The sequence below is a fragment of the Rhodopirellula sp. MGV genome, from assembly GCF_002251265.1.
Classification (GTDB): domain Bacteria; phylum Planctomycetota; class Planctomycetia; order Pirellulales; family Pirellulaceae; genus Stieleria; species Stieleria baltica_A.
The window spans coordinates 115,343-173,013 of sequence record NZ_NPDI01000052.1 but is presented as its reverse complement, the minus strand read 5'-3'; the positions used below and the strand labels follow the sequence as shown (position 1 = coordinate 173,013).

Here is a 57,671-nt window from a genome sequence, read left to right as displayed (position 1 = left end):
TCGGAATTGACTTCACCGTACCACCAACCGATTGGAATCTCGATCCGGGTTCCGGGCATTCGTTCGAGCAGGCATTTCGTGGTGCGGTCAAGACTCATCAACACGGAAAAAATCGGATCGATGTCAAACACCCTTGGGAACTCGGTCGATTTCAGTACTTGGTCCCGGTCGCACAGTCATATCTATTTGATCGCGACAACCGATCACCTCAGGTAGTTACAGCGACGATTGAAAGTTGGATTGATAGCCAGCCTTATGCGACGGGGATTCACTGGACGAGTGCACTCGAAGTTGCGATTCGCGGCATCTCATGGATTTGGTGCTTGGCCTGCATCGGAAAAAGCAATGCAGTCGAGGAAACATTCCTCACCAAAGTCACCGAATCGCTTTGGCAACATGGCCATGCGCTGCACCGCAACCTTTCTTACTACAGCAGCCCGTACAACCACTTGATCGGTGAGTGCTGTGCGCTCTACATGCTTGCGATTGCGTTGCAGGATGTCTTCGATACCAGCCCTTGGATGCGACGTGCCCGCCAGACATTGACGGGGGCTATTGACCATCAGTTTTATGAAGACGGATTTACGCTGGAACAATCGTCAAGCTACCAGTACTTCACGTTGGGCTTCTTGTCGCTCACAGCTGCTGCAGCAACCCAGGACTCTGCCGAGTTTCCTTTGCAATCCGCAATAGGAAAGGCCGTTGTGGCAGGGAACGCTTTTGAATCGGAAACCGGCGAGTGGGCGGCGATCGGAGACAGCGATTCGGCGCGCGCCATACCTGTGTTCCCAGAATCGGAGTGGGACTTCTCAGGCGTCGCAACACTTGCAAGCGTCTTGGCAAACGAGACCTCGTTTCCCAAACAAGTAAACTTCAGCGAGTTGCTTTGGACGCTTGGAGAATCCGGTCTTCGCAACTTCGAGAAACTCGAACATCTCCATCGCCAGAGCTCAACATACTTTCCTGATGCGGGTTATGCGATCTATTCGAACGATCGGACCTGGGTTTGTCTTGATGGTGGCGAAATTGCCGATGGACTTCATAGCGATGACACCCCATCAACGGCGCACGGGCATCTTGACCAATTACAGGTTCTAGCTTCACTCGATGGGCTTCCGTTTTTGATCGACTCCGGAATGCCTCATTACTTCCAGTCCGAATCAGCAGCCGACTATTTTCGAGGCATAGCGGCCCACAATACCATTGAGTTCCAAGGACACCCGCCGGCGACGGTTTGCGGCCCGCTGATGTGGAATCGCGTCCAAAGCGAATGCTCGATCTACGAACCACAGGTTATGAACGGAGTCTGGTGCAGCCAAGCGACTTTAAAATTCAAAACCCATACAGACGCAGTCCAACGAAGTGTCTTAGTGAAAGATGAGTTCGGGCTAATCGTGGTCGACACCATTCCAGAATTCCTGCTCAGCCAAGCGATCTGGCACTGGCACATCTCGCCCGAACGGAAGACAAAACCATCGTCAGAGACCGCCTACTGTCACACAATTGACGACTACCGACTTTATACGTTTACCCAGAGTGGCTCAGTCGAAGTCGCACAATTGAATACACCGGATGACCCAATCCGTTCGTCGATTTCCAAGGGCTATGGCCACACTGCCGCCCATTGTCACTTGACAAGCAAAGTGCACGGCCAAAACTCGAACAAGCGTCCATCTCGCACAATCGTCCACGGTTGGGTAAAGTCAGGCCGGGATGTTGAAATCCAAATCGAAGGCGATTCCTGCCAGTTCGGTGATGACCTTACTGAATCACACGAGGGCACTTGGCGAATCAACCTCGTCCGTGACAACGCGGGACTGCGACTGTCATGAATTGTCCGGAAGAATTGTTCGATACAGTCGACAACTTGATTAACAGCCAGCGGAACGATGGGGAAAAGCTTCCTTCAATGCCTGGGGTGAAACAACGGCGCACGTCAATCGATTGCAACCAAAGCTGGGGTTCCCAACTTCGCAAGCGTCTATCCATGCGAGTACTCGCAGGACGCAAATACCTTTACCAACGGGTCTGCAAACGCAAATCGACTCCGCTGGCAAAGCTGTTTATCTTTGGGTGCCAACGCTCTGGAACCAGCATGCTTTGCGATGTGTTTCACCGCGACTTGTCGACAGAAGTGCTGTACGAAACGAGTCGAATCACTTGCGATGGACATGATCGACTTCGGTTACGCGAGGTAGAACAAGTACGCGAGTTGCTAGAACGTTCGCCGGCGCGATTGGTTGTGGCTAAGCCGATTGTTGAAAGCCAAAATGCGAGCTACTGGTTGGACCAGATCCCCGGGCTGCAGGCTGTTTGGATGTATCGGCGATACCCGGATCAAATCCGATCGCACGTGACTCGTTTCGATTCACAACGAAGCAACCTCGAATCGATTGTTCGGCAGGAGCAGGACAATTGGCGTAGCGAGAACATTGATGACGAAATGCTGGATCTTGTCCGCCAGTTCTACCGTCCCGAAATGCGCCGCCAAGACGCCGCCGGATTGTACTGGTACCTGAGAAACTACCACCTCTTCCGCACCGGGCTTCACAAAGACCCTCGCGTCCATGTTCTCTGCTACGAAGAACTCGTACGCAGCCCAGAAGACTACGTCTCACGACTCTACGATGTCTTGGACGTCCCAGTTGTTGGAACGGCACGTCTTTGCAACTTCGTTGACACACGGTCGATCGGCCATGGCGAATCGATGGAGTTGTCACCCGCGATCGCAGATCTTTGCGACGACATGATGGCGAAACTCCAAGACGCATTCATGCAGGGTTCGCTCGGGACCTTGCGGTAACAGCAAACTGTAATTGAGTGCCAACTGCGATGGCAAGTAAAGTTCGATGACGCGACTGATTGTAACGATCGATACTGAGGAAGAAGGCCGCTGGAACAATGAGTACCAGCGCGTTACCGATGCCGTCACGAATATCGATCAAGTTCCCAGATTCCAAACACTCTGTGATCGATTTGGGATCCGTCCGACCTATCTGGTCGATAGCCCGGTAGCGATCAATGACAGGGCGTCCAAGGTCCTTCGTGAAATTGCAGATAGCGATCGATGTGAAATTGGCGGTCACCTACATCCCTGGTGCACACAACCGTTCGAAGAAGAACTGACCGCTAGAAATTCATTTCTTTGCAATCTCCCGACGGACTTGCTGTCACGGAAACTAAAGACACTCGGCGACGAATTGGAACATGCCTTCGGGGAACGTCCCAAATCGTTCCGTGCGGGTCGCTATGGCATTGGCGCTGAATCACTCGATGCGTTGGCTAACGAGGGCTATGTCATCGACTCAAGTGTGATCAGCTATTCCGACTTTACCACTCGGTCTGGTCCAAATTTCATTGGTTGCCCAACGACGCCTTACCGTGCCAGCTCTCAGACGCTCTTAACGCCCGCAACAGATTCAGGCGTGATTTGGGAAGTCCCAGTCAGTGTCGGATACTCTTGCAAGAATCAAGCATTCGGCGATCGTCTTCACCGGGGACTCTCCGAATCGTTGCTGGCGAAGTTTCGCGTTGTCGGCATTCTCGACCGCCTTGGGCTGCTTAGTCGAATTAAGTTTTCTCCCGAACAAAGCGATGCGGCTGCTTTGCGAACACTCGCCAAAATCTACGCCGATCTGAATCATCCTTGTTTGATGCTCATGTTCCACAGTTCATCGCTCAAACATGGTTGCACGCCCTACACCCCCGATGCAGCATCGCTTGAAGAATTCTACGGACGTCTGGAAAGCATCTTCGAGTATTGCTTGGGCGACCTTAAAATGGACTCGGTGACAATGATTGAATACTCCGAGATTCTTGACGCGCAGAGTTCTTAAAACGCAACGCGTTATTGATGCACCGCCCAATCCAGCAAACACATCGCATGCATCAAGACCGTCCTCGCCAACTTAACGCTCCGTTTGTGACTCGCTGATTGTCATGACTGAATACTCGATGATGGTTGTTTTCTGGATTGCTACCTGCGCATTGCTCTATGCGTTGTTTGGCTATCCGATCGTCTTGGTCGTGTTCGCTCGACTTTCGAAACGTCGTGCCGAAAACGACTTTGATGAACTGCCGCGTGTGACATTGATCGTGCCAGCGCACAACGAAATCAAAGTGATCCGTCAGAAACTCGAAAACATCCGCGGGATCGACTACCCGGCGGATCGACTCGAGATCTTAATCGGCAGCGACGGAAGCACTGATGGCACCAATGAATTCGTCCAAGCCAACTTGCCGGCCGGCGCGAAACTGATCCCTTTTCAACAGCGGCGTGGGAAAGCGTCTGTTGTCAATGACTGTGTCGCCGCGAGCACTGCGGACATCGTGTGTCTTTGTGATGCCAATGTCATGTTTCGTCCAGATGCACTCAAGCGACTTGTGCATCGACTTGCTGACGAGACTGTCGGTGCCGCTACTGGTCAGGTAATCCTCCGCAGTGAGGAAAGCGATTTTGGCTCAGGCGAAGCGACCTACTACGATCTTGAGCGGCAAGTCCAACTGGCGGAATCATCTGTCGGATCTCTGATCGGAGTCGATGGTGGGATGTATGTCATTTGGCGATCGCTTTACCAACCATTGCCAGCCGACACGATTTTGGACGATTTCGTCATCAGCATGCGGGTGATGCGGGCGAAAAAACGCGTCGTTTATGAACCCGATGCGATCGCCGATGAAAATGGCACGCCGTTGGCAACTCAAGAATGGCGGCGGCGGGTGCGGGTTTCTGCCGGAGCGGCGCAATCGCTCCTTCGCGGGGACTTTCCGTTATTATCGACCCCTGTGTTTTTCTGGCAGTACCTCTCACACAAACTGTTGCGATGGATGATACCAGTTTTCCTGATTGCGCTTTACGTGAGCAACCTGTTCCTCGTTAGCGAACATTGGTTCTACACGTTTTCGCTGGCTGCCCAGACTAGTATCTACGTCATCGCGTTGCTGGCCACCTGGTCACTGCGGTTCCGGTCAACCCGATTGGGTGGTGTTCCGTTCTATTTCACGATGAGCAATTTGGCAATGTTGGTCGGAATCAGCAAAGGCATCTTCAACCTGCAGCCGGTCACCTGGGTGCAAGCGGACCGCAGTGTTCAAAATGCTTGACGAAGCAATCGTGTGTTGGATCAATAACGATCGAAGCGTCCGCATCGGATGCTTGAATCCAACGAACAGTGATTAACGATCAGTGATTTACGAACAGTGACTATTGCACTGAGACAGTAGACAGCGTCCCCAGTCTGACCGTTCGCTCCTCAAAACCTCTCCCCGCTCAAAGCCGATCACTCGCATGACCTCTTCCAACCCTTCCAAACCTCGCGTAGCCGTTTATGGTGTCGGTTATGTCGGCTGTGTCACCGCCGCGTGTTTGGCAAAAGATGGATTCGATGTGGTGGGCGTCGACATCGACGCCAATAAAGTCCGCGAGATCAACGCCGGACTATCTCCAGTCGCCGAACCGGGCCTCGCAGAATTGCTGAGCGAACAGGTCAAAGCTGGGCGTTTAACAGCGACAACGAGCGCCGCAGAGGCGGTTGCACAAACCGAAGTGTCCTTGATCGCAGTCGGTACGCCGTCAGCAGCTGACGGATCTGTATCGCTTGACGCACTTCGTAGTGTCATCGAGACCATTGGGCAAAACCTGCGTCTGCACGACCGTCCTCACTGCGTTGTCATCCGCTCGACATTGTTGCCCGGCATCCTAGAAGAAACGCTCGTCCCATTATTGTGCGAAGCATCGGGACGTGAACTGGGACCAGAGCTACGTGTCTGCAATAACCCAGAATTCCTTCGCGAAAGCACCGCAATCGCAGACTACTACAACCCGCCCTATGTCGTGTTCGGTGTGACTGACGACTGGGATGCGAATTTGGTTTTGTCTCTTTACCACAACGTCGAGACGCGGTCATTCGTTGTGGACTCACGCAGCGCGGCAATGATCAAGTATGCCTGCAACGCATTTCACGCCGTGAAAGTTGCATTTGCAAACGAAATCGGTAGCCTAGCCCGGTGCCTTGGTGCTGACGGTCACGACGTTATGTCGCTTGTCTGCGAAGACGACAAGCTGAACATTTCCAAGGCTTACATGAAGCCAGGTTTCGCCTTTGGAGGATCGTGCCTTCCAAAAGACGTTCGCGCCTTAACGCGATTTGCTGAACTGGAAGCACTTCGGATTCCAGTCCTCGGATCTTTGCTTCCTTCGAACGAAGCTCACCTCCGTCGTGCGATCAGCCGTATCGAAGCGTCTGGATGTCGACGAATCGGCATGGTTGGGCTGAGTTTTAAAGCGGGCACTGACGACCTTCGCGAAAGCCCCTTTGTCACCTTGGCTGAGTACCTGCTTGGAAAAGGCTTCCAACTTTCGATCTATGATCCGGGCATTACGCTCGCACGTCTGCACGGTCAAAACCTCGCTTACGTTGATCGCCATCTGCCGCACTTGGCAAATTTGCTATGTGATAGCCCGGACGCGCTCGTTGATGCCAGCGACTATCTCGTGATCAGTACAAAAATTGGTGACGACCAGCCGGCAATTACAGACTCTGAGTTGCCGCGTCTTGATTTGCGTCGTGCACTGGCTCTTCCCGATTTGGCAACTGACGATTCGGCCCAAGAAACGGTGCCCGCTGGAAAGAGCGGATCATAGGCATGACGCTGAAGGTATTGACGATCGCGAGCACCTTCCCGTCGAGCACGCTGCCACTTCACGGCGTGTTCGTTAAAGAGCGTCTGCGCGCGGTGAACGAACTGGGGCAAACGGATATCCGTGTGATCTCACCCGTGCCCTATTTCCCGCCAATCAAAGCGGCGAAACAGTGGTACGTGTATTCTCAGATTCCCCATCGTGAATCGATCGCGGACCTACCTGTCCACCGGCCAAGATTTATTCAGCCGCCAAAAATCGGCGGCTACTTCCAGTCCAACTTGATGTTTCCAGTTGTTCAACGCGCGTTCAAACAACTGCATGACTTTCAACCGGATTTTATTGATTCGCACTTTGTCTACCCCGACGGTGTTGTCGCAACTCGCTTGGCGAAGCAACTCGGTATCCCCGTAATGATCACCTGTCGTGGCGAAGACATCCTCCGGTTCCCCTCGCTTCCGCTAGTCGGGAATCGGATCCGCTGGGCACTAGAACATGCCGATCGAGTTGTCGCACTTAGCGACGAGATTGCGAACGCGGCAATCGCCAATGGCGCCGCACCATCACGTGTCGTGCGAATTCCCAACGGTGTTGATACCCAGTCATTCAAAAAAGTCGATCAGGCCGGTGCACGCCGCGAGCTGAATTTGCCACTCGATCGAAAGATCATTGTCTCGGTTGGCAACCGCCAGGAACGCAAAGGATTTCACTTACTGGTTGACGCGATGCCAGAGATCCTTCGACAGCATCCAGATTGCATATTGGCAATTGTCGGCGGCCCGGCACGCAGCGGCCCAGACTATGGTCGGATCATCGAAGAACGAATTATCGCACACGGACTGCAAGACAAAGTCGTTCTCGTCGGTGCAACACCGCACGAGGAACTCTTTCGGTGGTACAGCGCAGCCGACGTGTTTGCTTTGATGACTTCCCGTGAAGGATCTCCCAACGTGTTGCTCGAAGCGTTGTCGTGCGGCGTTCCCGCTGTGGCAACCGCAATCGGTGGTATCCCAGAAGTGCTCGCCGACAAGCGTCTTGGAATCGTTTTGGATAACCGCACATCCGATGATGCCGCTCAGGGAATCTGCGATGCTCTTGAGAAACAATGGGATCGAGATCAAATCCGTGAAATCATGACGGAACAAGATTGGCGGGCGACCGCGAAAAAAGTCTTCTCGGTGTTCGAAGCTCTCGGACGCACAACAGGCTGATCCCCGGGCCCGGCGTCCAAATTTCACACTGTTTTTTTAAAATCGAACGAAAACCATGACAGAAACCGCGACGGGTCAACAGCAACCTGAGATCCTCCACCAAGATCATGCGCCGGTGATGATGATTGGGCATGGCAGTTCTGGGACAAGCATTCTTGGCGAAATCCTTCGCGACGATTTTAAGATCGCGTTTGGGACCGAGAGCCAATTCTTCGTGTATTACTACCGCCGACTTGATCGCTATGGCGACTTGAAGCAACCCGAGAATCTTCGCCAACTTGCAGAACATGTCCTGGCTGAACGGTGGTTCGAAAAAGCGAAACGCAAGTGGGACTTTAGTCTCAGTCTTGAAGATCTGTTGGACCGAACCTGCAGTCCGACTTTCCGCGGGTTGCTCGACGCGATCTTCGTCAGTTTTCAACACCATCTAGGCATGGAGCGTTACGGCGACAAAAGCCCCGAGTACACATTGGACCTTGCTGTCCTTGGGGAACTTTATCCTGACGCGAAATACATCCACATGGTTCGTGACGGCCGCGATGTCGCCGTGTCGCTCTTCAAGCGTTACTGGGGTGGAAAAAACATCTACACCGTCTCGCGACGCTGGAAGAAAGAAGTCGATTTGGTTGACCAGTTTGTCGCGACGTTGCCCGCTGACCGTGTGCTCGAGGTCACCTACGAAGGCTTGCTGGGATCTCCCGAAGAACAAATGGATCGTTTGGTAGACTTTCTGGCAATTGAAGACCCCGACGGATCCGTCCGAGAAGCACTTCGCACGCAAATACCGTTGAAACTGAATCGCGGTAACTTCGACAAATGGCGTAAACAGCTTTCCCAAAAACAAAGGGTCGCGTTCGAAACCGTCGCCTGTGAAACCCTTCGCCGACATGGTTATGAAACCATTGTCGACAACGAACAAATCGACAACTCGCTCGCCAAACAATTGTTCTTCGGCCTGGACAATCGAGTCCGCAAGTGGGCCTACATCGACTATTGGAAAGACAACGCCTATAAAGCCAAGCTTCGACTACGGAACATGTCACGTCGCCTGAAAAGCTCCTGATCCTGTTGGTTGGCGGCACGTACCGAATAAAAGCAATGGTAATCTGCGAAGACTACAACCTCATTTTTGTCGAAGTCCCGAATACGGGATGCACGGCAATCAATCGAGTCTTGACCCAGCACTACGGTGGGCGCTCGATCTTGCACAAACACGCGGTCTACTACGAACTGAAACGAGAGTTTGGACGAAAACTGAAAGGCATGACCGTCTTTGCGACCGTTCGATCGCCGTTAGAAGTCATGATGACGCAGTTCCAGAAAATGACCTACGACCACCGTAATCGTTTTTCGGAACCCGAGCGTAGGCAAGCCTGGAGCTTGACCCCAAAGCATCGCAAGATGTTCAATGACATCCAATCCGGGCTGACGTTTTCAGACTACCTGCAAAAATACTTCCAACGGGAGTATCACAATTTTTACCTACTCGGATGCCAGCATGTTGATTTCCTGTTGCGTCACGAGTCGTTGCAGGAGGGATTTGAACAGGTCATGCGCCACGTCGGCGTCGCGTCTCCGGTGACCATCCCGCACACCAATAAAACAGAAGGCAAGAAAACGATTTCCGAGGCATACGCACCGGACGTGCGGCGGCATGTGGCGGACGTTTTTGGTCCTTTTATGGAAAAATGGGGATATACATTTCCTCCCGAATGGAGTGTCGCTCGACCGAGCCTTTCGCGTCGCCTTCGATTCAAGGCGATCGAGTCGGCCGCCGAATTTGCATCGAGCACTTTGGGAGTTTCCCCGAACGGATCACCACGCTGGATCCAAGCCGTGCGTGACGGGATTCGTCCAATCACAGGCTAAAATCAGGATTCTTTGTGCGTATTCTCTTTTTGCAAAAGCGGTTTTTATTCCCTGCCGACACCGGCGGTAAGATCCGCACGCTCAATGTCCTTCGACATCTGTCGAAGTGGCACGAAGTCACCTACCTGTGCAACGAACGGCCAGAGGATCGCAACTTTCGGTCCAAGATGACGGACCTCGGATTAAAGCTTGAGACAATTCCCTGGGCCGAAACGCCGCGGTATACACCGGCGTTCTACAAAGACCTAGCAGTCAACATGCTTTCCAGGTACCCCTACAACGTCAACAAGGACTACGACGTCAAACTCCGGAATGCGGCCGCTTCGATTCTTGCGAAATCTCAAATCGATCTGCTCATCTGTGACTTTGTCCAAATGGCAAGGAACTCGATCGGTCTTGATTCGCCCGCATCGATTCTCTTCGAACACAATGTCGAAGCAAAGATCTTTGAACGACATTTCAAGACAGATCCGGGGATGGTTCGCCGCGGCTACATGTGGCTGCAATGGAAAAAGATGGCGGCGTTTGAAGGAAGAGCGGGCCATCAATTTGACCGGGTTATTGCGGTCAGCCAATCTGATAAAGCAATCTATCAAGAACAATATGGATGGAACCATGTCGACGTGATCGACACCTCAGTCGACACCGAGTATTTCCGCCCACAAGATGTCGCTCCGACACCAGAACGCCTAGTCTTTATCGGCTCGATGGACTGGCTGCCAAATATCGATGGCATGACATGGTTTGTCTCCGAAGTGTTTCCGAAGCTTCGCAAACGCGCTCCCAATGTGACTCTGCAAATCGTTGGACGCAATCCGACGGATGCGGTCCAAAAGCTGGCAGCGACGGATGGCGTCGAAGTGACTGGTAGTGTCGACGACACCCGACCTTACCTGGCCAGCTCCACTGCCGTGATCGTCCCACTTCGCATTGGCGGTGGTACTCGGCTGAAGATTCCCGAAGCGATGTCGATGAAAAAACCGATTATCAGCACCACCATCGGAGCAGAAGGCTTGCCCGTCGCTCACGATGAACACCTGCTGATTGCTGATCGGGCGGAATCATTTGTGGATCAAACCGTGCGTCTATTTGACGATCCATCCCTCGCGCATCGTTTAGCCGAATCCGCCTACGATTTAGTCCAGGAACGGTTTAGCTCGGAAGCTGTCGCACGTCAGTTTGAAGCCATCTGCCAACGAACCATCGAAAGCAAATGAAGTCAATGAACGCATCGAGTTCAGACGACATCGCTGTCAACAAGACCACCGATCACTCCGTGACCAAAGAAAACGCATCCACGACCTTTCTGGTTTCGGCGGCGGAGCTACACGAGTACGCACGTTGGTCCCGTGACGTCAACCCATTGCACGTGGATGTCGAAGCGGGACGCAGATCTGCGTTTGGCGGAAATATCTGCCATGGCATTTTGGTGTTGTCCAAGATGCTCTCATACTTGCCTTGCACGGTCTGCGTGCGAGGCTTGGATGTCGAATTTCGCGGGGCAGTCTACCCGGATCAAACGTATCAACTGGAAATCGTCAAAACCAAGGACAGCCATCGCCTTCGCTTGCTAGACGACGAGCAACTGGTCCTGCTTGCTGATACGCGAGAAGCGAACGTCGATTTCACATTTGTTGAACAGGAACTTTCGAATTCAGTCGAAGTTCCGATTCGCCAGCGTCCTCTGGACCGTACAGCGCGTGAGTGCATCGACGGTATAGCCATCCATGGACGGTACCAAGTTGATTCGCCCTCCACGGTCGATTGGACCTTGGATGACACCGTTGGTCGGAACCAGATTCTTGCGTTGACGAGTTATTTGGTTGGGATGGAAATCCCAGGTCTGCATTCGCTGTTCACACAACTGTCAATCGAGTTTGGTTTAGTCGACCAAGCAGACGTAAGCGGAAAGCTTGTCGATCAGGCTTCGTCGATTTCGTATTCGTTCGAAACGACACGCTTTGACCCCGCATTGCGGATGCTCGACAGCGAACTCCGTGTTGTAGCGACAGAGACGACACCGGCAGCTAAGGCGTCTATCAGAACCTACTTCCGGTTGCCTTCGGGGCCGACATCACCGGAGAACGTTAAACGCCTACTGCTAAAAAGCGGAACACTGGACTCCTTGCGAGATCAGGTGTTCTTAGTTTCTGGTGGCAGTCGGGGCTTGGGTGCTGATTTCGTTTCCACGCTGGCTCTCGCCGGAGCAACGGTCTACGCCACAGGCCGAAGCTTTCCTGACGAAACCCGTCAGACAATCTCAGAACTTCAGGAACTCGGTGCGACGGTTCACCTGTTGATCGGTGATGTGGGCAATCAAGCTTGGTGCGACGAGATAGCGACACGGATCAAAGCAGACGAAGGTCGGCTGAACGGGTTGGTGTTAAACGCGTGTGCTCCTCCGCAGGTCGTTACCCTGGGTGACGACCTCGATGGAACACATTTTAGTTCCTACATCAATGACAACCTCAATCTCGTGCGTCGACCGTTGCTCGCTTGTCGCCAACTTCTTTGCGACAGTAACGGTCGAGCGATCGCTATCTCATCGTCTTTCGTTGAAGAGAATCCCCCCGCCTTCGCGTCGTATGTCGCGTTAAAAACGGCAACCGAAAGTCTGCTGACAGTATTCACCAAAGAAAACGATAAAGTCGCAGGGATCGTCGTCCGACCGCCACGGTTACAAACGGCATGGAATGATACACCGATGGCTATCGCTGGTGCACGGCCCACCATCGACATCGTGATTGAGTTGGCCCAACGCCTCGCTACGCCGCAGGATCCAGGCACAACGGAACTGATCAGTCAGTTCAAGAAACAACGCTCGCTGGAGTTCGAAAAGAAGCGTTCAGAGGATGAAGGCTTAAATGCACAAATCGATTTATCGATCGTCGCAACCTTTACCGCGGAGCCCATTCGACAGGCATTAGACTTTTGGTTCGATATGCTTGGGATACGAGGTGAAATCAAATTCGAGCCCTACGCACAGGTGCTACAGTCGCTGCTCAATCCTGGCAGTCTGACGAACACCACTTCCGGTACCGCGGTCGTCATGATTCGCATCTCCGATTGGTTGCGTGAACAAGGCGACTCCCTTGCAGATGAAACTGAGCAATTTCAGTTTTTGAGCTCGATGGCCGAAGAAACGATTGCTGCTCTCGAACAACATCGATCAATCTCTTCTGGCAAGACGCTGCTGCTGCTCTGTCCTTCGGCAGGAAACGGTCCATGGAAAACGATTGAGGAACAACTCAAGGCTGCCGCAACCGGTCTGACTGGTGTTGCCGTCGTCGAAGCATCCGATTTCCATGATGTCTACGCCGTTCGCGAAATCGATGACCCACTGCGAAACAAGATTGGACACATACCCTACCTGCCGTCTTACTTCAGCTTTCTTGCGACAGTCATTTCACGCCGACTGTACCGGCTTTATTCTCCCGGACGAAAACTGGTCGCCAGCGATTGCGATAATACGCTATGGGAAGGAGTGGTTGGCGAGGAGGGGACTGATGGCATTCGCATTCACGCACAACATCAGAGACTGCAAAAGTACCTGTCCAACCTTAGCGAACATGGAATCCTGGTCGCTTTGTGCAGCAAAAACGAAGAAGCTGATGTATGGCCGGTCTTCGAAGAACGTTCAGACATGCTACTCCAACGCGAGAGCATTGTCGGAGCACAAATCAATTGGCTACCCAAATCTGGCAACCTCTATGAGCTTGCCGAACGTTTAAACCTCGGCGTCGATAGTTTTGTCTTTTTAGATGACAACCCCGTCGAATGCGGCGAAGTACGGAGTCATTGTCCTTCGGTCCTGACCTTGCGGTACCCTGTCGAGCCAAATGCCGCAACGCGTATCGTTGACCACCTTTGGGATCTAGACGTCCTCTCGATCACATCGGCGGACCGTTCACGTACCGAACAGTATCGCCAAGAAGCCGACCGCCAAGCCTTGCGGCAGTCGTCCGGCAGCTTTGCGTCATTCTTAGACAGTTTAGAACTCGATATCGATTTCAGAGAACTAAACGCTGAAGACGTCGCTCGTGCAAGCCAACTGACTTTGCGCACCAATCAGTTCAACCTGACGACGGTTAGGCGTGACGAAACAGAAATGCGGCGTCTGCTGGAGGACTCCCGCTACACCGTCAATAGCGTCCGCGTCCGCGATCGGTTTGGCGACTACGGCTTTGTTGGTCTACTGATCGTCGACTTTGCCGCTGATCAACCGCTTCTTGATTCGTTCATGCTAAGTTGTCGCGTCATGGGGCGAGGTGTCGAGCATCGCATGATGGCGAAAGTCGCCGAAATCGCGAACACGCATTCGGCAAACGAGATTCGCGTTCAAGCGTTCGTCACCGAACGCAATTCGCCAGCACGAACCTTCGTCAGTTCTTTGTCGCCAGACATTGTCGCAAGTACCAATGGCGACATTGACGTGGTCTTTAAGACTGACGATCTGCAAGATTGCAAGTTCGAACCTCAGCAAGCAACAGATCAACAACTTAGCAAACAGCAAGCGACCGATTCCAAAGTCGACACATCAATTCCGACGACGGACAGTTATGCGCAGCTTCGTTGGCGAGAGACGTTTCTAGAACGAATCGTGACTGAACTGCACCAGATTGATGCAATTCATGCAGCAGTTCTCGGTGAAGAAAATGTTGCGGCAACAAACGCTATCGAAGTTACCGACACCGAAACGATTGAGCCTCAAGTCGTTCAAGCATTTGCCGATGCGTTGCGAATTTCGCCTGACGAAGTTCGGCGCCACGATCGCCTTGAGAACTTGGGTTGTGATTCATTCAAAGTCGTGGAAATTACGGTCAGCCTGTCGGCGCTTTACCCGTGGCTTCCCAGCACGCTTTTGTTTGAACATTCCAGCGTCTCAGAGATCGTTGCCGCGATTACCGATTTTGCAACGACAGCGAATGATCACGATTCAGATCGAACCCGCACGAGCGTGCGAATCACCGGAACCCGCAACCGTGATCTTGCGAATACGGACTTGGCGATCGTCGGATACTCGGTCAAAACCGCTGGGGCGAACAGTCCTGAGGAACTGTGGGAACTAATCAGCCAAGGACGTAGTTCGGTTACGCCGGTTCCACGTCAACGCCCCGGATTCCTGGGTCCCCTGAAAGACAACCGTAGACACTGGGCCGGGCTGCTGGATTCGGTTGACGGTTTCGATGCAGAATTCTTCGGGATCGCGCCCCACGAGGCCGCATTGATCGATCCGCAAATGCGTCTGTTTATGCAAACCGCATGGCATGCCCTCGAAGATGCCGGAGACGCAGGCGATCGACGCGATCCGACCACCGGCGTATTTGTCGGAGTCATGTACAGTGATTACCGAAATTTTGCCAACCAGACACTGGCGGCATCTGAATTACCCTATCGATGTTGGGAAAGCTTTGCGTTTGCCAACCGACTTTCACAATTTCTGGGAGTCAACGGACCGAGTGTTGCGGTCGACACCGCCTGCTCTTCCTCTGGTGCGGCGATCCATTATGCAAGTCAATCGCTTTTGGGCGGAGATTGTGATACCGCGATTGTGGGCGGACTGAACCTGATTCTCGATCCGGCCCGGTTTGTCCAGCTTGGAAGATTGGGGATCCTCTCGCCAAACGGTCAATGCAGGACGTTTGGTTCCGAAGCGAATGGCACCGTCCTCGGTGAAGGCGTTGGCGTCGTTGTGATTCGTCGGCTGAACGATGCGCTCGAACGGGGAGATCGAATCCACGCGGTGATCCGTGGCGTCGGCATCAGCAATGGTGCCGGAACCGTCGGTTTTACGGCGCCCAACCCGCAAGCACAGGCTGACGCGATTCGCAATTGCTTGGCCAAGTCTGGCGTTGATCCCAGTGAGATTTCCTATGTCGAAACTCACGGCACAGGCACTCAGCTCGGTGACCCTATCGAAGTCCGTGGGCTAGCCCTTGCCTATACCGATCGACAGTTCGCCAGCCAACCATCCGATAAGCGTACGATTTGCCGAATCGGTTCGATCAAGCCGAATATTGGCCATCTCGAAGCTGGTGCCTGTATTGTCGGACTTATCAAAGTCTTGCTGCAACTCAAGCATCGACAACTTGCCCCTTCATTGACTTCGGCGGCACCGAATCCCAAGATCGACTTCGCCCGTGAACCCTTTGCAGTTCAAACAGAACTGACACCTTGGCTCGCGCCCGATTCCAGCAGCGACGGACTCTTGCGTGCAGGCGTGAATTCGTTCGGTGTTGGCGGCACCAACGTCCACTTGATCATCGAGGAACCGCCTCGCCAACTGATCGATGCGCCACATGACGTTGAACTACCACGTGACCCCGTCATTCTGAACGGCGAACCCGTTCAGCCGCTTCAACAATGGATTGTCCCGGTTTCTGCACCAACCCAATCCGGTTTGCATTCGGCGGCAAGATCTTTAGCCGAACAGCTTCGCAAGCATCCGACGTTGCCTCTTTCTGCTGTGGCAGAATCACTGCGTCTCGGCCGTCAGCACTTTGCCTATCGCGCAGCCATCTTGCCTTGCAATGTTGGCGAAGCAATTGAATGCCTTACCGCTCTTGCCAATTCGGACGAACATCCTCACGTCATCGTTGGAGATCAGCCGGCTTCGAAAGTTGACCGTTTCGGATTCTTGTATACCGGTCAAGGTTCACAGTTTGCTGGAATGGGGCGTGAGCTCTACACCTCGTTCGATGTCTTCCGAAATTCGATCGACGAATGCAACCGAATTTTCGTCAGTGAGTTTGAACTCGACATACACGAGTTGCTATTCGAGCGGACCACTGGGAATGACCGAATCCATCAAACGCAATTCACGCAGCCTGCTTTGTTTTGTATTCAGTACGCCCTTGCCAATCTTTGGCAGTCGTGGGGTGTGCGTCCTACATTTGTATTAGGGCACAGCATCGGCGAGTTTGCCGCCATGGTGACAGCAGGCGTACTCAACCTCGAAGATGCGGCAAAGCTGGTTGAAGCTCGTGGGCGATTAATGCAGCAACTGCCAAGCGGTGGCGTGATGTGTTCGGTGAAAGCAGAACGGTCACGCGTCGAACCTTTGGTCAAACAAACCGAAGGCATCTCCATCGCCGCGTTCAACGGTCCAGAATCAATTGTCATATCGGGTGACGAGTCACGGGTTCTAGAGCTCGTCAAGACGCTCGAGAATGACGGATGTAAAGCGACGATGTTGCAGGTGTCACATGCATTTCACTCACACCGCATGGACCCAATTCTCGAAGACTTCGAACAAGTCGCGTCCCATGCGAATTTGCAATCGCCAGTGATCCCTTGGATCAGCACCGTCACAGGTAGCGACATCGAAGTGGTTTCACCGGCCTACTTCCGTGAACAAATTCGAAAGCCGGTTGCGTTCCATGGTGCGATGCAATGCGCAGACACATCGCACCCTGACGCCTACATCGAAATCGGCCCGCGCCCCTACTCACTTTCGATGGGCAGACGCTGCGTGCCCGAAAGCTCTGCCGCTTGGCTGCCTTCGATCAATCAGAACGTGAGCGAAGTCACATCAATCCTAAAGTCACTCGCCGAATGCTTCGTGCGAGGTGGGAAGCTGCCAAATGTGTGGCATCACCAAGGAAATGCCCCAAGCACAAACAGAGTGCCTACGATCAGTTTGCCGGGCTATCCGTTCGACGAACAGAAACACTGGTTTGAAACGCCTCCCAGATCCGACGAAGCACTTCCTTCTGTAGCGGCAGCTGAAGAGTTCCAAAATCTTCTCTACCAGGAAACGCTGCAAGAACTCACGGCAAATCCTGACTCGGACAAGAAGGCGTTACTTGTCCTGAACGCCGCTGACCTCAAATTTTCCGCCGATGTGTCGTTTCCGTTTCATCACATCGTCAACGAAAACGAGTGGTCCGATCCGGCCGGGATGTTGAATCGACTTGTTGCTGATCAAGACCAAGAGTTCGCATCTTTGGTCGTCGTGATTCCCCGATGTGAATCGGAAACGAAAGAAAATTGGATCGCAGAGTGTTTGTTGTCGCTCTCAAAGATATTCGAAGCAGCTCATAAAAACCAAAACACTTCCCACCTGCCGATTTGGGTGGTCACTCGCGGTGCCCATTCTGTTGCTGCAGATGACTGCGTTTGTCCTGAGATGCGAGCGGTATGGGGATTCTGTCGTTCGATCGCTCTGGAACGCCCATCGCAATGGGGCGGAATTCTCGACCTGTCCAGTTCGTGCACCAGCATCCCAGTTGAGTCAGTTGGCGAGCTTTTAAGCCAACACGGTAACGAAGACCAATTGATCCGTCGCGGAACGCAAACGTTTGTGCCCCGACTAGTACCAGGTCTACCTGACACAAACTCCGAACGTGCTGCAGATATCAGATGCGACCGCAGTTACCTCGTGACTGGCGGACTGGGCGCCTTGGGACTTCACGCGACCGAATGGTTGATCGCGTCTGGTGCAAAGGCAATCGTGTTGGTCAGTCGAAGCAGTCCCAACGAAACCAACCGTGAACGACTTGACCTTTGGCGTCAGCAAGGCATCGCACTCGTCCACGTCCCCTGCGATGTGACGGATACGTCTCAGTTGCGAACTGCGATCGAAAAGGCAGGAACGTTGGCTCCGCTAGGCGGTGTCATCCATACTGCGGGGATTGACCAGGTTTGCCCAATTGAGTCGCTTGATCGCGACAACGTCGCTCGATCGCTTGCTGCCAAGGTCAGCGGTGCATGGAGTCTCCATCGAATCACGGAATCGATGCCGATCGATTTCATGATTTTTTATTCGTCCATTTCCGCGAACTGGGGCTCGGCGGAACGGACGGTGTATGCAGCCGCGAATGCATGTCTCGATGCACTTGCCGACGCTCGCGTCCGCAGTGGACTACCTGCATTGTCGATCAATTGGGGCCCCTGGGCTGGAGGCGGAATGGCATCGGATGAATCGCTCGACGCGCTCGCAGCGATCGGGAACGATCCCGTTTCACCAGGACCCGCGATGGCAGCTCTCGAATGGGTTCTCACACGTGGTGCCAAACAGGTAACAATTGCAAACGTCCGATGGGACATCTTCAAACCGGTCCTCGAAGCCCGTCGACAACGTCCCTACTTAGCAGAACTGGGGAGAAGTGGCCCCAGCGGCAACTCCAGCAGTAGCGGGAACGGTGACGGTGAAGACTGGCTGCATTCAATTGTCGGATTGGATCGTGAACAGCGTCTCGCTGCAATCGTGGAACGCATTGCAACGAATGTCGCTACCGTACTGGGGCAGAGCTCACCAGATCGTATTCCAAAAGAAAAAAGTCTCTTCCAGATCGGACTCGATTCGCTTTCCGCATTGATGCTGTTAAAGCGACTCAATGGTGCATTTCCAACGGAGTTCACATTTGCTGATCTGAATCTGCCTGGAATTCACTCCATCGCTGCATCAGTTATCGAGCGTTTGCCTTCGGAAGCCAACGACTCCGATCCGGCACCTGTCGTTCGCGTTTCAACCGCAGCAACTGGCAACGTCATTCAGGTCGGGGATGCGAACCGAGAAGAAATCGCAGCCTTTCACAAAGCGGGTTGGCCGCATCGACCAGAATCACTTAACGAAGTTCGCTTCCGCTGGATGGTCGAACAATCCGCAGAACGCCTTGGTGCCACACCGTCTGCATGGTTTTATCGTATCAATGACCAAATCGTTGGACAAAACCTAGCGATCTCGGTTCGCTGCAAAATCGGCGAACGTGATTTTACAACCGGATGGCATGTCGACACACGAGTCTTGGAAGCGTTCCAAACACTCGGCATCGGGCCGGAACTGATGCAGCAAGCGGAGCGGCAATTGCCGTTCAGTTTGTCACTAGGCCAAACACAGCAGATGCGGGACATTCTCGTTGCGCTCGGTTGGGATATTGTTTGTCCTTTGAACCAATTCGTTTACATCGTTGACCCGAAGCAGGTTTTCAACGAGAAGCTTCCGATCGGGATGTTGGCCGGTCCGGCATCAACGATTTGGCGTGGGATCGATAAAACGAAACGCGTCGTGCGTTCCAGTCCGGTACCCGCGTCCTATCAAACCATTCCGATCGATCGCTTTGGTGAGCAGCATGATCTGCTTTGGGAACAAATGTCGCAGAATGTAGGCTGTGGCACCGTTCGTGACGCTTCGTTTATGAATTGGAAGTATGTCGATCAACCAGGACAAAACTTTCACTGCATTGAAGTTCGCCAGAATGGACGTTCGGTTGCTACAGCAACGGCGACGATTCGTGAACCAGATCACGCCTACCCCTACCGACGTGCAATGCTTGGCGATTTGATTGCGAACTTGGATGACCGAGTTGCAATCGCCGCGGCAATCGAAGGCATCGTGACATCTGTACGGCGCCAGGGTGCTGCTATCTTGATTGCGAACATCACTCACCCGATCATCGAACGCGCGTTGCTTGCGTATGGATTTATTCGGCGGCAACCCGAGCGATTCCTTGTGATTCGACGCGAAGGGCTGGACCCCGCCTCCGCCGAAACGGCAATCAAGAAAGACAACTGGCTTCTCAGCCTTGCTGACTCTGACATCGACCGGCCCAACTGATGGTAACTTCTGCCAAACCTAACCTGTTTGTGATCGGTGCGATGAAGTCAGCGACATCTTCGTTGCATGACTACCTGAATGCGCACCCGGACATCTATATGTCGTCGGTGAAAGAACCCTGTCACTTCGTTCCCGAACTGGGACGAACCAAAGGGCTCGAGTGGTACATGAGTTTGTTCGAAGACGGTGCCGATGCTGTGATTCGCGGAGAATCAAGCGTTGTCTACACGCACATGCCGGATCACCCCGGCGTCGCCGATCGAATTGCGGCATTCGCACCGGATGCCCGTTTTATCTATGTGATGCGTGATCCGGTGCAGCGAGCGGTCAGCCACTACTGGCATCGTGTCCGCAGTCATCGTGTGGAAGAAAACCGATCGCCGCTCGACGCATTTCGCGAAGAAAACTGTTACTTGGACTACAGCGATTACGCATTGCAACTCGAGCCATATCTTGATCGATTTGGACGAGACCGAGTGCACGTATTGACCATGGAGTCGATGCGTGACAATCCACTCGCAGCGGTATCGGAATCGATTCGTTTTCTCGGCTTGGCTCCCGAAAAGCTGCCTACCGCTGCCGTCCAAAGTCGGCGGCATGAAACGCCCGGTGTCGTCACCAAAAAAATCGGTTGGCTCCACCGATTCCGGCATGGACCGCTTTGGAACCGCATTGGTCCAATGTTTCCCAAGTCAATTCGCAAGATGGGCCGCAAAGTATCTGAACCAGTGGCAATCGATCGCTCTTCAGTCGATATGACCGAAGCGATCGCGTACGCCCAAAGCCAATTGCTTCCTCGTTTGGAACGTCTGGATACTTTGGTCCAAATCGACCAATCCGTTTGGACGACGCTGCATTCTTGCGCCCCAGCACCAACGTCCGCTAGCTCTCACCCATCGGTGTAGTGCAGGAGAGTCTTGTTTGTCCGCCCCATTGACTAAACCCGCCGTACCATCCGACATCCCCAAACCCGTTGGACAGACCGCCAAAGGTGCGTTGCGAACAGCATCGCTGGAGGCCGTCGACCGCATCGCGGGAATCGTTCCCGGGATCGATTCGATGCGGGCTCACGTCTGCATTGCTGGCTATCCGCGTTCGGGATCGACCATGCTGTATTTGATGGTCCATCAGTGTGTCCAAAGCGTTCGCGTCTTTCGTAAAGAAATGTCGGCGATCAATGTTGCCCGGTCTGCAAAGCGTCAACGCGCATTTACAGTGACCAAACGCCCGTTGGACACATTTTGGATCGATGAGATTCGAGCGTACTATGCCAACCGGCGGCCTGATTGCCGTTTTGTGCTGCTGACGCGCGATCCCCGTTCGGTGCTCACTTCGTTGCACGTCAAGAAATCCGATTACTTCGTCACCATCGACCGCTGGAAAGCACTTCGCGATCACATCGAGTACGCCAGTCAAGCGGACGATGCGATTACGGTTGACTACCGTGAACTGGTTACCGAATGCGATGAAGTCGAAAAACGATTAACCAACTTCATTGGCTGGAAAATCAGTTCTCCTTTTTCGTCGTTTCACCAATCCGATAAAACGACCTTGGAAACACGTGCGATGAATGGTGTCCGGCCACTGGACCCGTCGACACAACAAAAATGGAAAGCGGAGAAACACCGTGAACGTATCCGCCAATTGCTACGAGAGATCAACGACCTGCCCGAATTTCTGATTGCCAAGGGATACGAGCAAGACGACACATGGGTCCGAGAATACAACTGAAATGTCAGAAACGATTCCACATACCGACGTAAAAATCTCATTCCAAAAACGCAACGTTGAGCGCTTCCGTGTTGCGATGATTGGCTCTGGAAAAATCGCCGCGCACACCCATGTTCCGACGATTCGTGCCTGTCCCGACGCTGAACTGACGGCGATTGTCGATCCGGTTCGTCGTCATGCAGAAGACCTTGCCGAACGATTTGCGATCAAGCCGATCATCGCAGAGAGCGTTGACGAACTCCTCGGTTCAATCGATGCAGCGGTGATTGCGACTCCGAACCACACTCACCGCGACTTAGCTGTCAAGTGTATCAACGCAGGCGTTGCCGTATTGGTTGAGAAGCCACTTTCACTTGGTCTTGAAGATGGCCAAGAAATTGTTGATGCCAGTCATGCAAAAGGTGTTCAAGTTGCAGTTGGCTATCAAACGCGATTCTTGCCGCAATCAGAAATTATCCGCGAACTGGTGCAAGACCAGACGTTCGGACGTGTCACCCGTTTCGCATACCAATTCGGGTCGCTGGGCGGCTGGGCGCCGCTGAGCGGTTACAACCTCCAACGCTCTTCGGCGGGCGGTGGTGTGATGACGGGTAACGGAAGCCATTTTATGGATCGTATGATCTCATGGTTCGGATACCCTGACGATTTCGAACTCCATGATGACTCGGAAGGTGGGCCGGAAAGCAACGCTTTTGCCACGTTCAATTTTTCAAGCAAACAGATCACCGGAACTGCCAGATTCAGCCGCACGGTTGCGATGAGTCCCGGAATTGTGATCGAGACCGACCAAGGACATCTCGCATCGAAAGACGGTCGTGATACACCTGTCGTGTTTTATCCGAAGGATCGACCCGGCATGGAATTTGAGATCAAGCGTCCGAGTTTGGACTTGGTTGACGGCAAGGTTGAGTCTGACCTCCTGATTGATGATTTTTTTCATTCGATCCGAACCGGCACTTCGCCGCGCGTCGATGCGTTCGCCGGGTTGCAATCAGCGCGTCTCCTTGAGGCGTTGTACGCGAACCGCAAAACCATGCCGGAAGCGTGGTACCCACAAAACCAAACATTCTCCACCTAGGCCGCCAAGTCGCGATTGTTTTAGGAATCACTCAAATGATGAAAGTTGCCGTCCTAGGTGCGTCTGGTCTTGTCGGTGCAACCGTCGTAAGCCAGCTTGCATCTGATCCAGAGATTCAGATCCTTCCGTTGATCCATAGCACCGGGCGAGCTTGGCGTTTGGCCAGACTCGGAATCGATCTGGAAACTGCAGACGTGATGGATCTGCCTCAACTGACCCAAAAGCTGCAAGGTTGCACGCACGTGGTCAATTGCTCTCGCGGTCCCGAACCGGTGATGTTGAAAGGGATTGAGAACATCCTTGCCGCTTGCCGACAGGCGGAGATTCAGCGTCTCGTCCACTTAAGCAGTGTTTCGTCATACGGGGACATCAAAGACATCAGCGACGTTACCGAAGATCAGCCGATTGGCGAAATCCACTCTGCCTACTCTCGAATCAAAGCCGAACAAGACCGCAAAGTACGCGCCGCCGTCTCGAAAGGATTGGACTGCATTTCGCTTTGCCCGCCGATGATCACAGGGGTGCATGCTGGCTTCTTGACAGGGCTGATCAAGCAAATCAAATCACGTCGCTTTGCTTTAGTCGACGAAGGAAACCAACCGTTCCCTTCAGCCGACGTGCTGAACGTCGCTCACGCGATCATTTGCGCTCTAAAAACGACACACGCGGTGAACGGCCGAGTTTTCGTTACCGATGGACGCACAGCGACATGGTCCGAACTGGCGTACGGCTTGGCCAAGCCACTTGGGATCGACCACTTGATCGGGCGAGTCTCACTTGAAGAAGCGACAAGAATCATTGAAAAGTCCGAGGGTCCAAAAGCCAGTTTGACTTCCGCAGCAAAACACCTCGCGTCTTCCAATGTACGCGACGCATTGAAACGAGACCCGTGGTTCGCATCAGCGGAAAAGTCCGCGAAGAAGTTGATCCTCAAGATGCCTAACCCAGTGATCAACAAACTGAAAGGTTCAGGGGGCAGCGGAAAAGTCCGGCGTCGTGTGAAGCCGACCGATCGATTGGATGGCCCCGGTTTGTGGCGACAACTTCGCGGCCTGACATTCTCAATTGAAAAAGCGATGAACCAGTTGGGCTACACTCCCGTGGTTGATTTCGACGAAAGTCTCGCATCATTTCACCGTTGGTATGCGGACCAAACGGGAATCAATGGCGAAAATGCAGACCTGTTGAAGTTTCTCGATCCCGTTCCTTCGGCCCTGTAGTTTTGGCGGTGAGCTCAACCTATCCCTCTTGGATCGTCCATCGCCAGATTCCCCGAATCCTTCGGGGAGAACGGATCGTCCCGGCCGCGCGATTTCTCCGTGCGGCGTGCTCAGCATCTTCAGCGGCCAAAGATCGTCCTGTCTTTGTGTTGAGCGCTGGCTGGCGCAGCGGTTCGACATTGCTGCAACGCCTTATCTGCTCAAGCGACAAAACATTGCTTTGGGGAGAGCCATTCGGAGAATTCGTCCCCGTTCACCGATTGTGTCGTACCATCGAGTCTCTCACCGAAGATTCACCACATCTGACCTATACCTGCGAGAATCTTGAGAAGCCGCTCGCAGAAAGCTGGATTGCAAATCTCAATCCGGGAATCGACGCGTTGCGGCGTGGCCACCACGGCTACTTTCAATCTCAGTTTGGTGACGCCGCTTCCGAGCGTGGGTACACGAATTGGGGAATCAAATACGTCCGAGTGACCGGATATCACGCGCATTATTTGAAATGGATCTTCCCGCAGTGTCGTATTATCTATCTGGTTCGTAATCCGATCGATGCCTATCGGTCGTACAAGCGGAAATCCTATTGGTTCACCGAACGCCCGGATTTCCGAATCGATAGTGCGACTAAATTCATGTCACACTGGGCGTATCTCGCGGACTCTTTCCTGAAGACCGCCGATGAGCTTGATGCTTGTCTTGTACGGTACGATCAACTGGCAAAGGACCCAGCGATTATCTCGCGATTGTCAGACTACCTCGATTGCGAACTCGATGCATCGGTGATCTCACAAACGATCGGTTCGCGAAAGAAAAGTCGCTTTAAAGTCCAACCCTGGGAACGGTGGATCTGTCGACGCCTGACATCGACCTTGCAATCGGCGCTCGGTTTTAACAACTAGCACTGCTGCAACGAACGCAGCTGCCTGGTCGCCAGTAAGTCAGCGACCGGCAAAGGCAACTCTTCTTCAACGCGGGGCTCTCTACACGCATCTTCTCGATGCGTCACGCGTTGTTCCCGGCCAAAGCCAACGGCTACTTCTGGCAAACCAATTCGATCCGGAAGATCGGGCGTAGCAGCGGTGAACGCACCATCTTTCGGCGTAGCTTCGCTGGCCAAGGACGCAACAGCAACTCCATGAAGCGAACGGGTGCCATGGGGATCTCGAAGCGGTGACCGCTGAATCGAATGACTTTTTGGATTCGCGTGTAGCCGATCTTTTTGCATAGATCAGCGATTTCTGCGTTGGTGTACTCCTTGATGTGCATGCCGGTCGCCGTTTCGGAGAAATGCCGGCTGACATCGGCTGGTCCCATGTAGCAATGTGGCGTCCGCAGGATCAGCACCCCTCCAGGACGAAGTGCATCGTGAACGGCGCGGATCTGGTCAACAGCATCTTCGGGGTGCAAGTGCTCGAGGACTTGGTTGTGGAACGCGATATCGACGAAATCCTTTTCGTCGGTCCCAATCCCGACACCATCGCTGATCACTGACTCGAAGTTCTCTGGGGCGTCGATACGCGAGAGTGCCTTTTCGGCAGACACTTCGACGACAACGACTCGCCGCATCAACTCTGTCATCCGCATCGCAGTTTGACAATCGCCCGCACCCACTTCCAAGTAGACGCCATCGCTCCGAATGTAGGGATTAATCGACCCTAACTGCTCGTCGGTACGCTGCTTGATCTGATCCGGCGAGACTTGCCTTGTCATCCCAGGATGGTCGGGAACCCGTGTGTACAATTCGTTGTAGACTTCGGAATATAGCCCCGACCGACGGGTGGTTTTGTCTGCAGATTTTAGCCGCCCAACCAGTTCACGTTCGACATCGTACTGGTGGCGTAATTTTTCAATCGTTCGATTCATCAGATCCCCGATCACTCATTCAATTGGCCTGGAAGACACCCCCCGCACATAAACTGCCAATCATAGCCTAAACCAACTTGGCAACAGAGCGAATCTTTCGTAAATCGCGGATCACTTTCTATTCATCAGACCACATTCCCCATGAACCCGGCCGAACCTTTAGTTAGCGTTGTCATCCCGTGCTACAACGCGGAACGATTTTTGAAGGACTGCGTGACAAGCGTCCTTGAGCAAACGTACGCGAGCATCGAAGTCATCCTTGTCGACGACGGCTCGAAGGATCGCACTGCTGCAGTCATCAGCGAGTTATCCGCTGATCAGCGAGTCCGCGGTGTTTCTAAAACAAACGGTGGTGCTGCCTCTGCACGAAACACGGGGATGGCGGCATCGCGTGGCGACTTCATCGCGTTTCTCGATTCGGACGACCTTTGGCTCCATGACAAACTCGAAAAACAGATGCAGAGGTTCGCTTCCGCGGATGTCGCGATTGTTTATTCCAGCCGAGAAGATATTGACGAAAACGGCCATGTGATCCCGTCGAATCCGCTCGAATCGTACCGAGGACACGGACTCGCTGGCCAACTGCTAATCAAGAACTTTGTGCCGATGAGCAGTTCTGTCATGCGACGTGAGGTTTTCGAATCGATCGGTAATTTCAATACAACGTACGCAAGATCAGAAGACCTTGAGTTTTGGTTGCGAGCGGCGGTCGACTTTGGTTTCGACTTTGTTGCCGAGCCACTCGTTCGACATCGCCGCTGGTCAGAACAATTGACCCAAAACAAGACAGCCGTCTTTGAATCAAGCCTGGAAATTCAGCGTGACTTTATGGCTCGTTTTCCTCATGCTGTGACACGACGTGACGCGCGACGAGGATGGGCCAAACGGTACAATGGCCGCGGCAAAGCACGTGCGTTAAACGGGCAACGCATCTCCGCAATCGCTGATTTCGCACGCTCACTCCTCAATGACCCTCTCTTTGTCCCCGCATACAAGAACGCATTCAAAGCGTGCTTGGGCCGTTTGTCACCGTGACAACTTCAAGCCGGCTTTTCGCTGCCGCCGCATTCTTAGCTGCACTTTTGATGCTGCTCGGATCGTGGGCTCCGTTCGACTTTCAGTGGGAATTGATTTCTTCAACTTGGTTCCCCGCGAACATTGCCAAGCGTGGGATCTCACGTTCTGATTTGGCGGCCAACTTTATTCTTGGCATACCACTGGCGTTTGCCATCGTTGGATGGGGCATCCCAAGCAAACGATCTATGCGTCCGATCGTTGGAAGCGTCATTGCAGCCATCGTGACAACGATAGGCGTTGGCCTGATCTGTGAGATCGGGCAACACTTTCTCCCCAAGCGAACCGAATCGCTGATCGACGTTGGTGCGCAAACCGGAGGTGCGATTTTTGGAGCCTTCTTTGCATTCGCAGCTCAATCGCAACTGCGTGATACCAAATCGTGGCTTGATCGCTCAACACAAGCTGTCCCTACTGCAGCTTTTGCGGACCTGATGTTCGCAGGCTTGGTGGTGTGGTTCTTGCTGCCGTTTCAGATACTCGTCACGCCACCGGAATTCGCTCGAAAATGGTCAAAGGGGCAGATCGAACTACTGCCATTTACGCGTCCCCTGGAATCATGGGGCGACCTATTCAGCGAAATGGTCTTGGGGGTGGGAATCGGCGCGATCATCGGCGCGTGGATTTGGTGGGGAAGTTGGATTCGTGCCTACTCGCGACGATCATTCCTTGTTGTGCTCGTTGCCTCAATCTCGGCAAGTTGCTTGCTCGAACTCGTTCAGATCGGGATCGCGACCCGAGTCGCATCTGCTACGGACAGTTTTTTTCTCGCAGTGGGTGCGGTGATCACAATCACGTGCGTCAAACAGTTCAGCGAATCCGAACGCACAAATCACTTGGACCGCCGGATCGAAAAGCAACTCGCGTTATTACTCGCCGTTGCGTTCGTATTCATGGCGTGGTGCTTTGTCGAATGGCGTCCTTATGAATACGCCGACAGCACCAAAGCGTTGCGGCAGCAATGGACAAACTTCCGCGAGTCGCCACTAACGCCACGCCGAACGTCGAACTGGCTTTACCTCTCCGACCTTTTCCGCACGGTGGTGATGTCAGCAATCGTCGGCGGATTGTTAGGGACCATTTCGTCGATCAATTACCGTTCCGATTGGACCGGTAAGCTGCTCGTTTTTCTCGCACTCGTCGCACTGGTTTCCATCTCGCTGACGATCGAAGTAGGAAAATTTGTCGAACTCCATCATCGCGTCGATGTCAGCGAATTGATCGTGCGTTTTCTGGCGATGTTGTTCTGCTTCGTCGCCATCGTACGCATTAGTCTTCTTCGGAAACCAAATCCAGCTATCGCTAATCAAGACATCATTGCCTAGGCGACCACGCAGCCGATCGATTCCGGCTTGTCCGTTCAAGAAGTCGTCGCCTTCGCCACCGTTTAAGATGTCGTCGCCACCGCCGCCAAAGAGTCGGTCGTTTCCTTCGTTGCCGTGCAAACGGTCTTCACCGCTGCCGCCGATTAGCGTGTCATCACCATCACCGCCATAGGCCACCATCAGTAACGATGTGCGGTTCTCGATGTGGTCGTTGCCACCGTAGCCGACGACGTGGATCCAGTTGATCAAGTTGGCCGGAACACTAATTTCAACACCACGTTGCGTTACAACAATTGACTCACGGTCCTCTGACCAATCGATGATGATCTGATCATCGCCCGAGCTGCCATCGATTTTCAACCGGTCATCGAAAATCCGTAAGTTCGACGGCATCGCTGGCGGCGCCAAGTCAGCCGCCGCTTCGTCGAGATCTCCTTGTTCAAGAACTCCGACGCCTTCTTGCCATACGTTCGCGACCACATCCGGAAGTGCTGAATCCGGTAGCGGGGAGACGAGGGAATCGACGAACTCGACATCGGTGAATGTCAAAATGTGTCGATCGGCAACATCACGAAAAGCAACGTTGACTTGGTTGGCGAAAATCGAATCGCGAAGAACGGCACTGGCGCCTGCATTTGTCGGCCCAATAAATCCGACGTTCGCTCCGCTTACTTTCGCACCTATCACTCGGTGTTCAAAGTTTTCGTAGAACGGTTGACCGAAATCGAACCCTTCGGTCGTTCTTACAAACGCATTCGTCTTGCTGCTTTCACTGACACTACTGGATGCCGGGTCAAAGACGATGGTGAAGTCAACCATATCGACCTTTGCATCATGATACGCAGTCACGCCTTCTTGCACGTTCCAAGCTAAAAGCGACTCGAAGGTCTGACGCTCGTATTGATCGATACGTCCCTGCCCCTGCGACCAAGTCAGCCAAAGACCGCCTTTGCTGGCGACGACTTCGTTGTTCTGGAACAACTCGATCTGGTGATGGAAACCTTCGGTCGGCCGGTCTTCGTTTCGATAGTAGCCGTTGAAGTTGTACCCGTAGCCAACCGCATCGTAGACGGTGTTCCCGACAAACAAATTGGAACTAGACCGCCCCCAGAACCCGGAGCCGTCGGTTCCGGTTTCTAGAAAGCGTTCGTCCCGCCAATCACGATGCCAAGACACGCCTGCGCGCTTATCATCCGTTTGGTGACCACCATCGACTTTGATGACCAAGTTGTTTTCCAAAAGGTTGCCCGTTTCAGAACCGTCTTCGAGCATGAAGCCAGCGCCATCGGTGTCGTAAACGATGTTTCCTGCGAAGTACCCGTCGTCCGTATCGTGAATGACCACTCCCCAGCGAAGGTTCTCTTCGACAACCGAATTGGTAAAACTGATTTCCCCAGTGACGTGATGGAAATGGAACGAATAGCGGCCGACAGCGTTATCACCGAAGTGGACCACCTCGCCATTTTCAATCACGGTTTGATCGATCGGCTCGTCGGCCGATGTTCGGCCAAGCGATTGAAAATCAACCGAATCGACTTCAACCGAGGCGTTTCCTGCTGCAAGCATGTGGCCACGAGTCCCCTCGGGATTTTCCGAGCGGATGACAATGTTACGCGTCAAGTTCGCAACGTGTGCATAGCGTTCGACACCAAATGGGTTGAGCGGGGTGCCAGGGTGAGCAAAGGTAAGCGGGGCGAAGGAGATCTCTTGTCCATCAATCGCTGTGAGAGCAACAACCTCCGAATCTTGTACCACCGGCACGTTTTTCTGGGTGAGCGATTGCACGGTTTCGGGGATCAACAGCCGATCGTTGATGTCCCAGTTGCTCGGTACTTGATCGATGGAACCGGTCGATGCCCCCGTTTCCAAGCCGGAGGTCAGCCGAACGGCAGTTGTCTTTTCCGCGCCATGCGCCGTGAACGCGCCAAAAATGATTACCCCGGTGCCGAACTCCGAATAGTCGGTCGGGTCTAGCTCGGTATCACGGACAACGATTTCGGCACTGGCCGCAACCCGGTCACCTTCCGTTCCGATGGTAAGTTCCCCAGTGGGTAGCACCATCAAATTCGTCACCCACAGGCTTGAATGCTCATGTGTGTCGAATGAAAGCGAGCCGCCGATCTCGAGCGAATCGATCGGAGTCGGGTTTGCGACGTCATAAATCACGTCAATCGTTTTCGGGATTGAGACGATCGCATCAAGGCGAGGCACTTGGTGAGTACTCCAAGTGTTCGGATTTGACCAATCGCCATCGCGAATCGCGACTACATCGGGATCAGCGGCAAAGCGTGGAATCACGTCATGCGGAGTCACAATGCTGTCATCCATCACCATGATGTGATGACCATTGTGCATGTCATCCATCATCGCACTAGCATCCGACATGCCATCGGTCATCGACATGTCAGCTGCCATCAAGCATCGCGATTCCATCACCTGAAACGAGGGAATGAATCGAGAGAGTCGAGCCTTCGGTGCAGCGTTCTTACGGTTCAGGGGTTTCCAAGCCATTATGACAATGCTCTAGGGATACGATGATTCAAGCTGTTCAGTACCGCAGCGATCAACGATTTCGGCAGACGCGAACCCCACCCCGGAAACTCCGTCACTGCTCTCATCGTGTATCTGCTTGGCGTCAACGATCGCAGGTGCCAAGCATCCCGCCGTGGACGGACAGAGTGTAATTGCCAACCGTCCAATCGGGGGTTCCGATTAGGCAATTTAGTAAGCACGCATGGATCATACGGACCTTACTGGGTCGCTGCAATCGACGTCTATCCGACAGCCCGAAGATCGGCGAGTGTGCAAACAGCGTCGTTCTTCCGCCACACAGGGCGCAAGCGGTACTGTTCGAAACAGATCGACAGATACAACTTGGAAACGCAACTTGAACGGTAAAGTTATCAAAATTGTCATAACCACCCAGGATATCACAATTCACACATGCTCATTTGGACACTTTGAGTCGCCCTCATCACAATCGCGCACGCCTCCCGTCGGGATTTCGGGATCACAATGACCACAAAAAGCGAGTTGCCCAATGTTTTTGAGTCCAACATGCGTTTCGAAGCGGACCGGCCCGTAGGGGAGGGGGTAACAAACCGTCAAAACTGGATTGATTTCTGTCTGAATTCACCTACAATCAGCGGCATGTTCCCTCGAATACTCATAGCCGTACTTCTCGCCATCGGAGCGACTCATGTCGCCTCTGCCGGGGTGATATTCAGTGGCATGGGTGAAACAGAGATTTCGGCGGAACGTTATCTGAGCTGCTGCATGTCTGCTGCGGCTTCCGATCACGACAACCAAAGCGGCGATGTGGAAGCGTCACCAGGACAGAAGGGCACCATAGCCCCAGTACCTGTACGCAGCTCGACGTCTGGACATGCACCGCTCTTGAATTCAACTGACGTCTACGTAAGAGCCAGATGTCACGAAACGATTAAGCTCGGCAATGACCGATTGCCGAGGTCGCCATATCTCCGAGGCGATTTAAAACCTGTCTAGGCCGGATGTCGTGCTCCACGATGTTCGACATTTTTAGGTTTTAATTTTGAGTTTCAATTAGTAATGAAAAAACTACAGTTTGCAGCCTTCATGGCTTTGGTTTGCTTGCAGATTCAATCTGCATCTGCAACGGTCCTCGGAAGCCTTCTGACCTTCGACGGTGTCGAGGACAGCTTGGTTGACGATAGCCGTTCGAGCTTCTTCGACAACGACGGCAACGGCGTTATCAGCGTTGGTGACGTCGTTTACGGTTTCGCAGCAATGAGCGAAGCGGGCCCAACCAATTCGGAAACTTCGATCACTGATCAAGTCGTCGCTGTTTTCGCAGTTCAGGTCACTGGCACTGACCTCACCGGCACTCTACTGAACGGTGGTGTTACCACACCAGGACAAGATCTGGGCAGCCTGCTCACCGGAACCGGTTTCGCTCCAATTGACAACGGCTTGGGCGATGCTGCGTTTGTAATCCTGTCGCACGCTGGCCTGACTCCTGAGCCACTTTCGTTCTCGTCGATCTCAGATTTCACGTCTGCCGACTGGGAATACGAAGCGACTCTGGGTTTCGCCACAGGTTCGAATGACTACCTGCACGTCGACGCAACCTTCCAACCGGACGGTGGTGGCGGATTTGTTCTTGCAAGTGCAACCGAGCGTGGTGGCTTCACCGTTCTTGACTCAGTTTTCACTGGCGCAAAGTTCTTGCCTGTCTCGAACCTGCGTTTGGACGAAACTGGCTTCTCGTCGCACGAAGTCGTGCTCGATAACGCGATCATCCAAGATGCGGGCCCAACCTCACCCTGGGACTTCATCGACCAAGCTCGATTCCGCTTGAATGCGGTTCCTGAGCCTGCAAGCGCTCTCGCTTTCGCCGGCATCATGGGCTTGGCTGGATTCAGCCGCCGTCGCCGCAAGTAAGAACTTGCCCAACAAGAGCGGCTAGTCAATACGATCAGCCGCCTAAACTAAATTGATTAGCGGGGTAGCCAACTTGGTTACCCCGCTTTTTTTGTGCGCCGGTTTGGCAATCACTTGCCCAAATCCTATTTCACGAAGCGCACCAACGTTCAGGTCACCAATTTGCCAAACGATTTCGATGCTACCGGTTGAATCGATTTGAGCAAACGAGTGGATTGTATTTTGCGCGGAGCAGTGTTTGGGAGCTGTCTGCCGCTTTCACTTACCCCGCTTCACGCCTACGAGCGATGTATGCTGATATCGGAAAAGGCCGTCCAGTTTACCTGGACCGCATCGCTTGGACTTCCGAAAACGTTTGCCGCCACCACGCACTGCAGCAATGGTGACGTCGGTCAACGTCGAGCATGGACGCATTCACCTTTACTGTGAATGACAATTGCCGTAATGCCTAAGGTGAAGAGGCTCGGCAATGCACTCCATCTTCCCCATTCCATGGGATGCTCACAAATGAACACATTGGCTCCAGGCATTTCAGAGACAAAAACGAAAGTGCTCCGTACTCAACTTGAATCCATTGTTGGGGCAGAGCACGTACTGCACTCTGCCGCAGACGTTGAAGTCGTCTCGAGAACCAACATTCCACGTCGCAACATTCCCAGTTTTGCTGTCTATCCTGAGACTGCGGAAGAGATTGCAGAGATCACGAAACTCGCCAACGAGCACTCCGTTCCGATTTGGCCGGTAAGCCAAGGCAAAAACTGGGGCTACGGATCCAAGTCTGCGTGCTACCCGGGCGGCATCACCCTGGTCTTGTCTCGTATGAACAAGATCGTCGAGGTGAATGAAGAACTCTGCTATGCCGTAATCGAACCCGGCGTGAGCTACGGTCAGCTGAATGATTACTTAAAAGAGCACCACCCGTCGTTGTGGGCGGATTCATCGGGCAGTACAGCCGACGCGAGTGTGATCGGCAACGCGCTCGATCGCGGCCGTGGAGTGACTCCCTACGCGGATCACTTTGGTGCCCTTTGTGGAATGGAAGTTGTCCTGCCCAATGGCGAATTGCTGCGGACTGGAACCGGCCCTGATGGCGACTACCCCGCGTGGAACGTTTATAAATGGGGCACGGGCCCGTACGTCGATGGGCTATTTTCACAGTCCAACTTTGGCACCGTCGTGAAGAGCGGCATTTGGCTGATGCCCGCGCCAGAGAAGTACGACTTCTTTGTGTTCGAGTACACCGCAGATGAAAGTCGCTTTGGCGAGTTCCTGGACACGTTCCGAAAGTTGATTTTCCAAGGTGTCATCCGATCCTATCCACACTTAGCGAATGACTTCGCGATGCTGTGCATCGTCGATCAGTACCCCAACGACTTGCTTCCGGAAGGTCGTCGCCACCTCAGCCATGAGGCGATGCAAACATGGAAGAAACGACTTGGCGTGTCTGACTGGACGTTCGGATGCGGAATGTATGGCACGAAAGGAGAAGTCAAGCTTCATCGCAAGATTGCCAAGAAAGAACTCAGCCGATTTGGAGAAGTCGTATTCGTCGGCGGGTGTGAAAAAGACACGCTCAAAGGCCGCATGATGCTGAAGGCTGCTCGCGCGGCGCTTCGCATGAAAGGCAAGACAGTGAAGCTGCTCGAAGGCCTTCCCTATGCGATTCGATTGTTCCAAGGCATCCCTACGGATTACTTCGTTCGCCAAGTGTACTTCAAGTCGCACGCCGAAAAACCATCGATGGGCGATGTGGAACCTGCACGCGATGGTTGTGGCTTTGTCTGGATCGGACCAGTCGTTCCATTCACTGCATCGCACTTGACCAAGTTCTTAGACGAGGTGAAGCCGCTCTATGAAACTTTCGAATTCGATTTCTTTGTCGAGCTAATTATCGAAAGCCCACGAAGCGTGATCGCTCTGTTTGGACTGTTCTACGACAAACAGAACGAGGACGAATCCGCACGAGCAGAAGGCCTTTACGAAGCGATTCGCGTGCTATCGCATGAGCGTGGCTATCCTCCGTACCGGGCAAGCGTTGCCAGCTCCACAAAGGCACTGGATTGCAACCCCGTATTGAAAGACACCTTGCACGGGATCAAACAAGCGTTGGACCCCAACAACATCCTCGCACCAGGCCGGTATGGCGTTGACCTGACCAACCAGAAATAGACAGGGTGATTGAAACCGGGCATCAATTATGCCCGGTTCACCTCGACGGAATTTGAAGCCAGCCCCGTTGGCGTACCTGCCAACCGGGCTATTTTGTGTCGTTATCATGGCTCGAATACTTGTCGGTCAGATAACGTCGGATGACGGTTTCAAGATATGCTTCTGGTCTTGGCAAAACGACACCGTACTTTGCAAGCCATGCCTGTGTTTCAACAGAACAGAAGTCCTGTCGTCGCCCCAGGTATGCTAACAAGTGAGGCAATGCCTTGGCGCTTCGCCGGATCGGCTTCGGACCAACCACCGAGCCCACCCGGGCAGCGAGTTGCAGCGTTACGTTGGGCGGTCTGAACCGGTCTACACATTGAATGTCAAACTCTGCAAACAACCGCTCGACAATCGATCGAATATTTTCGACACGCAAGTAAGGGTCGATCCCCGTCGAGAGATGAAAGACTCGGCCCACCGAATCGCGGCCGAACATTGACTGCTTAATTGCTGAAGCGACGAAGTCCACCGGCACAATGTCCAGCATCTGTTCGCCTAGCTTTGGCAAGATTCCAAAGGTCCGTCGTCCCGATAGAAATTCGCAAAGGTGATAAAACACTTGGTAGGCATACACCTGGCCAGTCACGGCATCTCCCACGACCATACTTGGTCGGTGGATCGACAATGGCATGCCGGCTTCAATGGCTTGCCAAAACAGTTCCTCAGCTTCTGATTTTGCTTGCTCATAGGTGTTGTGAAAGTGCCGATTCGTGCCAAGTCGCGTTTCTGGTATCACACCTTCCATTCGACCGGCAACACCGATGGTGCTGACCACATCGAGCTTTCGAAGTGTCGGCATCTGCTTTGCCAAATGAAGAATTTCTTGTGCCGGCGAGAGCGCACACTGACGTGCTTTTTCGATGGACTGGTTCAACCGAACATTACCAGCACTATGCACAATCGATTCACAATGATCCGCGACCCATCGATACGCTTCCGATGTCATGCCAAGACTGGCTTCGCTGATGTCACCTCGGATCGGATGGATTTGTTCTCCGATCAACGACTCATCCGTTCCGATCTTCTGACAAAGTTCCGAACAGCGGTGATACAAATGCTCGTCCGACTTTGCACGAATCAATACGGAGACCTCGGTCGCTTGATCGGCCAGCAATTGCCGTAGCAATTCGCTTCCGACGACGCCAGTCGCCCCGGTGAGGAAAACGCTGAATCCCATGGCTTATCCTCGCACTTGGCTTGGCTCGTCACAGCAAAACATCTTTTCGACTTCGTCACGAAAGTTCGCCTCTATCGTACGGCGCCGCTTTTTCAAACTCGATGTGAGCTCGCCTTTTCGAAGATCGAACTCGCGATGAATGACGTGGAATTCAACAATGCGCTCATGTGGCTTTAGCTCGCCCTCCGCATTCGCCAAGTCGTCGCGTAGAAGTAAACGCGCGGCTTCACTATTCGCGATTTCTTCGCGCGAAGCATCGAGCGTGAACATTGGCCGGACGGTATCCCAAAAAGAAGTCGATGGAACGATCAGGGCGGCGAGATGTTTTTTGCCTTGTCCGACGACCAAGATGTCACCGACAAGATCACATTGCCGGTAGACGTTTTCGATCATTTCGGGGGCAATTTTTCTACCAGTCGATGTCTTAAATTGGCTGTCCTTGCGCCCGGTAATTACGAGAAACCCTTCGTCGTCGAAACGCCCCAGGTCTCCGGTCGCATAGAACCCATCTTCATCAAGCAAGCTGTCGCTTGAGTGAAGGTAGTTACTAATACAGCCTTCACCCTTGACCAGTATTTCGCCATCATCAGAGATTTTGATCGTATTGGCGGGGAACGGCTTGCCGACGGTGCCAAGCTTTTGGCAATCGAGACGATTGGCTGCCATAGGGACGATGTTTTCGGTCACACCATAGGCTTCCAAAATCGTCCAGCCGACTGATTGAATTTTCTGCGCGACCCCCACGTCCAACGGTGCGGAACCGGTGACGATGTACTTGAGGTTTCGCCCCATCAGCTTTTCGAGTTGCTTGCGGATGAGCCGACGCACCATCCGCTTGGTTCCTTTCACTTTTTCGTCTTTCGAAGTGAAGGCACCACGAGCATATTTCGCAAGCGGCGGAGGCAGCTTTTTGAAGCCTTCGTCAATTGACTCGGCAACCTTCTCCAAGAATCGCGGCACCGCGAACAAGACCTTCGGGTTTACCGCTTGTGCCGTTTGCGCCAACTGCCTCGGATCGGGCTCAAAGTAAATGGTTGCGTGCTGGAGCATCGAGACCAGGTTTGTCATCCGTTGAAACAGATGATTCATCGGCAACCAACAAATCGTGGAGTCGCCTTCATTGATAATCGGGTACTCCCGATCGATTTCATTGATCGCCAACACCATTTGTCGATGGGTGTATTGCAACGCCTTTGGAATTCCGGTTGTTCCAGAGGTAAACACAATCGTTGCCGGCGTTTCACCTGATACTTGTGGAAGTGTCGCCAGTTCTTGACCCGCCGCATGATCGGAGCCTGTATTTGGCTCGTTGACCAATCCACCAGCTTCATCCATCAACAAGAGTTCGATTCCGAACCGCGAGTAATCGAAGTCTTTGACGGGATCGCCAATCACAACAATCGCAGACAAATCGACCGCATCACCCGCTGACTGAATTGCCGCGGCAGACGAGTTTGCGTCCAAACCGACGACGACAGCTTGAAGACAATAGGTTGCCATCTCGGCAACACCCCAACCGACGGTCGAACGACCAATGATGGCGACCTTGTCCCCGGCGGTGACTCCGGCTCGGAGCAACTGATTTGCGATCGCCAGAACTTGGTCATGGTACTGCGTCCAAGTCAACGTTTGCCAAGTCCCATCGGCATCTCGGTAGCCGACAGCAGGCCGATCGGGAACTTCCTGCACCCCGCTGCGAAGAACATCAACGACGCTCAAACGCTGGAGAGGCTGCTTTTTTTTTTGCTCCTCCTCCGACGCGCCCGTGATTTGATCTCCGTATTCTGCACCTTGGCTTTCTCGCGTGATCGCCAGCTCTTGTTCCTTCATACCAAGCCATTGCAACGATTTGGCAACGTTGCGTCCCAGGAACACTTTTTTGCGGATCATAAAATCCACAATCGGTCCCGCGATTTTCCAGTAATTCTTACTCGCCTTGCCTTCACGGATCAGCTTCGAAAACTCAGGAGCATAGGGATTGAATCCAAGATTTTTCAGGTCGGAGTACATCAACAGCCAGTTAATTGGACAGTTGCTGTGAATCGGACTGGCACTCTTTTTGTTCTTGATCAGCCCAAGCTTGACGACGAGATCAATCGCCTCCTCTTGGCTGTAATCCCATGCATGAAATGGTGCGATGTAGCGAGGGAATTCTGTGCCCTCTGGGTACGAGTGTGGATTCCAAAACAGCGACAACTCGTGTTCATCGAACAAGCCTGATTCGACAAGTTCCGGCGGAGTCCAATCCTGGTTGCAAAGCAGGTCGCGTGAAAACTCGTATTCCATGCGATCCGGCTCGGGTTGCCCGGGCGCATACCCGGCAAACACAACAGGGATATCGTTGTTCACCGCATATTGCAATGAATAGCCTTCAAACAGCGGTGCACAGATGTAGCAAACCGTACGCACCGCGCCGCGTGATTCCTGATGGGAAAGCAGGAACCGGAACATCTTCTTGTAAAACTCCGTCGGCGGACGGAACGATACGTGTGGCACATCCAGCAACTCCACGGTGCGTCGGATGTTTTGCCAAGCGATCTCGGGGATGTTCATGTCGGTCGTGTACGCCAACACATTCAGACCATGCTCTTTTTTCAGCTTGTAGAGCAACAAGCAACTGTCTTTGCCGCCACTCAGATTGACCAAGCAGTCGTACTGAGCACCGGAATTGCGGCAGGCTTCAATCGTCCGCTCCAAGTCCGCCTTGTAGTCGACGCGCCGCGACTCCGCCTTGACCGACAGGCTGTAGAGTTTCTCCGAGTCACAGAATTGGCAAACCGAGTCAGAATTCAGATTGGCGCCCGGCACTGCAGTCGGCAACAAGCACGACTGGCATTTTGAATGTGTGGACATAATCCGCCCCCCTGTTGGCGTTGATATGGCTTCGCCGCTCCGGCAGAAGTAGACAAGGTTACGTCATGCTGACCATTCAAAACTCAACGGCTACGTAGGTTGAAAAGAATGTCTGGTATCGCACCAAGTCATGTCGATTGAATCCATGGCGCGAATTCCATTGATTGATAGCAAATCTAACGATTGCAATCTTTCAGTCAGCGAAGACGGTTGCGCGTCGAAATCCGGATAAGCCCCCGTTGCCTGATTTGCGTCCTCACGCGGTCGTCGCCTGGATTTTACCCGCACCACTCCGACAAGTGATAGCCTGGCACCGGCTTCCGCTTCGATACTTTGAATTGCTGGACTACGCGACCAGCGGTCCCCACTCCGTATTTCCCCCTCGGATGATCGCCCCCTCGGCCGGGACCGGTTCGACTAGACATGCTTGCTGGCGGATTCATAGACTGGCGCCAAAATCGCTTTCCGATTGGTCAAATTGATGTTTTGGAATATCGCTCATCGAACGCTCGTTCACGATCGTGGCAAACTGATCGTCGGGCTCGTTGGTGTCATTTTTTCCGTCGTTCTCGTCAACGTCCAAGGCGGCCTGTTCATCGGACTGTTGCAAAAGGCGAGCTTGCTGGTCGACCGCGGAAACGCAGACATCTGGGTCGGGCACCGTGGAATGCACAATGTCGATTTCGCACACCCTATCCCCGAACGCTGGAAGTACCAAGTTCGTGCAGTAGATGGGGTCGCGGCCGTCGAGCCGATGCGAATCGAATTTGGCGAAATCTCATTGCCCGATGGCAGCTTCGAAGACTGCTTGATTGTCGGTGTGACCCAGGACACCGAACTTGGCAAGCCGTATGAGCTGGTCGAAGGGATCGATGACCCGCTCGCCTATCCCGATGGCGTCGTGCTGGACATTTGCGATGACGCCAAACTGCTGTACCCCGAACTTGGAAGCGTCCGTGAAATCAACGGCAAACGAGTCCGCGTGGTCGGTAAATGCGAAGGCGTTTTGAGCTTCCTGATTTCGCCATACATCTTCATGAGCTTTGACCAAGCGTCTGAGTTCGCCAACTTACCAACCGATTCGACATCCTATCTTCTTGCCAAAGTCAGTCCGGGTGCTGACCCCGCCACTGTCTGTCGCGAGATTGAAAAGCTGCTTCCGGACGTGGAAGCGATGACCGCGGACGAATACGCGAAAGTCAGCATCAACTTCTGGCTGACCCGCACCGGTATCGGGCTCAGCTTCGGTGCAGCGACGATCATGGGTGTCCTCGTCGGACTGATTATGGTCGCACAAACGCTTTACGCGATGGTTCTCGACCGCCTCTCGGAATTCGCAACGCTAAGAGCGATCGGGCTACGTGATCGTGAACTGCTGCGGATCTTGCTGATCCAATCATCAATCGTCGCGACGGTTGGCATTATCATTGGAATCGCGATGAGTGTTGGGGTGCGCGAGTTATTGAGCACACCTCGTGCAACGATTTCGATCCCGCCGGAACTCTATGGCGGGTCGGCCGTTCTGGTTTTTGTCGTTTGCCTGATCGCTTCGGGGCTGCCTTATATGCGGGTCCGCAAAGTCGACCCTCACACAGCCCTGACTGGTTGATCCCGCGGCGCCGCAATCGATGCCACACATGGACAGACACGCGATGATCGTTGGCGCCCAAAAATGCGGCACATCGACACTGCATCGCGCGCTGATCCAACATCCTGAAATTCATTCCGCCGTTGATCCCGATACCGGTCACCAACGCAAAGAGATGCATTTCTTTACCGGAAATTGGTCACGTGGATTGGAGTGGTATCGCTCCCACTTTACTGGCACCGGTATCTCACTCGATTCCACACCGGAATACATCTGTGGACGCCAACCGGTCGAACGTATGACAAGTTCTTTTCCGAACGCAAAATACATCGTGTCACTACGTGATCCGGTTCAGCGAGCGATTAGCCATTACCGCCACTACAGTGATGTGCTTCCCCGATCGGAACGCTGGGACTGGAGACGTCCAGGTGGCGACCTCGCAGCAAACATCAGTGCCGAGCTTCGCAATCCTTTCGAAGAATATCGTGGACTGCTTCGTCGCGGACTCTATGCCGAGCAACTCCTGCGTCTCTATGCGAGAATCCCTGCATCCCAAATCCAAGTGGTATTCCTGGAAGAATGGTCCGCGTCCCCCGAGGAATCACTTAGCGAAATCCAACGCTTCCTAGGTCTCGATCCGATCTCATTGGAAATGCGTCACCAGAATCAACGACGCCCCACGTCAGAGAGATCAGTCTCGGGGCCTTCACGTGACCATTCCACAATCGCGTTGCTTTCCGACTGGTTTACGGTTCCAAACCGGGAGCTGGCAGACCTGCTGCGGCGACCGCTTCCAGCGTCCTGGTATCGCTGACACGTTCGCCGTTGCGAAAGTTGCCTCAACCACTCTAGGGAGAGATGCCACGGCGATACAATTAGATTCAGGAAGCGTTCCGTTGGGTGCTGCTCGCCGTACCCAATCTATCTCAACGTCCTCGCATGAATCAGTTCAATGGCAACACCAATCACGATCGCCCACCCCTGGCACGGTGTCCCCGTCGGTGACGACGCGCCGAATACTGTGAACGTGATTGTTGAAATCTCGCAGGGCGGAAAAATCAAATACGAGCTGAACAAAGAAACCGGGCTACTGATGGTCGACCGAGTTTTGTTTTCGGCAGTACATTACCCGGCAAACTACGGATTCATCCCACGAACCTTTGCCGGCGATGGTGACCCGCTCGATGTACTTGTCCTCTGCCAAGAACCGGTCGTCCCTCTTGCTTTGATGCATGCGCGCCCGATTGGCCTGATGACGATGATCGACGAAGGCAAGCTGGATCACAAAGTAATCGCGGTTGCAACGAGCGATGCCGAATACTGTGATTTCGAGGAACTCAGCTCACTGCCGCCTCACCGTTTGGACATGGTACGACGATTCTTTCTGGACTACAAAACGCTCGAAGAAAAAGATGTCGTCGTTGAGGACTACTCTGGTTCTGATCAGGCACACGAGGTCATCGAGAACGCAATCGAGAACTATCGCAAGCACTATGGTGCCAAGTGAATCCAACTCAGTGCTTCATCCTTTGCCAGTCGGAAAAGCGTCTGGCATCGATCTGCTGTCGTTCATCACGGCAAAAAATCTAAAACTATCTATTCCGTAAGACGACCTCCACGCGTCGTCAATCTCTTCCTAAACGGACAGCAAGATTCGCATTAGCGAACACCTTGAGCTGAAAGCGCAACGTGCACGCACGTTTTCTAGCTTTGGGGCACATTTCCGCCTTGGAATTTTGTAGCAAACTGTTCGCCAACCTAGAAAAATGGCGTCACCACACTTATGCGGTATGCGCATCCCTTTCACCACCGGGGCTTTCCCCCACTGGCAAGCGGAGTCACATTGCAAAGGTGCCGGATTTCGCTGCAAACGTTCGCCAGTCGACTTTGATTGTTTCCGCGAGCAGAGTTGAAGGGAGATCCGCTGCGAGTTAGCCCATCGAAGCGACATCCGTTGTGAGATGTTCCGTGGGCCAGCATTCTGATTTTTCATTGATGGTTAAACGATTAATGGCCAACCTTCACAAGTTTCAAAACGGCTTCTTAGTTCTAACGTTGGTGTCTGCGACAGCATTCCTGGTCGGCTGTGGCGACAGCAGCTCTCCTGAACCGACGGAAACGGATGAAATCAAGCAATATCTTGAGGACCATCCAGAACTCAAAGAACCAAAGCCAGAGGTCGACAATTCCGTCCTCACCGGCGAATAGTTTTCCCTTCCTTCTTTCCTGCCCCTTCCTTCCGGCAAGACGCAATGGTTGACCGCATTTTGCGTGAAATCACTTCGCCGGTTCCCTCTTTCCTTATTTGCGTGGAGTTCTGTACGTGATACATCGCTACCGGCGAACGAACGGTTTTACTCTTGTAGAACTACTCGTCGTGATCGCCATCATTGGAATTCTTGTCGGCCTTTTATTACCCGCCGTTCAAGCCGCCCGAGAAGCTGCACGGCGCATGAGCTGCAGTAACAATTTCAAGCAGCTTGGCTTGGCCATTCATAACTATCACAGTTCTTTTAAACAGATGCCGAAGCATGGCTCCGGTACCTATCAGACGACGGTCAGCGCCGCGGCGAACGCGTCGAAGGATGCTCCCGGAAGCAACCGCTCTGACTTGTCAATCCTTGTCGGAATGTTGCCCTATATCGAGCAGCAAGGTTTGTGGGATCTGATCAGCAATCCCTACGACGGCGACGGTGCCGGTCCACTTCCCGCATTCCAGCCGTTTGGACCTTGGCCCAACCGTTCACTTGCCGAACACGTGACCAATCCGTACGAACCGTGGATGTCCAACATCCCAACCTTCCGCTGCCCAAGTGACCCCGGTGTCGGATTGCCTTCGCACGGTCGTACAAACTACGCCGCATGCCTCGGTGATTCGGGAACGCTCAGCCACATCGGCTACATTAGCGATGAGGGCAAGGTCTATGACCCGGGCTGGCCAGCGATTGCGAACACAACGCTTCGCGGTGCTTTTCGACCTCGTCTAGAATGCCGCTTCCGCGATATCTTGGACGGTCTTTCGAACACGTTGGCGATGGGCGAAATCATCACCGACCTTGGCGACAACGACATTCGTTCTCGTGCCGTTGATAGCCCACACCCCGATATGTGGAAAGCGAACGGTGCGGTTTCCTGCAAGCCATACATTGATTCGGAACGCCCAAAGTTTTGGCTCAATGACGGCACGGTTCCCTTCACTGGTGACGCCGAACAACGTCGTGGATCGAAATGGGCGATGGCGCGTCCTTTTTACACCGGTTTCCTTACCGTCCTTGGCCCCAACACCGAAGCCTGCGTCCAAACGACCCAGGAAGGCGAAGGCAACACTTCGGCAAGCAGTCGTCACCAAGGTGGCTGTCACGTGCTGATGTGCGACGGTGCAGTTCGTTTCGTGACTGATTCGATCGACGCTGGTAACTCCGCGCTGCCACAAGTTCGCGTTGGTGCGGACTTCACCGCCCCAGGATCCCCCAGCCCATTTGGCGTGTGGGGTGCACTCGGGTCGCGTGCCGGCTCGGAAACAATCGAAGAGTTTTAAGCTGACGTCGTAGACAGAGCTGGCTTCCAATCCAGCACCAAGCATCAATGAAAGCTCGTCGCTCGCGGCGAGCTTTTTTACATCCGCCGCAACGCTTCGATCGGATCCATGCGAGCGGCTTGGCGCGCGGGATAGATCCCAAACACGATTCCCACTGCAAGCGAAACCAGCGATGCGATCGCGACCGACCAAGGCGTGACCGAAGTTTCCATTCCTGATAAGTACGATACCAATGATGGGGCAGCCAAGCCGACAATCACCCCGATCCCCGTTCCAAAGAGCGACAGTGAAGCGGTTTCGATCACGAACTGGAAAATGATGTCTCGTTGCTTGGCACCCAGCGAACGGCGGATCCCGATTTCCCGAGTCCTCTCGCTAACGTTCGCCAGCATGATGTTCATGATTCCGATTCCCCCAACCAACAGCGAGATCGCCGCGGTAGCACCGAGAACGAAATTAAAAATACGCTGTGTCGCTTGCGCCTGTTCCAACAAGTCAAGTGGAATGGTGATCGCATAATCATCGCGCGGATGGTATTTGGCCAATAGGCCTTTCAACGCAACTGCGGTCGTTTTTACATGATGGCGATTGGCCACCCCGACGGTGATTTGGCTCAGTTCCAATCGCTGGCGAGTGAAACTGCCTTGCTGCCTTCGCGTGATGACATCACCAATACGACTGCGATCGGTTGTCAACGGGATGACGATATCACTATTCAAATCAGACGCTGACATACTCGATCCGATGCCCGCCGATGGCGTCTTGTAGCCTTGAACGCCAATAATTTTGAAGAAGTGCGTGTTGTCGACTTGAATGGATTTTCCGAGCGGCGACTTGCCACGAAACACGTTCTTAGCGATATCTTCACCGATCACGCAAACGTTCAAGCGTGCTTTCAAGTCGGCGGGCTCGATCGGACGCCCCAACACCACATCGATTTTGCTCATGTCGAAATAGCTGGGGTGCACACCAACGATTCGTGCATCAACAACCTGATCGGCGTACCTGGCCTCTTGGCGAAATTCACGCAGCGGCGTCACGCTGGTAACTGATTCGATTGTGTCTTCGATCCGTCTTAGATCATCGTAGGTCAGGCCAAAGTCTTGTTCGAACGAGCGAAAATCGATGTCCGACTCGCTGCTGGTGGGCTGCTTGCTTCGCAGGATTACGTTGCTGACGCCAAGCGCTTCGATCTGTGCTTGTGCTTGCTGACTGGCGCCTTCGGCGACGGCCAGCATCACGATCACGCTCGCAACGCCGAAGACCAATCCGAGCACGGTCAACAGAGACCGCAGCTTATGCATCAGCACGCCGCGAATGGACGTACGAAAAATAGCTCGATAGCGATTCAACATGATGTGCATCAAGCCTGCGGCGTCGAGTCGCTTTGTCCGCCGCCATTGGTCGAAGCGGTCGCACCTGCGTTGTCTTCAGCATCTGCGAAGTCATCGATGCCGCGTTGGTATGCGTCAAGCGTGACGGTTTCGCCCTCCTCTAAGCCCTCGGTCACTTCGACGAAGGAATGGGTGGTACGCCCTGTCTCGATTGACCGCCTTGAGACATCACCGCTATCGACCACATAGGTATAGGCCTGTTCGAAGTGTTCGGTCACAGAACCGACCGGGATCGAGATCACGTTTTGGTAGGTGCCAACCAAGATATTGACTTCGGCGGTCATCCCTGGCTTGATATCGATGTCTTGTGGAAGTGCATCGATCACGATGATCGTTTCGTAGTTCTGGACGCTCGAATAACTACTCGCTGCCATTCCAGCGACCTTCGTGACGTGTCCGACAAGCTTTCGGTCTGAAAACGCGTCCAAGCGAATATCCACCGCCTGCCCTTCTTTGATCTTGTCGACGACCGACTCGTGGACATTGGCTTTGACCTGCATCCGAGACATGTCGGGCAGATAGTAAACGTTTCGCCCCGAGTAAACTTCGGTGCCTTCACGGATCCGTTCCGATGCGTCATACCAGCGTTCGTTCGCATACGCGACGGTTCCGTCTTGCTCCGCGATCAGGGTGCATTTATCCAGAAGCTGACGCAATTCTTTGAGTTGTTCTTCCAAGATGCTGACGGCTGCTGCGGCATTGTCGATCGCGGCTTGTGCTTTTAGCGTTTCAGCAGTCGCCGTCTTTTTTGCCCGCTCGAGTTTCAGCTTTGTTTCTTCGACCTTTCCGCCAAACTCGATCAGCTTCTTTTCGCGGTCGTACGTCACCAACACCTTTAGTTTTTGCTTGTCTCGCTCGACCTGGAACAAGTAGTTCTGCTCGCGAAGTTGGTATTCAAGCAATTGTTGTGGGGTACGGTAGCCTTTCTTGACCAGGATCTCGATGTTGTTTTTTTCATCCCGGACCTTTTCGAGTTCAGCTTCTGCTTCTTTGATCGCCCGGTTCAGTTCAGCTTTCTCCGATTCGAAGTCGCCCATTCGATACTTCTTCAAATCGATTTCGGCGATATCAAATGCCAATTGCGCCGCGGCGATGTTGGTCGCATTCTCGTCCTCTTTGATCGAAAGCGATTGAATGGCTTCGGCGTGTTTGCCCTTTGCCTCGTTGATCTCGACTTCCTTTTCTTTGATGTCTTTATCGATTTCGGTGGTCTCGAACTCCGCGACCTTGTCTCCTTTTTTGACGCGAGAACCTTCTGGAACGATAAAGGTGATTTTGTTCCGGCCCGGTATTTCGCACTTACCGTACACCGTTTTCTGGCTTTCGATGGTGCCCCGCTCGACGACCCGGTCTTCGATCGTTCTGCGCTGAACGACAAACGTCGCTCGCGCGTCTGAGTCCAAGTCGGAACTGCCAAGCAGACTGGGCATGCGAAGGGCGGCGTATCCGGTTAACGCCAGGATTGCGGCGAGGATCGCAATACTGAAAATCTTTTTCATATTGATAGCTGAGGTCGTCGGTTTCGGTGGGGAGTGTCGAAACGAGACTTTTTGTCTAACTTTTTCACTCTTCAGTCTAACCAACGCAATTTTCAGTCGCCAACCGGCTTTTGCGCAACTTTACCAAGGATAGTCGGCTAGCAAATTACCTCATTCAGCTGGCGACTGAGCCGGCGGGGTTAACAAAACTTCAGCTTCGATAAGTTCCAGTTCGGCCGGTTTCTCGCGATTCGCTTCTTCGCCCAAAACCGGGTCGGCGGCAGACGGCGCAAGGTGTGCGTCGACCGAATTCGAATCGGCTTTGTTGATAACATTGAGAGGAAAGTACTCGGTATCAATGACTTCGTAGTTCAACAAATCCGACAGACCTGTGTCTTCGTTGATCCACTGTCCATTCTCATCGAGATACAGCATTTCGAGAGCAACGAACAATCGCATCTTCTGGACGCGGTAGTTGATCCAGTTTTGCACCAAGCTGTTTTTTGCGTTCAGCATCCCGTCCAACGCTTGCAACAAAATGATGGTCAAATTGGCATCCGCCGCTCGGCTTTGCCGCAGATCGATCTGTGCTTGGTCAACCTGACGAGTTGCCGCGAAAACTTGCTGTCGAGCAATCTGGAAGCTCAGTCGACTGAACTCCAATTGGCGAAGAATACGACGGACATCGTTCGCAATCGAATCTTTGTCGGCGATAAAGTTTCGGATCGCTGCTTGATAGGCGATCTGCGTTGAGCGATAGTCGTTGCGTTCGGCACGTCGGTTCAATGGACCGTCGAACTGCAACCCGAGTTGGTACTGGTTGTTTGCCGAGTCCAACTTGAAGGGGTTGTTCGAATCGGAATCACTTCCCAACGCAACCTGCCCTTGGAAATTCAAATCGCTTTCCAGCGCATCGGCGGCGACTTCGACTTTTCGAAAACGATCCATCACCAACGCTTTCGAATTCATCAAGTCCAAGCGATTTTGTAGTGCGAATGAAATCGCTGTTTCCGAGGGGATCGAAAACGGCTCGATGTCGATCAAAAACAATCGGATTTGCGTTTGCGCGACATAGATTTCGGCGATCTCCTCTCGAAGTTTACGCCCGACCGCTTCGGACACCGCTTTCCATGCCACAATCGCGGTGTTGTCTTTTTCATTCGGCAAAATATCTTCGATCGAAACGTCATCGAGTGAGTCGACTCCCTTCAAAATCTCTTCAAAACTCTTCTGATCTTCCGCCTCGTCATCGGTAGGAGGATTCGTTTCGTAGTTTCCAAGCTTCGCCAAGACGTCCCGATCGAATGCCTCGCGAGACTCAAAATCGCGACGCAGATCAACCAGGCTCCCGGCGATCCGCTCGGCAAGTTCCTTTTGTTGCTCATAGTCCAATCGGTCATCCTCAGAGAACTTCGATTGGTCGGTCTGATCCAAGCGCTCTTGCCAGCGTTTAAGTTCAGCCTCAACTTCCGGCAAAAACACCAACGTCTGTTGATGCAGCTCCTGATAGCGTTTGAACTGTTTCTTGAGTGTTTCTACAGGTGCCTGCGAAGGCGGCAAGAACTGCACCAAGTCGATAAACAGTTGCTGAGCATCGTCCTGGAGGTTTTCGATGTTAGGATCGATCAGCTCGAACGGTTGGAGCAACGACTCGTCAATGTCGAAGCGAACCCAAGCAGGCAATCCGATCGCGAACTTCAAATTGTCTTGTTGCGAAATCAAATCTTGCTGTGCCGACAATAGCGATCGCCGCCCGTTTTGATACTGCTGGAAGACTTGATCCACTTGGACTTGTGAGACCGTTTCCAGTTGTTCATAGAACTCGTGTTCGGCCAGGTTCTGTCGCAAATTGCTGACGTTGTTTTCGGTGTTTCGAATGGCCTGCGTTTGCGTTAGCAGCCCCAAGTAGCTTTCTGTCAATCCGACGTAGAACTCGCGGCGAAAATGCGCGAAGTCCCGAACCTCGTAAAGCAAATTGCGTTCAGCCTGCGTCAGGCTTTCCAGTCGTACATGCCGGAACGCTCCACGCAACAGCGGTTGAGTAAACGTCGAGACGATGGCTGCAGAACCGGCCTGAACCGTGTTGCCGGGAAAGTTCCACGTCAGCGAGTTGAAGACACTGGTGACGAATTGCCCGCCACCAGCCAAGTTCCGACCGAATCCCAAACGATCGGAAACGGTCAGCAAACGATTATTGCCCAAGTCTTCACCGTCAGCACGATACGACAATCCTCCGCCGCCGATCCACTGAGTGTCAAATTCGAATCGGTTGATCGACAGGTCGAGTGCTCGTAAATAAACCTGTTCAAATTGTGATTGATAGTCGCGGCTATGCAGAAGCGCGAGGTCGATCACGAGCGGTTGCGTCAGATTGATTTCGCCCGAATCCGACTGCGGAAGGTAATCCAACCAGATTGGGTTTTCGACATCATGCCGGGTCGCGATCTTCTGGTAGTAAGGCAGTTTCTTGCAATCGGGCTGGACCATGTAGCGATGCGCGCCATGGTCATCGGGTGGCTTCGGGCCACAGTCCTTTTCCGCAGCAAGATACATTCGGGATTGACGCTCAGGCTCGACGGGTCGGTTGGGAATGTCCCAACGGGCGTCGCCTTGACGGCTATCGATCAAACAGTAGGCCTCTCGGTCAGCGGCGCGGCGATAGGTTGATCGTGCACAACCACCTACGGATAGGACGACGACGCCTGCCGATGCGATCGCTGCCACGTAGCATCGTTTCTGTTTGAACTGTAGCCGCCCCATACTTCCCTACCGCCTAAACGGATCCTAGACATACCATCTGACAGTGGTTGTCTATCGGCAAGGGAAGAACCTAACCCCGTCACGATCCGCACATTCGCTATCGGCAGTTGGGTCAAACGGGGGCCAAACTGTTAACCTGTAGCGATTGGTAAAGGCGACCGGGCAAACGCTCCAGTTTCACGCGTGGGAACGCCGCCACAGATCCAGAAAGCGTTTACTGCGGATTGCCCAAACACATGCTCAATAGCCGCGAAGGTACGCGACCTCACGCTGTAACCTGCTGCTCGGAATGATCGACTCTGCGGTCACCGCTTTGCCGTCGAAATCCGTGTTCGGATCGGAAGGCGATTGTTGGTCATCGAGCAACGTTTGCCGCACGATCATGTCGGCCAACATCGACGAGAGTTTGATGGCCAACTCGTCACGAATTGCACTGGAAATAACGATGCCTTTGCCCCAGCGCGTGCGGACAGGTTGCATCTCATTCTCAACCATGCGTTCAACACTTTGACGTCGAGCCAGCGCCGATTGAGCGTCCGCATCAAATACGATCACCCAGGTTCGATCTCCGGTGCGATACGCCATTTCGGTAATTCGCATCGATTGATGCAGCAGCGTTTCAAACTGATCGACTGCGGCATTCGGAACCGCCGCACCAAGAGCGACCGTCGTCAAGCACATATGGTGAGGATGCACGGGAGTCACGTTGCCGACGCCGAGGTCGACCGCCTGGGAGGGCACGTCGATACGAACTCGACGAGGGGCGGCAATCGACTCGGGGCGTGCTGAACGATGAACGGACCGGCTGGTCAACGGAGTGACTTCGTAAACCATTTCATCCGGTTCGGTTTTGGGCGTCTGCACCGGCATGGTCAACTGAGTACGCCATGCGGCAAAATTGACCGCCACTGCAGATGGGCCGCCCATCGGGGTTTGGAAGCTGACCGCCGTGCCGGTGCCAACACGCGATTCGATCCGTAGCTTCGAAAAATGCGCCGCGGCCAACTGACGGCAGATCAACAATCCCAAACCGCCGACCGATTGCGTGGGTGCCTTTCCAGATGCGATCAGTTCCAAATCATTGGGACTGATCCCACAACCTTGATCGACAACGGACCAATTCAGGATTTGTGAGTTGCTATATCGATGAGCACGAATCAAGACCGCATGCTTCGGGGCTGTCACACGAACCGCGTTGTTCGCCAAGTTAACGAGTAAACGGCGAAGCAATCCTGGATCGGCATAGATCATCAAGTCTTGGCCAAAGGGTCCGTCCCAAAGCAAGCTGATCTCACGTGGCAACGCCCACGGTTGCAGAGTCGATTCGACCTGATGACGAATCTCATCGATCGACACCCAGCTTCGTCGGATATTGCCGAAACCGGTTTCGAAACGACGCGACTGAACCATTTCGTCGACCATCTGACCGGCGCAATTGCATTGCTCGATCGCCGCCGACAAACACTCGTGCTGTTGTCTGGAAACGCGTCCCAAATCGCCATCGCGGACCAATCGCACCGCTTCACGAATCGTTGTCAGCGGAGATCGCAAGTCATGCGCCGTCTCGCTGATCAGTCTGGTGACCATCTCGAAGGACGCGTCGATGTCTGCTTTGGACAGATCGCTCCTCACTGTCGCATCGCCCATTCGCTTGGTCGAACGGTGGGCCGTTGGCGTAGCGGTCGCGAGATGGGAAGGGCCCATTGGTTGACTGCTGGTGTGCTGAAAAGTTGTCACGGCCTTGATCTCTTACTTTGTCTGCGTGGAGGAGGAGATGACCGAGCAGCGTCCTGCCTGCTTCCACGCTCGTGATGAAATCGCGTCCTTACCCAAGCCTACCTTACGTTGGTGCGGTTCGTTGGCTTGCCGATCGCTTCAGAGCGTGCCGTGGTCTCTCGTCACGGGAACGCTATCGACTGGCGAAACCTGACCACATCAGCCGGTTGCGAATTCCACATTGACTTTGCGGGCACCGTTTTCCGGCCCTGCCGCGTGTAGCGATCATTCCGACGTCAAAGCCGCCCGATGAGGGCACATCGCTTGCGGCTGGCCAAAACCCTACTTACACTGCTTGGTTGCTTAAAACCGCATTAACACCGAAACAAATCGGTTTAACCACCCACACCGCCCACCCCCCCTTCGGTTTCTCGACATGAGCCACTGCCTGAGGTTTTCCGGCCAACAACCGCTTGGCTTTTTGGCTTTCGCACGGTGCATGGTCTTGGCGTTTTCCGTCGGGATGGCCGCAACCGGTTGCACGATCGAGAAAGTCGAACCCGAGTCCGAAACTTTAACGGCCCAAGCGAGCAAGACACAGGCGATCAAGAAGGCTGACGGTGAAGACATCAAAGTTGCTTATGTCACCAATGGTATCGCATCGTTTTGGGTCATCGCCGAAGCCGGTTGCAAGGCCGCCGCAAAGGACCTGGGAGTCGAATGCACGGTGCGCATGCCGGATGGTGCCGCCGATCAAATGCGAACCCTCGAAGAACTGATCGCACTCGGCGTCGATGGGGTTGCGGTCAGTCCGATCGATCCCGGAAACCAAACAGGGATTTTGAATGACGTCGCAGCGGCGACGAATTTGATCACACAGGACTCCGACGCGCCGGACGCAAACCGACTCGCCTACATCGGGATGAACAATTACGACGCCGGTCGCATGTGCGGCAAGCTTGTCAAAGAGGCACTGCCCGACGGTGGCGAGGTAATGATCTTCGTCGGGCGACTAGGCCAGCTCAACGCCGACCAGCGAAGGCAAGGTGTGATCGATGAGTTGCTCAATCGATCGAACGACTCACAGCGTCCCTTTGATCCGTCCGATGCAGTTCTAAAAGGTGACAAGTACACGATTCTTGACACAAGAACTGACGACTTCGACTTTGCCAAAGCGAAGAGCGTTGCGGAAGATGCAATCGTCAAGTATCCGAACATCGGCTGTATGGTTGGTTTATTCGCGTATAACCCGCCAAACATCTTGGAAGCCATTAGCGGAGCCGGAAAGCTTGGCGAAATCAAAGTCGTTGGCTTTGACGAAGACGATCACACACTTCAAGCAATCGTAGACGGGAATTGCTACGGCACCATCGTGCAAAACCCGTATCAATATGGCTATCAATCGGTAGAGCTTCTGTCGAAACTTGCCGCCGGCGACGAGTCCGCATTACCCGAAGGCGGCGTTCTCAATATCCCCGCCCGTGCGATTCGCCAAGACAACGCGCAGGCGTTCTGGGACGAATTGAAGTCGTTGACGGGCGAATCGGAGACGTCGGACCAGTAGCCGCCAGCTTTTGATCTAACACAACGTGAACGACACCAACGCACCGACGCGATCATCCGCAGCAGAACAGGCCCCGGCTTTGCTGGAGGTACGTTCGTTGTGTAAGCGTTTCCCCGGAGTCCGCGCCCTACACCAAGTCAACTTGACGGTGCGACGTGGTGAAGTGCTCGCGATCGTTGGCGAAAACGGTGCCGGAAAGAGCACGCTGATGAAAATTCTTGCCGGTGTTCAATCGGCGGACGAAGGTGAGCTGCTGATCGATGGCAAACCGGCCAAGCTCAATGGTGTTGCTGACGCGATCGATCATGGCATCGCGTTGATTCACCAAGAATTGAACCTCGCGACCAATTTGACCGTCGCAGCCAACATTTTTTTGGGCCGTGAACCGACTCGCTTCGGGCTGATTCATCGCTCAAGAATCCACCAGCTTGCTCAGCAGCACCTTGATGCGGTCGGCCTGGATGTCTCGCCGCAATCGCTGCTCAGTGAACTATCGATCGGCAAGCAACAAATGGTTGAAATTGCCAAAGCGTTGTCGATTGACGCACGCGTGCTGATTATGGACGAGCCGACCAGTAGTCTGTCACAACGCGAAACCGAATCACTTTTTGAAGTCGTTGAATCGTTGCGTGACCGCGGCGTCAGCGTGATCTACATCTCACACCGACTCGCGGAAGTCGAACGGTTAGCCGACCGTGTCGTCGTCATGCGTGATGGTGAGAACGCGGGCACACTCGAAAAAGATCAAATTTCCCACGACGCGATGGTTTGCCGGATGGTCGGGCGTGACGTATCGCGTTTCTATAACCGAACCGTTCGGAATGAGGTGAGTGATCGGCCCGCGGTCTTATCAGTCAAAGACTTTGTCGTTCCCGAGCATCCCCAACAGAAGATTAGCTTCGACATTCGTCCGGGCGAAATCGTTGGCATTGCTGGGCTAGTTGGCGCCGGACGCAGCGAATTGTTGCGGTGCCTGTTCGGCGTTACGGAGTCACTCGGTGGTCGGATATTTATCGAAAACCGACCAGTGCGGATTCACTCTCCCAGTGATGCGATTCGCCATGGGCTTGGTTTGGTCCCTGAGGACCGCAAGACCCAGGGCTTGGTGATCGACTTCGGCGTCAAACGCAATGTGTCCTTGGCCAGCGTCAAAGATAACTCTCGCATGGGCACATGGATCGACTTTGCGAAAGAAGCATCCGACACTGATCATGCGATCGATCGCCTGGCAATCAAAACACCTTCGGCCGATCAGGTTGTACGCTACTTGTCCGGCGGCAATCAACAGAAGGTCGTTCTAGGCAAATGGCTAGCGATGCGTCCCAAGGTTTTGATGCTGGACGAACCGACCCGCGGCATCGACATTGGTGCCAAAGAAGAAATCTATCGCCTCATGGAATCGCTAGCCGCCGATGGCTTGGCGGTATTGTTTGTTAGCAGCGAAATGGAAGAAGTGATCTCGCTGAGCGACCGTACGTTAGTCATGCACGAAGGCCGATTGACCGGCGAACTTGTAGGCGACGACATCAACGAAGAACGCATCATGAATTTAGCAACGGGAATCTGCGCCGGAGAGTGTGATGAATAAGGTACTTGGAATCTTCGGCCTGCTGATCTTCGTTTGCCTCTTTACGACGATCTTGAACGACAGCTTTGTCGGTCAGGGAAATCTGAACAACATCACACGCTGGAGTGCGTTGTTCGGCATCCTTTCGATCGGCGTCTCGTTTGTGATCATCACCGGAGGTATCGATTTGTCGATCGGATCGGTCGTCGGCTTGGTCGCCTGTTTGCTTCCCATGCTGGTCGTCGATCGAGGCTATTCGCCACTCGCATCGATTGCGATCGTGCTTGCTTGTTCCGCGGGGATTGGCCTTTTGCACGGGCTGCTGATCACCAAGTTAGATCTGCAGCCATTCGTTGTCACGCTGTGTGGACTGCTATTTTATCGCGGGTTTGCGCGCTGGCTGACCGATGACCAGACATTGGGTTTTGGGCAAAGCTACGACAACGGCCTGCGTTTATTGGCGACGGGAAAACCGGCCAGTTGGGCCACGATGATGGCGATCGGTGGCTTGGGAATGACGATCGTTGGACTTTGGCGTGCTTATCGGATGCCGCTTCGCAAGTTGGACAATCCGCTCGCACAACAACTTTTGCGTTGGTCGTTGCCGGCCGTAGGATTATTCGTCGCTGTCGTTGGCAGTTCACGTTTTTGGTTTGGCTGGACGACTGCACCAGGACCGGTGCTGCTACCGTTGGGGGAATATCAAGTTCGCGGGATGCTTGTTCTGGCGGCGGAAGGCGGCGCCGAGTTGCCCGCGCTGATCATGCGATATGCCGCCACAGTGATGTTCGTCCCGGCATTGATCGTTTTTGTCGTTTCAGCGTTCAAACATCACGCGAAGAAAGTAACGCTTCCGCTGTCAGCCGTCGCGTTGACAATGGCATTGCTGCTGGCCAGCTTGTTTTACCTCGTACCGATTTTCCGTGAAGCCGCGCCTTCGGATACATGGCGTGTGAATTCGATGCTTGTTTCCGGAAGTACGCTTCGAACGGCAATGATGCTGATCGAATTTGTCATCGTCGCGTTGGCGATGGGCTCAATCGGATGGTTGATTCAAGCGGGCAGTGCAGCGAGCCCGATCAGCAAGGCGATTGCGTTTCCGATGATCATCTTGGGCGTCCTGTCGCTGATTGGGCAAACGGATATGGCAACGACGATGGTACCGACGCCAATGTTGCTGATGATCGGACTGGCCGTCGTCGCCAGTGTGTTTCTGAATCGAACGGTCTACGGTCGATACTTGCTCGCGTTGGGCAGCAACGAAGAAGCCGCGCGGTACAGCGGGATCAAAACCGAACGAATGGTCTTGCTCGCATACGTCCTTTGCTCACTTGCCGCCGGACTAGGCGGAATCCTTTTCGCACTCGACATCAATTCGGTGCAGCCTTCCGGGTTCGGAAATTTTTACGAGCTATACGCAATCGCCGCGGCGGTCCTTGGCGGTTGCAGCTTACGTGGCGGCGAAGGAAACATCCTGGGCGTCGTCATCGGTGCGGCAGTCATGCGAGTGCTCTACAACGCGATCAACATTTTGGGAATCAGCACCAAACTGGAATTCGCCATCATCGGTTTGGTGATTCTTGCGGGCGTGATTGTCGACGTGCTGGTCAAACGCATGATTGCAAAGCGCGCGTTAGCCGCGTCGCAGAACAACGGGGCCCTTTCCACAACCGCTGCCTGAGATCCGAGTTTCGATCGACGCTCCCGCCACTAGGACTTGGGGTGCTCGCTGTCGTATTGGTCACGCAAGCTTTGTGGTACTCGCTGTACCTGACCGTTGCGGTCGATCACTGCCAGCGTGACTTCGGAGCTCACTAATTTCTCCCCATCGCGAGACACGACATACTCGTGCACGATCTTTCCGGCGGTCACTTTCGCGATCGTGGTTTGGATTTCCAACCAGTCGTCGTATTTGGCCGGCCGGTGGTAGCGGCAGTTTACATTGACAACGACCACAAGCAGGCCCTCGTCTTCCATGTCGCGATAGCGCCCGCCACTGGCACGAAGCAGTTCCGTTCGCCCGATTTCGAAGTACTGCAAATAGACGCTATGGTGCACGAACCCCATTGGGTCGCATTCGTCGTAACGGACGCGATGGTTAATTCTGTGTTCCAACATGGGGGATCGCTTTCGGTGAGAAACGCTTGAAGAAATCGGCATTCGGCAACAATGTAGATGTCAACTGTTTTGCGACAAGGCGAAACGCGGTTACTGAGATGCGTTTCGATTTCCGCGTCGCCGAGATTCCTAGCCGGGACAATACCTTGAACGAAAGCTCCCCGAACACCGCGCGAAGCCCCCAGCTCGATCCCCCGAAGTGGGCGCACCATGTGCTGCTCGCCGCCGCGATCTACAACCTCATCTGGGGAGCCTGGGTGGTGATGCGTCCGAGCGATTTTTTCAACTTGGCACATCTAGAACTGCCACGTTACCCCGAGATTTGGCAATGCGTCGGAATGGTCGTCGGCGTCTACGGTATCGGGTATGCGATAGCGGCAAAAAACCCGGCACGGCACTGGCCGATCGTGTTGGTAGGGTTTCTCGGAAAAACCTTCGGCCCGATCGGGATCGCGTGGAACTTGGCGACCGGCTCGCTGTCAATGGAATGGGTTTGGTTAACGATCTTCAACGACCTGATCTGGTTGTTCCCGTTTGCCGCGATCTTGTTTTTCGCATTCGATGTTGCAAACCGACCCCATGCGTCGCCGACTGGCGAAACACTGGACGCCGCGCTTTTGCGATTCGCGAGCCAACGTGGCGAAACGTTGCGAACACTTTCCAGTCAAGGCGAAGTGCTGGTCGTTTTCTTACGTCATTTCGGATGCACGTTT

Annotated in this window: 36 protein-coding genes (2 of these 36 running past the window's edge); 27 read left to right on the top strand and 9 right to left on the bottom strand. The window is 53.6% G+C overall.

Annotation, left to right across the window (positions count from 1 at the left end):
* The 15 genes from CGZ80_RS19195 to CGZ80_RS19125 all read left to right on the top strand — a co-directional run.
* Positions 1–1,832, top strand: partial view of an alginate lyase family protein gene (locus CGZ80_RS19195; RefSeq protein ID WP_143544033.1) — the 3' portion only. Its footprint begins 304 nt before the window's first position; 1,832 of the gene's 2,136 nt are visible here — the last part of the coding sequence; its start codon lies beyond the left edge, outside the window; it ends in the stop codon at positions 1,830–1,832.
* Entirely contained in the window at positions 1,829–2,803 is a 975-nt protein-coding gene (locus tag CGZ80_RS19190; protein WP_094417291.1) for a sulfotransferase, read from the top strand. The genes CGZ80_RS19195 and CGZ80_RS19190 overlap by 4 nt, the downstream gene beginning before the upstream one ends.
* Before the next feature lie 46 nt (positions 2,804–2,849).
* Positions 2,850–3,836: a hypothetical protein gene (locus CGZ80_RS19185; protein WP_094417290.1), complete on the top strand. Its 987-nt coding sequence runs from the start codon at positions 2,850–2,852 to the stop codon at positions 3,834–3,836.
* A 103-nt stretch (positions 3,837–3,939) separates the two neighbouring features.
* Positions 3,940–5,103 (top strand): glycosyltransferase family 2 protein, encoded by a 1,164-nt coding sequence (locus CGZ80_RS19180; protein ID WP_094417289.1) that lies wholly within the window; start codon positions 3,940–3,942, stop codon positions 5,101–5,103.
* A 184-nt stretch (positions 5,104–5,287) separates the two neighbouring features.
* Entirely contained in the window at positions 5,288–6,643 is a 1,356-nt protein-coding gene (locus CGZ80_RS19175; protein ID WP_094417288.1) for a nucleotide sugar dehydrogenase, read from the top strand.
* 2 nt (positions 6,644–6,645) lie between these two features.
* The gene (locus tag CGZ80_RS19170; RefSeq protein WP_094417287.1) at positions 6,646–7,851 is read left to right on the top strand and encodes a glycosyltransferase; all 1,206 of its coding nucleotides are present in this window, start codon (positions 6,646–6,648) and stop codon (positions 7,849–7,851) included.
* A gap of 55 nt (positions 7,852–7,906) precedes the next feature.
* Positions 7,907–8,914, top strand: a complete 1,008-nt coding sequence (locus CGZ80_RS19165) for a sulfotransferase family protein (protein ID WP_094417286.1) — start codon at positions 7,907–7,909, stop codon at positions 8,912–8,914.
* A 35-nt stretch (positions 8,915–8,949) separates the two neighbouring features.
* The gene (locus tag CGZ80_RS19160) at positions 8,950–9,720 is read left to right on the top strand and encodes a sulfotransferase family 2 domain-containing protein (protein ID WP_094417285.1); all 771 of its coding nucleotides are present in this window, start codon (positions 8,950–8,952) and stop codon (positions 9,718–9,720) included.
* Between the two features lie 14 nt (positions 9,721–9,734).
* Positions 9,735–10,937, top strand: a complete 1,203-nt coding sequence (locus CGZ80_RS19155) for a glycosyltransferase (RefSeq protein WP_094417284.1) — start codon at positions 9,735–9,737, stop codon at positions 10,935–10,937.
* Entirely contained in the window at positions 10,934–20,278 is a 9,345-nt protein-coding gene (locus CGZ80_RS19150) for a type I polyketide synthase (RefSeq protein ID WP_094417283.1), read from the top strand. Before CGZ80_RS19155 ends, CGZ80_RS19150 begins: the two co-directional genes overlap by 4 nt.
* Positions 20,278–21,183, top strand: coding sequence for a sulfotransferase domain-containing protein (locus tag CGZ80_RS19145; RefSeq protein ID WP_094417282.1), 906 nt, complete (start codon positions 20,278–20,280; stop codon positions 21,181–21,183). The genes CGZ80_RS19150 and CGZ80_RS19145 overlap by 1 nt, the downstream gene beginning before the upstream one ends.
* A 16-nt stretch (positions 21,184–21,199) precedes the next feature.
* Entirely contained in the window at positions 21,200–22,009 is an 810-nt protein-coding gene (locus tag CGZ80_RS19140; RefSeq protein WP_143544032.1) for a sulfotransferase, read from the top strand.
* Position 22,010: 1 nt separating this feature from the next.
* A complete protein-coding gene (locus CGZ80_RS19135) occupies positions 22,011–23,087 on the top strand; it encodes a Gfo/Idh/MocA family protein (protein WP_094417280.1) in 1,077 nt (358 codons plus the stop codon).
* A gap of 35 nt (positions 23,088–23,122) precedes the next feature.
* Positions 23,123–24,307 (top strand): NAD-dependent epimerase/dehydratase family protein, encoded by a 1,185-nt coding sequence (locus CGZ80_RS19130; RefSeq protein ID WP_094417279.1) that lies wholly within the window; start codon positions 23,123–23,125, stop codon positions 24,305–24,307.
* A gap of 149 nt (positions 24,308–24,456) precedes the next feature.
* A complete protein-coding gene (locus tag CGZ80_RS19125) occupies positions 24,457–25,206 on the top strand; it encodes a sulfotransferase (RefSeq protein WP_158222777.1) in 750 nt (249 codons plus the stop codon).
* Between the two features lie 133 nt (positions 25,207–25,339).
* Here the strand turns inward: CGZ80_RS19125 and CGZ80_RS19120 are convergent, their stop codons facing one another.
* Positions 25,340–26,170 carry a class I SAM-dependent methyltransferase gene (locus tag CGZ80_RS19120; RefSeq protein WP_094417277.1) on the bottom strand — a complete coding sequence of 277 codons (831 nt, stop codon included), beginning with the start codon at positions 26,168–26,170 and terminating at the stop codon, positions 25,340–25,342.
* Positions 26,171–26,311: 141 nt separating this feature from the next.
* Here CGZ80_RS19120 and CGZ80_RS19115 point away from each other — a divergent pair, with 141 nt between their 5' ends.
* A complete protein-coding gene (locus tag CGZ80_RS19115) occupies positions 26,312–27,205 on the top strand; it encodes a glycosyltransferase family 2 protein (protein ID WP_094417276.1) in 894 nt (297 codons plus the stop codon).
* Between the two features lie 1,109 nt (positions 27,206–28,314).
* On the opposite strand, the gene CGZ80_RS29140 is transcribed toward CGZ80_RS19115, so the two are convergent.
* Complete coding sequence (locus tag CGZ80_RS29140) at positions 28,315–31,080, bottom strand: G8 domain-containing protein (RefSeq protein ID WP_094417274.1); 2,766 nt, start codon at positions 31,078–31,080, stop codon at positions 28,315–28,317.
* A gap of 1,059 nt (positions 31,081–32,139) precedes the next feature.
* Here CGZ80_RS29140 and CGZ80_RS19095 point away from each other — a divergent pair.
* Both CGZ80_RS19095 and CGZ80_RS19085 read left to right on the top strand, forming a co-directional pair.
* Positions 32,140–32,991, top strand: a complete 852-nt coding sequence (locus tag CGZ80_RS19095; RefSeq protein WP_094417272.1) for a PEP-CTERM sorting domain-containing protein — start codon at positions 32,140–32,142, stop codon at positions 32,989–32,991.
* 507 nt (positions 32,992–33,498) lie between these two features.
* Positions 33,499–35,160, top strand: a complete 1,662-nt coding sequence (locus tag CGZ80_RS19085; RefSeq protein ID WP_158222776.1) for an FAD-binding oxidoreductase — start codon at positions 33,499–33,501, stop codon at positions 35,158–35,160.
* A gap of 88 nt (positions 35,161–35,248) precedes the next feature.
* Here CGZ80_RS19085 and CGZ80_RS19080 read toward each other — a convergent pair whose 3' ends face one another.
* Positions 35,249–36,382, bottom strand: coding sequence for an SDR family oxidoreductase (locus CGZ80_RS19080; protein WP_094417269.1), 1,134 nt, complete (start codon positions 36,380–36,382; stop codon positions 35,249–35,251).
* Positions 36,383–36,385: 3 nt separating this feature from the next.
* The gene (locus CGZ80_RS28085; RefSeq protein WP_158222775.1) at positions 36,386–39,235 is read right to left on the bottom strand and encodes an AMP-binding protein; all 2,850 of its coding nucleotides are present in this window, start codon (positions 39,233–39,235) and stop codon (positions 36,386–36,388) included.
* A gap of 481 nt (positions 39,236–39,716) precedes the next feature.
* Between CGZ80_RS28085 and CGZ80_RS19070 the strand changes: the two genes are divergently transcribed.
* The 5 genes from CGZ80_RS19070 to CGZ80_RS19050 all read left to right on the top strand — a co-directional run bounded on the left by CGZ80_RS19070 (position 39,717) and on the right by CGZ80_RS19050 (position 44,361).
* Positions 39,717–40,844 (top strand): ABC transporter permease, encoded by a 1,128-nt coding sequence (locus tag CGZ80_RS19070; RefSeq protein ID WP_094417326.1) that lies wholly within the window; start codon positions 39,717–39,719, stop codon positions 40,842–40,844.
* Positions 40,845–40,872: 28 nt separating this feature from the next.
* The gene (locus CGZ80_RS19065) at positions 40,873–41,637 is read left to right on the top strand and encodes a sulfotransferase family protein (protein ID WP_158222774.1); all 765 of its coding nucleotides are present in this window, start codon (positions 40,873–40,875) and stop codon (positions 41,635–41,637) included.
* A 138-nt stretch (positions 41,638–41,775) separates the two neighbouring features.
* On the top strand, positions 41,776–42,330 hold the full coding sequence (locus CGZ80_RS19060) for an inorganic diphosphatase (RefSeq protein WP_198953737.1): 555 nt from the start codon (positions 41,776–41,778) through the stop codon (positions 42,328–42,330).
* A 488-nt stretch (positions 42,331–42,818) separates the two neighbouring features.
* Complete coding sequence (locus CGZ80_RS19055; RefSeq protein WP_143544031.1) at positions 42,819–43,031, top strand: hypothetical protein; 213 nt, start codon at positions 42,819–42,821, stop codon at positions 43,029–43,031.
* Positions 43,032–43,149: 118 nt separating this feature from the next.
* Complete coding sequence (locus CGZ80_RS19050) at positions 43,150–44,361, top strand: DUF1559 domain-containing protein (protein WP_409994557.1); 1,212 nt, start codon at positions 43,150–43,152, stop codon at positions 44,359–44,361.
* 77 nt (positions 44,362–44,438) lie between these two features.
* Here the strand turns inward: CGZ80_RS19050 and CGZ80_RS19045 are convergent, their stop codons facing one another.
* From CGZ80_RS19045 to CGZ80_RS19030, 4 genes are all read right to left on the bottom strand, one after another.
* Positions 44,439–45,716 (bottom strand): ABC transporter permease, encoded by a 1,278-nt coding sequence (locus CGZ80_RS19045; RefSeq protein ID WP_233148524.1) that lies wholly within the window; start codon positions 45,714–45,716, stop codon positions 44,439–44,441.
* Between the two features lie 8 nt (positions 45,717–45,724).
* A complete protein-coding gene (locus tag CGZ80_RS19040) occupies positions 45,725–47,254 on the bottom strand; it encodes an efflux RND transporter periplasmic adaptor subunit (protein WP_094417265.1) in 1,530 nt (509 codons plus the stop codon).
* Positions 47,255–47,404: 150 nt separating this feature from the next.
* A complete protein-coding gene (locus CGZ80_RS19035; protein WP_158222773.1) occupies positions 47,405–49,957 on the bottom strand; it encodes a TolC family protein in 2,553 nt (850 codons plus the stop codon).
* Between the two features lie 276 nt (positions 49,958–50,233).
* Positions 50,234–51,697, bottom strand: coding sequence for a sensor histidine kinase (locus CGZ80_RS19030; protein ID WP_094417263.1), 1,464 nt, complete (start codon positions 51,695–51,697; stop codon positions 50,234–50,236).
* Positions 51,698–52,145: 448 nt separating this feature from the next.
* Between CGZ80_RS19030 and CGZ80_RS19025 the strand changes: the two genes are divergently transcribed.
* Genes CGZ80_RS19025 through CGZ80_RS28325 form a run of 3 tightly spaced genes read left to right on the top strand, consistent with a single transcriptional unit; the run spans position 52,146 to position 56,521 of the window.
* Complete coding sequence (locus CGZ80_RS19025; RefSeq protein ID WP_198953735.1) at positions 52,146–53,273, top strand: sugar-binding protein; 1,128 nt, start codon at positions 52,146–52,148, stop codon at positions 53,271–53,273.
* Positions 53,274–53,298: 25 nt separating this feature from the next.
* Positions 53,299–54,861, top strand: a complete 1,563-nt coding sequence (locus CGZ80_RS19020; RefSeq protein ID WP_094417262.1) for a sugar ABC transporter ATP-binding protein — start codon at positions 53,299–53,301, stop codon at positions 54,859–54,861.
* The gene (locus tag CGZ80_RS28325; RefSeq protein ID WP_198953734.1) at positions 54,854–56,521 is read left to right on the top strand and encodes an ABC transporter permease subunit; all 1,668 of its coding nucleotides are present in this window, start codon (positions 54,854–54,856) and stop codon (positions 56,519–56,521) included. Before CGZ80_RS19020 ends, CGZ80_RS28325 begins: the two co-directional genes overlap by 8 nt.
* A 29-nt stretch (positions 56,522–56,550) precedes the next feature.
* Here the strand turns inward: CGZ80_RS28325 and CGZ80_RS19005 are convergent, their stop codons facing one another.
* On the bottom strand, positions 56,551–56,958 hold the full coding sequence (locus CGZ80_RS19005) for an acyl-CoA thioesterase (RefSeq protein ID WP_094417261.1): 408 nt from the start codon (positions 56,956–56,958) through the stop codon (positions 56,551–56,553).
* A gap of 98 nt (positions 56,959–57,056) precedes the next feature.
* Here CGZ80_RS19005 and CGZ80_RS19000 point away from each other — a divergent pair, with 98 nt between their 5' ends.
* Positions 57,057–57,671, top strand: the 5' portion of a protein-coding gene (locus CGZ80_RS19000) for a peroxiredoxin-like family protein (RefSeq protein WP_094417260.1). 447 nt of this gene lie beyond the right edge of the window; 615 of the gene's 1,062 nt are visible here — the first part of the coding sequence; its start codon is at positions 57,057–57,059; its stop codon lies beyond the right edge, outside the window.

What these genes read in the sequence shown, in the direction of transcription:
- CGZ80_RS19190 (WP_094417291.1), top strand. Translation starts at nt 1,829, where the DNA reads ATGAATTGTCCGGAAGAATTGTTCGATACAGTCGACAACTTGATTAAC.
- CGZ80_RS19185 (WP_094417290.1), top strand. Translation starts at nt 2,850, where the DNA reads ATGACGCGACTGATTGTAACGATCGATACTGAGGAAGAAGGCCGCTGG.
- CGZ80_RS19180 (WP_094417289.1), top strand. Translation starts at nt 3,940, where the DNA reads ATGACTGAATACTCGATGATGGTTGTTTTCTGGATTGCTACCTGCGCA.
- CGZ80_RS19175 (WP_094417288.1), top strand. Translation starts at nt 5,288, where the DNA reads ATGACCTCTTCCAACCCTTCCAAACCTCGCGTAGCCGTTTATGGTGTC.
- CGZ80_RS19170 (WP_094417287.1), top strand. Translation starts at nt 6,646, where the DNA reads ATGACGCTGAAGGTATTGACGATCGCGAGCACCTTCCCGTCGAGCACG.
- CGZ80_RS19165 (WP_094417286.1), top strand. Translation starts at nt 7,907, where the DNA reads ATGACAGAAACCGCGACGGGTCAACAGCAACCTGAGATCCTCCACCAA.
- CGZ80_RS19160 (WP_094417285.1), top strand. Translation starts at nt 8,950, where the DNA reads ATGGTAATCTGCGAAGACTACAACCTCATTTTTGTCGAAGTCCCGAAT.
- CGZ80_RS19150 (WP_094417283.1), top strand. Translation starts at nt 10,934, where the DNA reads ATGAAGTCAATGAACGCATCGAGTTCAGACGACATCGCTGTCAACAAG.
- CGZ80_RS19145 (WP_094417282.1), top strand. Translation starts at nt 20,278, where the DNA reads ATGGTAACTTCTGCCAAACCTAACCTGTTTGTGATCGGTGCGATGAAG.
- CGZ80_RS19135 (WP_094417280.1), top strand. Translation starts at nt 22,011, where the DNA reads ATGTCAGAAACGATTCCACATACCGACGTAAAAATCTCATTCCAAAAA.
- CGZ80_RS19130 (WP_094417279.1), top strand. Translation starts at nt 23,123, where the DNA reads ATGATGAAAGTTGCCGTCCTAGGTGCGTCTGGTCTTGTCGGTGCAACC.
- CGZ80_RS19120 (WP_094417277.1), bottom strand. Translation starts at nt 26,170, where the DNA reads ATGAATCGAACGATTGAAAAATTACGCCACCAGTACGATGTCGAACGT.
- CGZ80_RS19115 (WP_094417276.1), top strand. Translation starts at nt 26,312, where the DNA reads ATGAACCCGGCCGAACCTTTAGTTAGCGTTGTCATCCCGTGCTACAAC.
- CGZ80_RS29140 (WP_094417274.1), bottom strand. Translation starts at nt 31,080, where the DNA reads ATGGCTTGGAAACCCCTGAACCGTAAGAACGCTGCACCGAAGGCTCGA.
- CGZ80_RS19095 (WP_094417272.1), top strand. Translation starts at nt 32,140, where the DNA reads ATGAAAAAACTACAGTTTGCAGCCTTCATGGCTTTGGTTTGCTTGCAG.
- CGZ80_RS19085 (WP_158222776.1), top strand. Translation starts at nt 33,499, where the DNA reads ATGAACACATTGGCTCCAGGCATTTCAGAGACAAAAACGAAAGTGCTC.
- CGZ80_RS19080 (WP_094417269.1), bottom strand. Translation starts at nt 36,382, where the DNA reads ATGGGATTCAGCGTTTTCCTCACCGGGGCGACTGGCGTCGTCGGAAGC.
- CGZ80_RS28085 (WP_158222775.1), bottom strand. Translation starts at nt 39,235, where the DNA reads ATGTCCACACATTCAAAATGCCAGTCGTGCTTGTTGCCGACTGCAGTG.
- CGZ80_RS19070 (WP_094417326.1), top strand. Translation starts at nt 39,717, where the DNA reads ATGTTTTGGAATATCGCTCATCGAACGCTCGTTCACGATCGTGGCAAA.
- CGZ80_RS19065 (WP_158222774.1), top strand. Translation starts at nt 40,873, where the DNA reads ATGGACAGACACGCGATGATCGTTGGCGCCCAAAAATGCGGCACATCG.
- CGZ80_RS19060 (WP_198953737.1), top strand. Translation starts at nt 41,776, where the DNA reads ATGGCAACACCAATCACGATCGCCCACCCCTGGCACGGTGTCCCCGTC.
- CGZ80_RS19055 (WP_143544031.1), top strand. Translation starts at nt 42,819, where the DNA reads ATGGTTAAACGATTAATGGCCAACCTTCACAAGTTTCAAAACGGCTTC.
- CGZ80_RS19045 (WP_233148524.1), bottom strand. Translation starts at nt 45,716, where the DNA reads ATGTTGAATCGCTATCGAGCTATTTTTCGTACGTCCATTCGCGGCGTG.
- CGZ80_RS19040 (WP_094417265.1), bottom strand. Translation starts at nt 47,254, where the DNA reads ATGAAAAAGATTTTCAGTATTGCGATCCTCGCCGCAATCCTGGCGTTA.
- CGZ80_RS19030 (WP_094417263.1), bottom strand. Translation starts at nt 51,697, where the DNA reads ATGGGCCCTTCCCATCTCGCGACCGCTACGCCAACGGCCCACCGTTCG.
- CGZ80_RS19025 (WP_198953735.1), top strand. Translation starts at nt 52,146, where the DNA reads ATGAGCCACTGCCTGAGGTTTTCCGGCCAACAACCGCTTGGCTTTTTG.
- CGZ80_RS28325 (WP_198953734.1), top strand. Translation starts at nt 54,854, where the DNA reads ATGAATAAGGTACTTGGAATCTTCGGCCTGCTGATCTTCGTTTGCCTC.
- CGZ80_RS19005 (WP_094417261.1), bottom strand. Translation starts at nt 56,958, where the DNA reads ATGTTGGAACACAGAATTAACCATCGCGTCCGTTACGACGAATGCGAC.